This window comes from Brevibacillus sp. 7WMA2 (assembly GCF_010748895.1).
Lineage (GTDB): Bacteria > Bacillota > Bacilli > Brevibacillales > Brevibacillaceae > Brevibacillus_B > Brevibacillus_B halotolerans.
The window spans coordinates 5,186,885-5,244,555 of the sequence record NZ_CP048799.1; the positions used below are offsets into that span (position 1 = coordinate 5,186,885).

The 57,671-nt window shown below is 41.3% G+C and carries 51 protein-coding genes, 1 tRNA gene, 2 pseudogenes and 1 other annotated feature (1 of these 55 cut by a window edge); of the genes and pseudogenes, 42 read left to right on the top strand and 12 right to left on the bottom strand.

Going from position 1 to position 57,671, the window contains the following annotated elements; translation table 11 throughout:
• Positions 1–45 precede the first annotated feature (45 nt).
• From GOP56_RS22395 to GOP56_RS22450, 12 genes are all read left to right on the top strand, one after another.
• The gene (locus tag GOP56_RS22395; RefSeq protein WP_163246676.1) at positions 46–1,134 is read left to right on the top strand and encodes an AI-2E family transporter; all 1,089 of its coding nucleotides are present in this window, start codon (positions 46–48) and stop codon (positions 1,132–1,134) included.
• Between the two features lie 433 nt (positions 1,135–1,567).
• Positions 1,568–4,219: an alanine--tRNA ligase gene (alaS, locus tag GOP56_RS22400; RefSeq protein ID WP_163246677.1), complete on the top strand. Its 2,652-nt coding sequence runs from the start codon at positions 1,568–1,570 to the stop codon at positions 4,217–4,219.
• 149 nt (positions 4,220–4,368) lie between these two features.
• Positions 4,369–4,629 carry an IreB family regulatory phosphoprotein gene (locus GOP56_RS22405; protein WP_003338316.1) on the top strand — a complete coding sequence of 87 codons (261 nt, stop codon included), beginning with the start codon at positions 4,369–4,371 and terminating at the stop codon, positions 4,627–4,629.
• 17 nt (positions 4,630–4,646) lie between these two features.
• A complete protein-coding gene (ruvX, locus tag GOP56_RS22410) occupies positions 4,647–5,060 on the top strand; it encodes a Holliday junction resolvase RuvX (RefSeq protein ID WP_003338315.1) in 414 nt (137 codons plus the stop codon).
• A 5-nt stretch (positions 5,061–5,065) separates the two neighbouring features.
• Positions 5,066–5,362, top strand: coding sequence for a DUF1292 domain-containing protein (locus GOP56_RS22415; protein WP_003338314.1), 297 nt, complete (start codon positions 5,066–5,068; stop codon positions 5,360–5,362).
• A 117-nt stretch (positions 5,363–5,479) separates the two neighbouring features.
• Positions 5,480–5,893 carry an NUDIX hydrolase gene (locus GOP56_RS22420; protein WP_163246678.1) on the top strand — a complete coding sequence of 138 codons (414 nt, stop codon included), beginning with the start codon at positions 5,480–5,482 and terminating at the stop codon, positions 5,891–5,893.
• An 86-nt stretch (positions 5,894–5,979) separates the two neighbouring features.
• Complete coding sequence (gene mltG / locus GOP56_RS22425) at positions 5,980–7,086, top strand: endolytic transglycosylase MltG (RefSeq protein WP_163246679.1); 1,107 nt, start codon at positions 5,980–5,982, stop codon at positions 7,084–7,086.
• Between the two features lie 121 nt (positions 7,087–7,207).
• Complete coding sequence (locus tag GOP56_RS22430; RefSeq protein WP_096886995.1) at positions 7,208–7,861, top strand: O-methyltransferase; 654 nt, start codon at positions 7,208–7,210, stop codon at positions 7,859–7,861.
• The gene (locus tag GOP56_RS22435) at positions 7,858–8,799 is read left to right on the top strand and encodes a peptidase U32 family protein (RefSeq protein WP_022585763.1); all 942 of its coding nucleotides are present in this window, start codon (positions 7,858–7,860) and stop codon (positions 8,797–8,799) included. The genes GOP56_RS22430 and GOP56_RS22435 overlap by 4 nt, the downstream gene beginning before the upstream one ends.
• 46 nt (positions 8,800–8,845) lie before the next feature.
• Positions 8,846–10,126, top strand: a complete 1,281-nt coding sequence (locus GOP56_RS22440) for a peptidase U32 family protein (RefSeq protein ID WP_163246680.1) — start codon at positions 8,846–8,848, stop codon at positions 10,124–10,126.
• Between the two features lies 1 nt (position 10,127).
• Complete coding sequence (udk, locus tag GOP56_RS22445; protein ID WP_003338307.1) at positions 10,128–10,769, top strand: uridine kinase; 642 nt, start codon at positions 10,128–10,130, stop codon at positions 10,767–10,769.
• Positions 10,770–10,893: 124 nt separating this feature from the next.
• Positions 10,894–12,693, top strand: coding sequence for a peptidoglycan D,D-transpeptidase FtsI family protein (locus tag GOP56_RS22450; RefSeq protein ID WP_163246681.1), 1,800 nt, complete (start codon positions 10,894–10,896; stop codon positions 12,691–12,693).
• On the opposite strand, the gene GOP56_RS22455 is transcribed toward GOP56_RS22450, so the two are convergent.
• Complete coding sequence (locus GOP56_RS22455) at positions 12,656–13,129, bottom strand: Mov34/MPN/PAD-1 family protein (RefSeq protein ID WP_003338305.1); 474 nt, start codon at positions 13,127–13,129, stop codon at positions 12,656–12,658. The two genes, GOP56_RS22450 and GOP56_RS22455, sit on opposite strands and share 38 nt — an antisense overlap.
• A 274-nt stretch (positions 13,130–13,403) precedes the next feature.
• On the opposite strand from GOP56_RS22455, the gene GOP56_RS22460 reads away from it, so the two are divergent.
• From GOP56_RS22460 to GOP56_RS22470, 3 genes and pseudogenes are all read left to right on the top strand, one after another.
• Positions 13,404–15,158, top strand: a complete 1,755-nt coding sequence (locus GOP56_RS22460; RefSeq protein WP_163246682.1) for a methyl-accepting chemotaxis protein — start codon at positions 13,404–13,406, stop codon at positions 15,156–15,158.
• Positions 15,159–15,471: 313 nt separating this feature from the next.
• Positions 15,472–16,824 carry a sodium-dependent transporter gene (locus GOP56_RS22465; RefSeq protein WP_163246683.1) on the top strand — a complete coding sequence of 451 codons (1,353 nt, stop codon included), beginning with the start codon at positions 15,472–15,474 and terminating at the stop codon, positions 16,822–16,824.
• Positions 16,825–17,033: 209 nt separating this feature from the next.
• A pseudogene (locus tag GOP56_RS22470) lies at positions 17,034–17,387 on the top strand (sigma-70 family RNA polymerase sigma factor); the annotation flags it as partial.
• A 228-nt stretch (positions 17,388–17,615) separates the two neighbouring features.
• Here GOP56_RS22470 and GOP56_RS22475 read toward each other — a convergent pair.
• Complete coding sequence (locus GOP56_RS22475; RefSeq protein WP_003346350.1) at positions 17,616–17,957, bottom strand: zinc ribbon domain-containing protein YjdM; 342 nt, start codon at positions 17,955–17,957, stop codon at positions 17,616–17,618.
• 929 nt (positions 17,958–18,886) lie between these two features.
• On the opposite strand from GOP56_RS22475, the gene GOP56_RS22480 reads away from it, so the two are divergent.
• A complete protein-coding gene (locus GOP56_RS22480; RefSeq protein WP_163246685.1) occupies positions 18,887–20,395 on the top strand; it encodes a recombinase family protein in 1,509 nt (502 codons plus the stop codon).
• 154 nt (positions 20,396–20,549) lie between these two features.
• Here GOP56_RS22480 and GOP56_RS22485 read toward each other — a convergent pair whose 3' ends face one another.
• Positions 20,550–22,097 carry a recombinase family protein gene (locus tag GOP56_RS22485; protein WP_163246686.1) on the bottom strand — a complete coding sequence of 516 codons (1,548 nt, stop codon included), beginning with the start codon at positions 22,095–22,097 and terminating at the stop codon, positions 20,550–20,552.
• Positions 22,098–22,275: 178 nt separating this feature from the next.
• Here GOP56_RS22485 and GOP56_RS23535 point away from each other — a divergent pair, with 178 nt between their 5' ends.
• Both GOP56_RS23535 and GOP56_RS22490 read left to right on the top strand, forming a co-directional pair.
• Positions 22,276–22,434, top strand: a complete 159-nt coding sequence (locus GOP56_RS23535; protein WP_003338294.1) for a hypothetical protein — start codon at positions 22,276–22,278, stop codon at positions 22,432–22,434.
• A 333-nt stretch (positions 22,435–22,767) separates the two neighbouring features.
• Complete coding sequence (locus tag GOP56_RS22490; protein WP_163245454.1) at positions 22,768–24,192, top strand: IS1182 family transposase; 1,425 nt, start codon at positions 22,768–22,770, stop codon at positions 24,190–24,192.
• Positions 24,193–24,765: 573 nt separating this feature from the next.
• Here GOP56_RS22490 and GOP56_RS22495 read toward each other — a convergent pair.
• Both GOP56_RS22495 and GOP56_RS22500 read right to left on the bottom strand, forming a co-directional pair.
• Entirely contained in the window at positions 24,766–25,170 is a 405-nt protein-coding gene (locus GOP56_RS22495) for a DUF3221 domain-containing protein (RefSeq protein ID WP_163246687.1), read from the bottom strand.
• Positions 25,171–25,945: 775 nt separating this feature from the next.
• Positions 25,946–27,700, bottom strand: coding sequence for an NTTRR-F1 domain (locus tag GOP56_RS22500; RefSeq protein ID WP_163246688.1), 1,755 nt, complete (start codon positions 27,698–27,700; stop codon positions 25,946–25,948).
• A 230-nt stretch (positions 27,701–27,930) separates the two neighbouring features.
• On the opposite strand from GOP56_RS22500, the pseudogene GOP56_RS22505 reads away from it, so the two are divergent.
• The 3 genes and pseudogenes from GOP56_RS22505 to GOP56_RS22515 form a co-directional block, all read left to right on the top strand.
• Positions 27,931–28,224: pseudogene (locus GOP56_RS22505) on the top strand (sigma-70 family RNA polymerase sigma factor); the annotation flags it as partial.
• Positions 28,225–28,406: 182 nt separating this feature from the next.
• Complete coding sequence (locus GOP56_RS22510) at positions 28,407–28,853, top strand: GNAT family N-acetyltransferase (RefSeq protein ID WP_096886986.1); 447 nt, start codon at positions 28,407–28,409, stop codon at positions 28,851–28,853.
• A 217-nt stretch (positions 28,854–29,070) separates the two neighbouring features.
• Positions 29,071–29,514, top strand: coding sequence for an OsmC family protein (locus tag GOP56_RS22515; RefSeq protein ID WP_163246689.1), 444 nt, complete (start codon positions 29,071–29,073; stop codon positions 29,512–29,514).
• Positions 29,515–30,084: 570 nt separating this feature from the next.
• On the opposite strand, the gene GOP56_RS22520 is transcribed toward GOP56_RS22515, so the two are convergent.
• Both GOP56_RS22520 and GOP56_RS22525 read right to left on the bottom strand, forming a co-directional pair.
• Entirely contained in the window at positions 30,085–30,444 is a 360-nt protein-coding gene (locus GOP56_RS22520; RefSeq protein ID WP_003338287.1) for a L,D-transpeptidase, read from the bottom strand.
• Positions 30,445–30,641: 197 nt separating this feature from the next.
• Positions 30,642–31,889 carry a CynX/NimT family MFS transporter gene (locus GOP56_RS22525; RefSeq protein WP_163246690.1) on the bottom strand — a complete coding sequence of 416 codons (1,248 nt, stop codon included), beginning with the start codon at positions 31,887–31,889 and terminating at the stop codon, positions 30,642–30,644.
• Between the two features lie 275 nt (positions 31,890–32,164).
• Here GOP56_RS22525 and GOP56_RS22530 point away from each other — a divergent pair.
• Positions 32,165–32,253, top strand: a tRNA-Ser gene (locus tag GOP56_RS22530).
• Positions 32,254–32,723: 470 nt separating this feature from the next.
• Here the strand turns inward: GOP56_RS22530 and GOP56_RS23540 are convergent.
• Positions 32,724–32,894: a hypothetical protein gene (locus GOP56_RS23540; RefSeq protein WP_003343153.1), complete on the bottom strand. Its 171-nt coding sequence runs from the start codon at positions 32,892–32,894 to the stop codon at positions 32,724–32,726.
• A gap of 356 nt (positions 32,895–33,250) precedes the next feature.
• Between GOP56_RS23540 and GOP56_RS22535 the strand changes: the two genes are divergently transcribed.
• The 19 genes from GOP56_RS22535 to leuS all read left to right on the top strand — a co-directional run bounded on the left by GOP56_RS22535 (position 33,251) and on the right by leuS (position 51,700).
• On the top strand, positions 33,251–33,901 hold the full coding sequence (locus GOP56_RS22535) for a hypothetical protein (RefSeq protein WP_163246691.1): 651 nt from the start codon (positions 33,251–33,253) through the stop codon (positions 33,899–33,901).
• Positions 33,902–34,114: 213 nt separating this feature from the next.
• Positions 34,115–35,248, top strand: a complete 1,134-nt coding sequence (locus tag GOP56_RS22540; RefSeq protein ID WP_163246902.1) for a conserved virulence factor C family protein — start codon at positions 34,115–34,117, stop codon at positions 35,246–35,248.
• 15 nt (positions 35,249–35,263) lie between these two features.
• Positions 35,264–35,746 carry a peroxiredoxin family protein gene (locus tag GOP56_RS22545; protein WP_101667700.1) on the top strand — a complete coding sequence of 161 codons (483 nt, stop codon included), beginning with the start codon at positions 35,264–35,266 and terminating at the stop codon, positions 35,744–35,746.
• Positions 35,747–36,301: 555 nt separating this feature from the next.
• Positions 36,302–37,927: a peptide ABC transporter substrate-binding protein gene (locus tag GOP56_RS22550; RefSeq protein WP_003338279.1), complete on the top strand. Its 1,626-nt coding sequence runs from the start codon at positions 36,302–36,304 to the stop codon at positions 37,925–37,927.
• A 16-nt stretch (positions 37,928–37,943) separates the two neighbouring features.
• Positions 37,944–38,672, top strand: a complete 729-nt coding sequence (locus tag GOP56_RS22555) for a gamma-glutamyl-gamma-aminobutyrate hydrolase family protein (RefSeq protein ID WP_163246692.1) — start codon at positions 37,944–37,946, stop codon at positions 38,670–38,672.
• A gap of 271 nt (positions 38,673–38,943) precedes the next feature.
• Positions 38,944–39,579 (top strand): NAD(P)-dependent oxidoreductase, encoded by a 636-nt coding sequence (locus GOP56_RS22560; RefSeq protein ID WP_064018392.1) that lies wholly within the window; start codon positions 38,944–38,946, stop codon positions 39,577–39,579.
• A 65-nt stretch (positions 39,580–39,644) separates the two neighbouring features.
• Positions 39,645–40,244: a nitroreductase family protein gene (locus tag GOP56_RS22565; protein WP_003338276.1), complete on the top strand. Its 600-nt coding sequence runs from the start codon at positions 39,645–39,647 to the stop codon at positions 40,242–40,244.
• Positions 40,245–40,463: 219 nt separating this feature from the next.
• A complete protein-coding gene (locus GOP56_RS22570) occupies positions 40,464–41,822 on the top strand; it encodes an MATE family efflux transporter (protein ID WP_003343138.1) in 1,359 nt (452 codons plus the stop codon).
• Positions 41,823–41,895: 73 nt separating this feature from the next.
• Complete coding sequence (gene dinB, locus GOP56_RS22575) at positions 41,896–42,963, top strand: DNA polymerase IV (RefSeq protein WP_163246694.1); 1,068 nt, start codon at positions 41,896–41,898, stop codon at positions 42,961–42,963.
• Between the two features lies 1 nt (position 42,964).
• Positions 42,965–43,318, top strand: a complete 354-nt coding sequence (locus tag GOP56_RS22580) for a thiol-disulfide oxidoreductase DCC family protein (RefSeq protein WP_003338272.1) — start codon at positions 42,965–42,967, stop codon at positions 43,316–43,318.
• A 311-nt stretch (positions 43,319–43,629) separates the two neighbouring features.
• Positions 43,630–44,157 (top strand): YqeG family HAD IIIA-type phosphatase, encoded by a 528-nt coding sequence (locus GOP56_RS22585; RefSeq protein WP_003338270.1) that lies wholly within the window; start codon positions 43,630–43,632, stop codon positions 44,155–44,157.
• Positions 44,136–45,275, top strand: a complete 1,140-nt coding sequence (gene yqeH / locus GOP56_RS22590; RefSeq protein WP_121473696.1) for a ribosome biogenesis GTPase YqeH — start codon at positions 44,136–44,138, stop codon at positions 45,273–45,275. Before GOP56_RS22585 ends, yqeH begins: the two co-directional genes overlap by 22 nt.
• Before the next feature lie 107 nt (positions 45,276–45,382).
• Positions 45,383–46,216, top strand: a complete 834-nt coding sequence (aroE, locus tag GOP56_RS22595) for a shikimate dehydrogenase (RefSeq protein ID WP_254068507.1) — start codon at positions 45,383–45,385, stop codon at positions 46,214–46,216.
• On the top strand, positions 46,217–46,507 hold the full coding sequence (gene yhbY / locus GOP56_RS22600; protein ID WP_003338267.1) for a ribosome assembly RNA-binding protein YhbY: 291 nt from the start codon (positions 46,217–46,219) through the stop codon (positions 46,505–46,507). It abuts the gene before it with no gap.
• Positions 46,508–46,523: 16 nt separating this feature from the next.
• Positions 46,524–47,114 carry a nicotinate-nucleotide adenylyltransferase gene (locus GOP56_RS22605; RefSeq protein ID WP_101667705.1) on the top strand — a complete coding sequence of 197 codons (591 nt, stop codon included), beginning with the start codon at positions 46,524–46,526 and terminating at the stop codon, positions 47,112–47,114.
• On the top strand, positions 47,095–47,664 hold the full coding sequence (gene yqeK, locus GOP56_RS22610) for a bis(5'-nucleosyl)-tetraphosphatase (symmetrical) YqeK (RefSeq protein WP_003338265.1): 570 nt from the start codon (positions 47,095–47,097) through the stop codon (positions 47,662–47,664). The genes GOP56_RS22605 and yqeK overlap by 20 nt, the downstream gene beginning before the upstream one ends.
• Before the next feature lie 11 nt (positions 47,665–47,675).
• The gene (gene rsfS / locus GOP56_RS22615; protein ID WP_003338264.1) at positions 47,676–48,026 is read left to right on the top strand and encodes a ribosome silencing factor; all 351 of its coding nucleotides are present in this window, start codon (positions 47,676–47,678) and stop codon (positions 48,024–48,026) included.
• Between the two features lie 9 nt (positions 48,027–48,035).
• A complete protein-coding gene (locus GOP56_RS22620; protein ID WP_003338263.1) occupies positions 48,036–48,779 on the top strand; it encodes a class I SAM-dependent DNA methyltransferase in 744 nt (247 codons plus the stop codon).
• A gap of 39 nt (positions 48,780–48,818) precedes the next feature.
• Positions 48,819–49,077 (top strand) — a binding site (T-box leader).
• Positions 49,078–49,228: 151 nt separating this feature from the next.
• Positions 49,229–51,700 carry a leucine--tRNA ligase gene (gene leuS / locus GOP56_RS22625; RefSeq protein WP_163246695.1) on the top strand — a complete coding sequence of 824 codons (2,472 nt, stop codon included), beginning with the start codon at positions 49,229–49,231 and terminating at the stop codon, positions 51,698–51,700.
• 299 nt (positions 51,701–51,999) lie between these two features.
• Here leuS and comER read toward each other — a convergent pair whose 3' ends face one another.
• From comER to GOP56_RS22645, 4 genes are all read right to left on the bottom strand, one after another.
• Complete coding sequence (comER, locus tag GOP56_RS22630; protein WP_163246696.1) at positions 52,000–52,824, bottom strand: late competence protein ComER; 825 nt, start codon at positions 52,822–52,824, stop codon at positions 52,000–52,002.
• A 319-nt stretch (positions 52,825–53,143) separates the two neighbouring features.
• Positions 53,144–53,956 (bottom strand): ComEA family DNA-binding protein, encoded by an 813-nt coding sequence (locus GOP56_RS22635; protein ID WP_163246697.1) that lies wholly within the window; start codon positions 53,954–53,956, stop codon positions 53,144–53,146.
• 101 nt (positions 53,957–54,057) lie between these two features.
• Positions 54,058–55,983: an asparagine synthase (glutamine-hydrolyzing) gene (gene asnB, locus GOP56_RS22640; RefSeq protein WP_003343116.1), complete on the bottom strand. Its 1,926-nt coding sequence runs from the start codon at positions 55,981–55,983 to the stop codon at positions 54,058–54,060.
• A 269-nt stretch (positions 55,984–56,252) separates the two neighbouring features.
• The gene (locus tag GOP56_RS22645) at positions 56,253–56,684 is read right to left on the bottom strand and encodes a deoxycytidylate deaminase (protein ID WP_096886975.1); all 432 of its coding nucleotides are present in this window, start codon (positions 56,682–56,684) and stop codon (positions 56,253–56,255) included.
• A gap of 154 nt (positions 56,685–56,838) precedes the next feature.
• On the opposite strand from GOP56_RS22645, the gene GOP56_RS22650 reads away from it, so the two are divergent.
• Positions 56,839–57,671: the start of a DNA internalization-related competence protein ComEC/Rec2 gene (locus GOP56_RS22650; protein WP_254068510.1), read on the top strand. The gene runs 1,582 nt beyond the window's last position; 833 of the gene's 2,415 nt are visible here — the first part of the coding sequence; the start codon lies at positions 56,839–56,841; its stop codon lies off the right edge, out of view.

The following is a 57,671-nucleotide window of genomic DNA, read 5'->3' on the forward strand; positions in this document are numbered from 1 at the left end:
CATCCTACCAAAAGGAGTTTTTAGCGAGGATATGGGGGATATGCCATGGAACAACTGACAAAACAGCCAACACCGCAACAAAAACGCTATCGTTTTTATCATATCGCTGTGTCAATTATCTTATTGCTAATTATAGCTAATCTTTTTGTGTTGCTGCGCCCTGCATTGAAGCCTCTGTATTTTTTGATTGAAGAGGTAACTCTTCCATTTTTTGCGGGGCTTATTATAGCTTATTTGCTGCATCCTGTCGTTGCGAGTTTAGAAAAAAGGAAGGTACCGCGCTTAGCGGCTCTTCTTTTGATTTATTTGGGGTTCGTACTGCTAGTAGTCATTACTGTGATAAATGCAATTCCGGTTTTTACGAAACAAATGATAGAACTATCAGACGATCTGCCCCGTTTAACGAGCTGGTATGAGACATGGATACAGGAGTGGGAGGCACATAAATATTTCTTGCCGGATAGTATCCAGCATGGTGTCGATCGGGCTATCATTCAATCGCAGGAAAAAATGTCGCGGGATATCTCTTCGTTTGTGGATGGCGCTAAAAAAACGCTGGGAAAGGTGCTGGGGTATGCGGTTGTTCCCTTTATTGCATTTTATCTATTAAAAGATATGAAAGAAATTCATCGGAGTCTGATCTTATGGGTCCCGCGGAGGTTCCGTCAACAAACCCAAGTAGCCTTACGAGATATTAACGATTCACTGGGAAAATATATTCATGGACAAATGGTTGTGTCTCTCATAGTAGGAGTGCTGGTTTTTATTGGATATTGGGCAATTAAGATGCCCTATCCATTTGTCTTAGCTTGCTTTGTGGCTTTAACCAACATCATTCCCTTTATTGGTCCCTTGATTGGTGCTGTGCCTGCGTTGCTGATTGCCCTTACGATTTCTACTAAACAAGCCTTATTTGTTATAGGAATAAACTTAGTCATACAAATCATTGAAGGGAATATCATTTCGCCCAATATTGTCGGAAAAACACTTCATCTTCATCCGCTCACGATTATTTTTGCTTTGCTTGCAGGGGAAGCGATCGCGGGAGTGGTCGGGATGATCTTGGCTGTACCCGTACTCGCTGTACTAAAAGTGATCATTCAACGCGTTATTTTGATTCGAACTCAAAGTTGACATGACTTAGAAAAAAACACTATAATGACGTTGAAACGTTATTCACTAAAACCAATTATATAGCGACTAGATCGTTGATGGAACGAGTAGGTTGCACCCTTTTCCAAGAGAGGACGCTCCCTGGCTGAAAGAGCATCCAAAAGAAGGACAACCGAAGGCTACTCCGAAGACCGGAAAAAACCGGCGGCAGGACCCCGTTATGGTCATGAAAGCGACAGATTCTCTCATAAGAAAAGCGCTGTTTCAGTGTTGGAGAATAGAGAGTTCTGTAAGCAGGGTGGTACCGCGAGACAATAGCTCTCGTCCCTGAGGGGATGAGGGCTTTTTTTATTTGTCTTCTAAAGGTAAGCAAATGTATACAAAGACGATGGTGGACCGAATGAAAAAGAAGTTGGTCATTCCCTCGTGTTGAAAAATAAAGGAGGAAAACAGCATGAAGAAGTTGACAGGTAATCAGGTTCGTCAAATGTATTTAGATTTCTTTGTGAGCAAAGGACATCGAATTGAACCAAGCGCATCTTTAGTACCGGTGGATGACCCATCTTTGTTGTGGATTAACAGTGGGGTAGCTACGTTAAAGAAATATTTTGATGGACGAATTATCCCTGAGAATCCACGCATTACGAATGCCCAAAAATCCATTCGTACAAATGACATTGAAAACGTAGGACGTACAGCGCGTCATCACACCTTCTTTGAGATGCTGGGTAACTTCTCTATCGGGGACTATTTTAAAGTGGAATCCATTCATTGGGCATGGGAGTTCTTGACAAGTCCTGAATGGATTGGTTTTGACCCAGAAAAATTGTCGGTTACCATACATCCTGAAGATGATGAAGCATTTGAAATTTGGAATAAGGAAATTGGCATACCAGAAGAGAGAATTATTCGTTTAGAGGGTAACTTCTGGGATATCGGAGAAGGTCCGAGCGGTCCGAACACGGAGATTTTCTATGATCGCGGTGAAGCATTTGGGAATGACCCAAGCGATCCAGAATTATATCCTGGTGGGGAGAATGAACGTTATTTAGAAGTATGGAATCTAGTATTCTCCCAATTTAACCATAATCCTGATGGTACTTATACTCCATTGCCTAAGAAAAATATTGATACAGGTATGGGCTTGGAGCGTATGGTTTCTATTATCCAAAATGTTGATAACAACTATGAAACAGACCTGTTATTCCCGTTAATTGAACAGACGAGCCAAATTTCAGGTGTAGCTTACAAAACCAATGATGAGCTGGATGTAGCACTAAAAGTAATTGCAGATCACGTGCGTACAGTTACGTTTGCTATTGGAGATGGGGCTTTGCCTTCGAATGAAGGCCGCGGTTACGTGCTTCGTCGATTGCTTCGCCGTGCTGTTCGCATGGGTAAAATGCTTGGAATTCAGAAGCCATTCTTGTACACATTGACCAAAACAGTTGGCGATATGATGGGAGAATTTTACCCAGAAGTGGTTCAAAAGCGTGACTTTATCGAACGTGTAATTCGTGCTGAGGAAGAACGCTTCCATGAAACATTGGAGGAAGGCTTGTCCATTTTAGAGGGTATGGTAACAGCTACAAAGGCTTCTGGTGGCAACCAGCTAAGCGGTCAGGATACCTTTAAATTGTACGACACATACGGCTTCCCGGTTGACTTGACAGAGGATTTCGCAATGGAGCATGGTCTTTCTGTTGACCGCGATGGCTTCGAACAGGCAATGGAGGAGCAACGTGAACGCGCTCGTGCAGCTCGTCAGGATGTAGACAGCATGCAGACGCAGGGCGGGGCATTGTCGGAATTAACAGTAGCAAGTGAATTTATCGGGTATACAACATTGTCTACTGACGCTAAAGTTGAGGCAATTATTATTGACAATCAGCTTGTAAAAGAAGCACAAGAGGGTGTTACCTGCCAAGTGGTACTCGATCGTACACCTTTCTACGCAGAGAGCGGCGGGCAGATTAATGATGAGGGAACTTTGACAGCAGATACGGTTAAAGCACGCGTGATTGACGTACAAAAAGGGCCTCATGGTCAAAACGTTCATCAGGTACTAATTGAAGCCGGTACGTTACATGTAGGAGATCAGATTGCGGCTGAGGTAGACCAACAAGGACGCAACGCTACGATTAAAAATCATACAGCAACGCATTTGTTGCACCAAGCTCTAAAAGATGTTCTAGGAACACATGTCAATCAAGCAGGTTCTTTGGTATCTCCTGAGCGACTTCGCTTTGACTTTACACATATCAGCTCCATTACAGCGGAAGAGCTGGAGCGTATCGAACAAATCGTGAATGAGCAAATTTGGAGTAACTTAGCTGTAAGCATTTCGAACATGAAGATTGCTGAGGCCAAAGAATTGGGTGCGATGGCGCTCTTTGGCGAAAAGTATGGAGACATTGTGCGCGTAGTTAATGTTGAGGGCTTCAGCATTGAGCTGTGCGGTGGTTGCCATGTAGGAAATACAGCAGAGATCGGTCTCTTTAAAATTTTAAGCGAGAGCGGCATTGGGGCTGGCACACGACGTATTGAAGCAGTGACAGGTCGCGGTGCTTATCAATATTTAAATCAACAGCTAACCACACTAAAAGAAGTGGCACAAGCGGTTAAGTCACCACAGTTGCATGAAACTCCTGCTCGCGTAGAAGGCGTGTTAGCTCAATTGAAGGAATCACAGCGCGAAGCTGAGTCACTACGTACAAAATTGGGCAATATTGAAGCAGGAACTCTCACAGAGCAGGTACAAGAAATTAAGGGCGTAAAGCTTTTGGCTACTCAAGTATCTGCAACGGATATGGACAACCTTCGCGGTATGGTCGATGAGCTTAAAAATAAACTAGGCTCTGCTGTAATTGTCCTTGGTTCGGTTGAAGGCGATAAGGTAAACATTGTAGCTGGTGTGACCAAAGACTTGATGAGTCAAGGATTCCATGCTGGTAAAATCGTCAAGGAAGTTGCTACACGTTGCGGCGGTGGCGGTGGCGGTCGCCCTGATATGGCACAAGCGGGTGGTAAGGAACCTGCTAAGTTAGGCGAAGCACTTTCTATTGTTGCAAGTGTAGTCGAAGGACAGGCGGTTGCAAACCAGTAGGTAAAACGTCTACAATATAAAGTAACAAGGTGAACTGGATTCATTCGCTTTGCGGGTGAATCCTTTGCCTTTCCGATAAACACGAAAAGTGAGTTCCTCATTATATACTTATAATAGGCTCATTTTTAAATAAAGCGAGGTGTTAGGCTATGTCTATGGACAATACCATGAAGTTTAGCGCACCAAAGGAAGCAAGTGAAGCTGAAGTACGTGCCACTTTGGAAGAAGTATACAGCGCTCTACAAGAAAAAGGCTATAATCCGATTACACAGATTGTAGGATACCTATTATCAGGAGATCCTGCATTTATTCCTCGCCATAACAATGCTCGCAGTTTGATTGGTAAAATTGAACGCGACAAGCTAATTGAAGAAATGGTGAAAGCTTACTTGTCACCAAAAGGTTCATAACATCATAGGAGATAATTATGCGAATACTTGGATTGGATGTGGGTGAAAAGACCATAGGCGTCGCAATAAGCGATGAGCTAGGTTGGACCGCTCAAGGAATCGAAACGATTAGACGCTCGTCCAAAGAAAATGATTTTGGGCGTATCGAAGAATGGATTGCGACGTACCAAGTACAAGCATTTGTGGTCGGTCTGCCGAAGAATATGAATGGCACGATTGGCCCTAAGGGTGAATACTGTCAAGCTTTTGCTGAGCAACTGAAGGAGCGGACAGGGTTGCCCGTTCATCTCTGGGATGAGCGATTGACGACGATGGCAGCGGAGAAAATGTTAATATCGGCTGATGTGAGTCGCCAAAAGCGCAAGAAAGTGATTGATAAAATGGCAGCCGTACTCATCCTTCAGGGGTATTTGGATGCTAATTCGAGGTGAAAACAATGAGTGAAGACATGCAAAATGACTATGAAGTAGGCGACGTGATCGCATTGGTGGAGGAAGGAGAAGACGATTCAGCTACCCGTGATTTCCGCATTATGTACATCCTAGAAGTGGAAGACCGTAATTATTTAGTTTTAGTTCCGGTTGATCAGGAAGATGACGAGGAATATGAAGTTCATTTCTTGCGCTATGATGGAAGCGATATTCTTGAGCCGATTGAAGATGATGCTGAATGGGATGCTGTAGAAGCTACCTTTGAAACATTGATCGACGAATTGGAAAGCGAAGAGAACTAGGATTTGATCACGTAGTAAAAACTAGCATGGGTCCACTGGAGAAAAGGACGTCACAGGGATGATGACTTTTCTTCAGTAGCTCATGCTTTTTTTAATCAAAGACGAAAGAGGGAGCTTATGGCGACAAAAATGGTAAAAACGGTAATTGCACACGAAGATCAATGTTTACTGATTCGAGAAGATAGGGAAGAGCTTGGAAACGTATGGAACATCCCATCAGGAATTGTACAAGCAGGGGAAAAAATTATGGATGCTGCTGTGAAAAGAGTAGCTGAGAAAACGGGTCTACAAGTAGAGTTAACCAGTCTTTCAGGTATTTATCAATTTGTTGATGAAACGAAAGACTCAGTGGTGTGCAATGTTTTTACAGCGACGGTGAACGAAGGCACTATTCAGATAGATGGAACAAAAATTAGGGAAGCAAAATGGTTTCGTTTCACAGAGATTGAGCAGTTGGATGATGATTCTCTTTATCAGGCTCATTTGCTGAGAAGAGTTTTTGCAGATATAAAAAATACGGGTAAAAATTGATAGATAAACGGTAAGACTCTATCAAAACGTGCAAGATATTTGATCTTTTTGTATAATGAATGGCGATGTAATGTGAGGAGGAGTGTGTGAGCTTGGCAAAAGGTAGTGAAGAGAGACAGGAATTATTGAGGAATCAATCCCGATCGCGGAAAAAACGAAGCGGTGGGTTTATCGTAAAAGGATTGCTTTGGTTTACATTGCTTGTCCTAGTTGTTGGCGGAGTGGGAACCTATTATGTATATCAACAGCTACAACCAAGTCCAATCACAGCTACAGCCGAAATAGATATCCCTTCAGGTTCTAGTGTTAAGCAGATAGCTGCCTTGCTAGAGCAGAATGGCATTATTAAAAATGCCACTCTATTCTCGTATTATGTGCGCTATCAGGGAGTAGCTGGTGATCTAAAAGCAGGAACCTATCAGTTTGATCAGCAGGTAACCATCGATCAATTGATTAAAATGCTGAGCGAAGGAACTCAAGCAGAAGTGGCGCGCTTTACCATACCAGAGGGGTGGAATGTAGGCCAGATTGCAGATGCGCTTGCTAAAAAAGGACTAATTGAGAAAGATATTTTTATACAGGAAATAAATGAAGGGGATTTCCCAGAATTTCCATTTGTCTCGTCTATTCCGAAGAAAGAAGGGCGAAAATATCGGCTAGAGGGATATTTGTTCCCAGAAACCTATGAGGTTCGTAAGGGAGCAACTGAGCATGAGATTATCGCCAAAATGCTGGGGCAGTTTGAAAAAGAATGGAAGCCAGAATGGAACGAACAAATACAGAAGCACAAGTTAACAATGGATGAAGCAGTTAATTTGGCGGCGATTGTCGAGCGTGAAGTGGTAGTAGACGATGAAAGACCAATTGTAGCCGGAATTTTTTATAATCGCATGCGTGATGACTGGAAATTACAATCATGCGCCACTGTACAATTTGTTTTAGGCAAGCAACGTGACCGCATTACATTTGATGATTTAAAGATAGCAAGTCCATATAACACGTATCTTCATGAGGGCCTGCCACCTGGGCCCATTGCGAGTCCTGGTAGAGCGTCGCTTGAGTCAGTCGTAAATCCGCAAAAAAACGAATACTTCTTCTTTGTGACGAAAAAGGACGGGACACAGGAGCATTATTTCTCTAAAACATTTGCAGAGCATGCTTCCAAAAATGCGAAAAGTCAAGGAAGCTGGTAACAAAACGATAGTGGCTGTTTTGGCGAAATGTGTTATAATAGAACGGTTGTGAATTAGTTTATGACAGATTCTATACCAAAATGTATATTATCTGGTTGAAAGAGAACGGGGGACCTTCCACATGATTACGAACCCTGCTATAGATCATTATTTACAAAATCTCATTCCACAGCGCTCCCCGCTATTAACGCGACTAGAGCAGGAGGCACATGAAGAGAATATCCCTATCATTCAATTGACCGGGGCTCAATTCTTACGTACCTTACTGTTAATCAAAAGACCCAAAAGCATCTTGGAAGTAGGTACAGCCATTGGTTATTCAACAATCTGGCTGGCTGAGGCTGCTCCTACGGCAAAAATAGTAACAATGGAACTTGATGAAGAGAGGATCACCCGCGCGCGCGCTTCCTTTAAGGAAGCTGGCCTAGAAGATCGAATTGAACTAATTGAGGGCGACGCGACAAAGGGTTTGTCTGGGTCATATGAGTTTGATTGTCTGTTTATTGATGCTGCTAAAGGGCAATACCTCACCTTTTTACAATTATACCTTCCTCTGTTAAAAGAAGGAGGATTAGTAATTACGGACAATGTTTTATACCGTGGTCTTGTTACCGATCCGCAAGCGGCGGGAAAACGGCAAAAGAAAATGGTTGAGAAGATTGATGGATTTAATAAGCATCTCATGGGACACCCCCAACTAGAAACGTCAATTGTACCTATAGGGGATGGGATCGCGGTTAGTGTAAAGCAGACGAGAGGAGAGGGCAATGCGTGAAAAAGCCTGAACTATTGGTTACGGTAAAAAAATTAGCTGATGTCCTGCCGCTAATTGAGGCCGGTGCGGATGCTCTAAGCATTGGAGAAGCACGCTACGGACTACGCAATGCAGGAGACTTTACCGTTGAAGAAATAGACGAAGCGATTCGCTTGGCACATAGCAAGGGTGCTAAGGTGTACATCAATATAAATTCGTTATTACACAATGAAGAATTAGATGGATTAGACGATTATCTCATTCATTTGGAAACAGTAGGAGCAGATGCGGTGGTGTTCGGTGACCCCGCTGTGCTGGTTGCTGCTAAACAAGTGGCTCCGAAGCTAAAGCTACACTGGAGCATGGAAATGCTATCCACAAGCTACGATACCATTAATTATTGGGCAGAAAAAGGGGCAAGCCGTGCTGTATTGGCACGTGAATTAACCATAGATGAGACGATCGAAAATCAGCAGGAAGCAAAATGTGAAATTCAAGCACAAGTACATGGACCAACCTGCATTTTCCAATCCAAACGTGATCTTGTTTCGGCTTATTTTGGTCATCAAGGACGCGATATGGAGCAGGAAGGTACCAGCATGGATCGCGGGATGTATGTGAAGGAAGAAAAACGCCGCAATATTAGCTATCCTGTGTATGAAGATGCCCATGGGACTCATATTATCAGTGCAGAAGATATTTGTATGGTTGATGGTCTTGAGGACTTTGTGAATGGTGAATTGGACAGTTTGAAAATTGAAGGATTGCTGCATACATCTGAGTATGTAATCGCAGTGACGAAGCTATATCGTGAAGCATTAGATTTGTGCGTATCTGATGTAGAACAATATCGTGATAAAGCGGCTGAGTTTCTGCAAAAAATGGAAGCTCTGCAACCAAAAAATCGACCTTTAAACACTGGATTTTATTATAAACCACCGATTCCTTACCATGCTTAAATGGGAAAGAAGACTTGCGTAAATTGAACTTGAGAGGTGAATCATCTTGAGCACGATTATAACTCCAAACCAAGCCGGATTGAAACCGGTGATTGCTAAGCCTGAGCTACTGGCTCCAGCAGGTAACCTAGAAAAATTACAGTTTGCGATTCGCTATGGAGCAGACGCCGTATATATCGGTGGTCAAGTATACAGCTTGCGTGCGAATGCTGATAACTTCTCCTATGATGAAATGCGTGAAGGGGTTAAATTTGCCCATGCTCACGGAGCTAAAGTATTTGTAGCGACCAATATTATTGCCCACAACGAAGATTTAGGCGGTATGGCCGAGTATTACCAGGAGCTGCAAAATATTGGAATTGATGCGGTTATCGTAGCAGACCCTGCTTTGATTCAGGCATGTAAGAAGGCGGCTCCTAAAATTGAAGTTCATTTGAGCACTCAGGCCTCCACAACGAACTGGCGCTCTGTTCAATTTTGGAAAGATGAAGGAATTTCCCGTGTCGTGCTAGCACGTGAAGTATCCATGAAAGAAATTTATGATATAAAATCTCATGTTGATGTAGAAATCGAAGCGTTTATTCACGGCGCGATGTGTATTGCTTATTCCGGTCGATGCGTATTGTCTAATCATATGGCGATGCGTGACTCTAACCGAGGTGGCTGCGCACAATCCTGTCGTTGGAAATATGATCTATTCGAAGACGGATTTAACTTTGAAGAGGCAGAGAAAAACGGTGCCAAGACATTGTTTGCTGAAGGAGACGAGCAATATACGATGTCTCCGAAGGATTTAAGCATGCTACCATATATTGCTGATATGATTGAAGCCGGTGTTGATTCCTTAAAAGTGGAAGGCCGAATGAAGTCTATCCATTATGTAGCGACCGTTTCTCGTGCATATCGCATGGCAATTGACTCTTACTTTGAAAATCCGAAAGACTTCAAGATCAAAAAAGAGTGGATCGACGAAGTGTATAAGGCTGCGCCGCGTACGCTGTCCACTGGATTCTTTTACGGAAGCCCAAGTACACAAGAACAAATCTTTGGTGAACCAGATCATCCGATCCCTTACGATTTTGCGGGATTGGTTATGGATTACGATCCGGCTACAAGCATTGCAACTGTTCAAGTGCGCAACCACTTTAAAGTGGGCTCGAAGGTAGAATTTTTTGGACCAGATACATTCTTTGCACAACAGGTAGAACAAATTTGGCACCATGTCACCGATGAAGCATTAGATGCAGCACGTCATCCAATGTCATTGGTCAAAATGAAGGTTAACCAACCGGTGAAGCCTTATGACATGATGAGGAAGGAGCTATAGAATGGGTCGCCCCGTACTTATTGGGGTAGCCGGGGGAAGCGGGTCCGGTAAAACCACCGTTGCAAGAGAGTTATACCGCCAGTTTAAAGACGAGAGCGTCTTGATGATTGAGCAGGATTCTTATTACAAGGATCAAAGCTATATGACAATGGATGAGCGTGTAAAAACAAATTACGACCATCCGTTTGCTTTTGATAATGACCTGTTGCTAACACACCTCCATGAGCTACTCAACTATCGAGCAATCGAAAAACCGCAATATGATTTTAAGGAGCATACCAGAGCGGCAACGACAGTCCATGTCCAGCCAGCCGATGTTATTATCCTTGAAGGTATGTTAATCTTAGAAGACCAACGTATTCGCGATATGATGGATATTAAGGTATTTGTTGATACAGATGCCGATGTTCGCATCGTGAGGCGTATTCAGCGCGATATTGAGGAGCGCGGACGTAGTTTAGACAGTGTTGTCCAACAATATTTAAATGTTGTTCGTCCTATGCATTTGCAATTTATCGAACCTACTAAGCGCTATGCAAATATCATTATTCCAGAGGGTGGCTATAACAAGGTAGCACTTGATCTGCTCTCCACAAAGATTCACAACATCCTGCATGATAAGAACCAATGTTTTTTTGAATAAGCATAGCTATTACATGAATGGAGAAAGACTCATGCCATCTTATATGGTGTGAGTCTTTTTGGTTTGAAAAAGTGCCTAGAGGGAGATACTGGTGAGAAAAAAGAGAGGAGGTTAGTTATAGAAAATGGATCTGCAAGTGCTAAATAAACGCAGAAGCTTTCTCATCCTATTAATCATTAGTTTGTTGTTCGGGGGCTTATTGCTTAGGCTTTGGTGGATTCAGATAGCAGCAACTAATTCGTTTTCCCCTCATAAAATTGATTTGGTTAAAGCGGCGGTTAGGCAAAGACAGCAAGCTATTACATTAAACAGTGGTCGAGGCGAAATCACAGATCGTCATGGAGAACCGCTTACAGGCGTAGAAAAGAATGCGCTCATTATTTTTCCGTTGGCTCGTGGAAATGCGGAGGTAAATGAGAAGATTAGAAAGGTAGCAGAAATTGTGCAAAGCAGGGAGTCTGAAATCATGAAAATGATTCAGAAAGGAAAAAATCCGGCTCCTTTGCGTGACTTCGCTGGAAATATGATTGAGTTAAATGAAAAACAGATGAAGCAAATTAATGATTTAAAAATTCCAGGCATTTTATCCGTAGCAATGACGGAACGCTATGCTCCAAACGGTATCGCTAAACAGGTGATCGGGTATGTAAGTCAAAATCCTGAGCGAATCGCACAATTATATCCAGATGATTTACAGAATGGAAAAATGATGCCAGATACCCCAATTGGTTCTTCAGGGCTGGAGAGAACGTTCGATCGATTTTTACAAGGAATGCAGCCTTCCATTCTCTCTTATTATGTAGATGGTCAAGGAAATCCATTGAGTGGATTGGATACCAGATTTTCGATAGAGGATAATGCCTTTTATCCATTGACAGTTAAAACAACAATGGATCGCCAAATTCAAGCATTTATGGAACAAGCAATGGATATGGCAGAAATAGAAGCTGGGGCGATCGTAGTGCTCGATGTGAAAAATAGTGATATCCTGGCAATGGCTTCTCGTCCCAAGTTTGATCCAACAAAGGTGAATGTGGAAGAAGGAAATTGGAAAAACCAAGCATTGATTCAGATTTCTCCAGGGTCGGTTTATAAAACAGTCGTAGCTGCTGCTGCACTAGAAGATGGGGTTGTATCCCCTAGTGAAACCTTTACCTGTGAAGGCAGCTATGGAAAATACGGATTCTCCTGCTGGAAAAAAGAAGGTCACGGACACTTAACGATGCTGGAGGCCTTTGCAGAGTCATGTAATATTACTTTTGCAGAAATCGCCAAGCGTTTAGGAGGAGAACGGCTCCTGAAGCAAGCAGAGAAAATGGGACTGACTAAGCAGGTTGGCTGGCAGATTGACCAGTTATATAAAATGGAGAACTTTACACAACTAGATGGTGAAGAGAGTGGACAAGTGTTTGCTAAAGAGGTTTCACCAAATGATGAGGGTGTTCTCATTCAGACAGCAATTGGTCAGCGAGATGTACAAATATCTCCTTTGCAAGCAGCAAATATGATGGCGATGATTGCCAGAGGCGGTACAGCAAAAGAAGCTCGTCTTGCCTCGGATATTGAATATCGAAATGGAAGTCGTTTTTATGAGTTTTCACAGAAGGATGTAACTGGAGTAGGAGTGGATAAGGTTACTTCTCAAAAGCTCTCGCGTTTTCTACAGGAGGTTGTCCGGCAAGGTACGGGCAGCTCCTTGAAAGACCTGCCGTTATCTGTTGCTGGTAAAAGCGGAACCGCACAGGTCTTATATAAAGGAGAGCCTAAGGTGCATCAGTGGTTTGCTGGATTTGCTCCTGCTAATAGTCCTCGATACGCTATTGCAGTGGTAGCGAAAAACCAGCAGATATCTGGGGCGAATAAAGCGACTCAAGCATTTAAATTAGCTATTGAGCGGCTTGCGACGTTTGAACTTCGATCTTAGAAAAAGAACGAATCCCTTTTTCTAGGAAGTATCCACGAGCCATTAGCTGTTTCTGTCGGTTATATCCGACAATCAACATGATAGGTGAATTTGATCGATATTCATTTTGATTACTTTTTTGAACAAACGTATTTTTGTCGGTTCGACTGGGCGTAAGACGCGGCATAGTATGACTGTGCCAGTCACCAATGTACTGTATTTTACTATTTGGTCGTGTTTTACGCTTAATGATACGGTGAAGATAATTATCATCAAATAAAATGGAATGCTGCATGCGTAGTGCATTAGGACCAGGTTCACTAGCAAATGTAATAATCCAACTATTGGCATCTTGTTTATAGCCTAAAAGAATTCCACCTGTTTCTAATTCTGGATAATGTCCAACCGCCCTTCGTATCTGTGACCATGCGGTTTCTGTAAGGTATAAGGTTGTCATTCCAAGACCTCCTTTCCAAAATGACGGAACTGCTAACTATCTTGCCAGTATATGTGAGAGGCTGGGAGGACGTGTATTGGTCAAGTGGTTATAACCAAAAATAAAAAAAGAAGAATAACAGGACAAAATACCCTGTTCTTTTGTGTAAAAAGCTATAATCTCGAATTTTTTACAAATAGTATGTAATTAGGCCTAAATTTTTTGATGTATATTGACGATATAGATAATGCATAGGTCTGTTCAAATCACTGAAAAATGTGGGGGGCGATACCATTTGAATCACAAAAGCCTTTCGTTTCGTGCGATAGCTTTCATCTCAGTCATCATTTTATTATTTGCCTCGGTTTCTATTGTTTTATCGTACGATCGTCAGAAACAGATGTTTATTCAAGTAATTTCAGCAATTTCAAAAACAGTCGATACCCAGCTTGAAACCTTATCTTCAGAAATAGATGCCGTGAAGCGTCTACTCACTGACGATTCAAGCACCTATTCGGGGTACACCAACGTGTTTATAAGTCTGTCCAATAAGTTGGATAATTCTTTAAAAGCGGAATATATAACAGATGGTTATCTATTTGCTCCAGACCTTATTGAAACAGATCAAAAGAGCCGGCTTAAGGTTATTTTAGCAAGTGACAAGCTTGTCGAGGCGGGAGTTAAGCCTAATACTGTGGTCGAGCTTAATCCATCACAGCTTACCGCTTATCAAACAGCATTGGAAAAGGGAGAAAGTATTTCAAAACCCTTTTTTATGGAAGACAGAGAGATTTTAACGGTATTTACCACGATTAAGAACCGTTCTGATCAGGTCTCGGCTGTACTCGCTATTCACTTTGATTATGATTTGATGCAAAAAGATCTTTTGCAAAGCTTACAAATACCTGTATTAATAAGTTTATGCATGGGTGGTCTTTTACTTGGTGGCAGTATCTTTGCCATTCGTCATACGTTGAAGCGCATCAAAGATATATCTGACCTATCTTTACAGACTGCACAAGGAGATCTTACTGTTCGTGTTCCAGGTACTTCTAAGGATGAGATAGGGGTACTAGCAGAGAACTTTAATGCGATGTTATGTAGCATTGAAGAGGTGGTGAAGGGGATTGATCGAACAACAGCAAGTATGGTCGACTCTTCAGAAAATCTCTTTGTTCACGCGGAACAGACAACACAAGCCACGACACAAATTTCCGCCGATATTCAACAGGTAGCAGCCGGTTCGGAAACCCAGATGCAAGGGGCTATGGAAAGTGTACGTTCCATGGAAGAAATGGCTACAGGAATTCAGCGTATTGCCCAGTCTGCTTCTCAAGTAGCAGAAGTAGCTGTTGAAGCAACAAAAGAAGCCGAGCAAGGAAATATAGTGGTCCAAAATACGATTGAACAAATGAAAGCACTAAGTCAAACCGTGAATGAAGCTGTAATGGTTATTAATATCTTAAATGAGGTTTCTACTGAAATCGGACATATTACTGGAGCCATTACTACAATCTCTAATCAAACCAATCTACTTGCATTAAATGCAGCGATTGAAGCGGCACGTGCAGGTGATGAAGGAAAAGGCTTTGCTGTTGTAGCTAATGAAGTGCGTAAACTAGCTGAACAATCGAAAGAATCATCAGATCAAATCCGATTGCTGGTACAAGGCATTCAGGAGGGCACGCAACAAGCAATGGACTCCATGACAAGAGGAGAAAAAGAGGTAGTAGAAACGGTAGAAGCTGTCGAGCAGGCTGGACAGGCTTTTGAGAAAATTGTTTCGTCCATTCAAAATATTACCGGACAAATTGAAGAGGTGTCCGCTTCCTCCGAACAGATGTCAGCTAGTTCAGAGGAGGTCACGGCGACGATAGAGCAATTATCACAAATTGCTCAAGGTGCTACACAATATACACAAAACGTAGCCTCCTCCTCTCAGCAGCAGTTAGTCGCCATTGAAGAAGTTGCCGCTTCCGCAAGTGAAGTGAATCGAACGGCAAAAGCGTTACAGACTGCGGTTGAACATTTTACAGTGAAAAAAGAATAGTAAAATTCACAAGTACAACCTGATACTTTTTTAATAAGAAAGATACCTACACAGGAACAGACTAGAGAATTGTAGGGAACGAATCATTGTAGACAATAGATACATGTAGGTTCGAAATTATGTGGAAAGACGGCAGGGAAGCAAGAATCCTGTCGTCTTTTTTAGAACGGATACATATATTCTCTTTGTTAGAAAAGAAGGTTTCGTCATAAAGCACTTTGGAATTGGACAAAAATCAGGTATAATATAAAGTTTAGGGGCCTTTAGAGGGGCCAATGAAAGTAGCAGAGAAAAGTCAGGAGCGGAGTATAGTATGAGTCATCAGTCAGAACAATGGACTTCACGAATTGGATTTATTTTGGCAGCAGCCGGATCAGCAATTGGATTAGGCGCCATTTGGAAATTTCCATATGTAGCGGGAACCAGTGGGGGAGGAATCTTCTTTCTATTATTTCTATTCTTTACTCTACTGATTGGGTTGCCACTGTTACTATGTGAATTTGTTATTGGTCGTAGTACAGGAAAGGAAGCGGTGTCTGCCTACCGAGAATTAGCTCCCGGAACGAAATGGTACTTCTTGGGTATCATGGGAGTCATCACGTGCTTTTTACTATTCTCCTTTTATAGTGTAGTAGGAGGCTGGATTTTACTATATTTGGGCATGGCAGTCACAGGAAAATTAAGCCATCCCAATATGAATTATGAGCAATTATTTGGGCAAGTCATTTCTGAGCCTTATCTAGCGTTATTTGCTCAATTTATTTTTATCGTGCTAACAATTATCATCATTTCGCGCGGCGTTCAAAATGGCATTGAAAAGGCCAATAAGTATATGTTTCCTGCTTTATTTATTTTGTTTATTGTGCTTATGGGACGAGCCTTAACGTTACCTGGCGCATGGGAAGGAATCGTTTTCTTCTTAAAGCCTGATGTGAGCAAAATCGAATCTTCCACGATTTTAGCTGCGATGGGACAATCATTTTTTGCACTAAGTCTTGGGGCATCTGCGATGGCTACTTATACATCCTATTTGGATAAATCAGTAAGCTTAACTCGATCAGCCGTTTCCATTGTAAGTCTAAATTTACTCATATCCTTGCTCGCAGGGTTAGCGATTTTTCCAGCCGTATTTGCACTTGGATTTACACCTACACAAGGACCGGGACTACTCTTTCACGTGTTACCCGCTGTATTTAGTCAGATACCATTTGGGGGACTCTTTTTAGCTTGTTTCCTGGCCCTTTTCTTTTTTGCCACGATTACATCTGCTTTCTCCCTTTTAGAGATAACGGTAGCTTCCCTGACGCGAAAAGATCCAAGCAAACGTCGACGCTATTCTTGGATAGCTGGAATGGGGGTATTTGTACTAGGAATACCATCCTGTTTGTCTTTTGGAATTTGGTCAGATAAACTTATTTTTGGCAAAAGTATTTTCGAAGCAGCAGATTATCTAGTTAGTAACCTGTTGCTACCATTAGGAGCCTTGCTTATTGCCCTGTTTGTTTCTACAAAAATGAAACGAGAGCTACTACAGGCCGAATTCGTACGCGGTTCCAAACTGGCAACAAGATTCTTTGGGATTTGGTTTCTACTAGTCAGATATGTGTTACCTGTTCTCATTATTCTTGTGTTCTTAAATACGTTGGGAATTGTTACGTTTTCCTAAAATCTAGATTACATTCGTATTCGCCAGCTAATTAGCTGGCTTTTTTTGATAGTAGCAAGCTTATATGTTCATTTTATTGATAGATAATACTATTTTAGGTTATTTATTTTATTTCGAGATTTTATTCGTTTTGTTCCTGTACAGGCACGTATAGGCAATTGCCTACATATGGATAGGGAGAGGAGCAGACTGAAGGGGAGGTGGCAGATTTGTCAAGTGTCTTCGTGGCGCTTTCGCTACTGTTTAAGGAATTGGTTATGTTTGTTGCGTATGTAAAAAACAATGCGTTTCCGCAACCGCTGCCCGAGGTAGAAGAAGAGAAATATCTTAAATTAATGGCAACGGGAGACCCCATCGCTCGAAATAAATTAATTGAGCATAATTTGCGATTGGTGGCGCACATCGTCAAAAAATTCGAAAACACCGGCGAGGACAGCGAGGATTTAATCTCTATTGGTACCATCGGACTGATTAAAGCCATTGAGAGTTACCAGGTGAATAAAGGAACGAAGCTTGCTACCTATGCAGCAAGATGTATTGAAAATGATATTCTAATGTCATTAGTCATGCGTTTCCTTTTTGATCAGGCTAAACGGGTTGTGTGTGAGTTGTGCTACTATTGTTGTCAAAAAAAGAAGCAACCGCGCTGAGCAAGATATCAGCTCCTACGGTTACTTCTTCTTCAAAGGTGGACTCTCCAGTGTGGGAGAGACTATGTATAGTTTGGAAAGCACCCACGGGTGTTTCGTGTATAAAGTTAGCTATTGCAGTTTGATGGCATGAAGCAATAATTAGGCCTTTTTAACAAATTGAGATTTTAATTTCATAGCCCCAAAACCATCAATTTTGCAATCAATATCATGATCCCCATCAACTAAGCGGATATTTTTTACTTTTGTACCAATTTTAATGACGGAAGAGCTTCCTGTTACTTTAAGGTCTTTGATTACTGTTACAGTATCCCCATCGTTTAAGACATTTCCATTTGCATCCTTAATAATTCTTTTATCCTCACTATGTTCAGCTTCTGCTGCTAAAGTCCACTCGTGAGCACATTCAGGGCAAATAAACAGACTTCCATCCTGATACGTGTATGCTGAATTACACTTTGGGCAATTTGGCAAATCTACCATTCTTTCATTTCCTCCATTCGTTTCATGCTAATGAATATATAAGAATAATTTTCAATTTCTGTTTTACAACTTCGAAGAAAAGCAACGAACTCGAAATCCACAAAAATATAGGTAGTTTCTTATATCCTTATATACTGCCATAGTCTTCTCGTATTGACAACCTTTCCCTTTATGATCCTCATAAAAAAGCAGGTAATACCTGATACAATATCGCTTGTTTTCCATGTGAATGGGATATAACTATTTTCCTATGTACATGTACCCCTGAAGCAAGATAAGAAAGGATACCGCCCGCTTATCAGGGGGACGGTATCGGAGTAAGATCTAACAGAAGAAGCGACGACGACAGCAGCAACGACGACGTCTTCTGAAACAGCAACGACGGCGTCTGCGGAAGCAACAAGACATGTACGCCACCTCCTTATCGTTTAATACTTTATAATAAGCAGAAACAGTGACAAATGATTGGACGAACCTTCAGGGAAATGCGTTTGTTTATTCGGATAGCTATTTGAGCAAGTATAGGATTACAAAAACAGTAGGTGCTGGAAAGTATGGACGGGCAGGTAAAAAGATAAGAGGCAGTATGTCAAATCATCTGCCGCTCTCTATGATCAACTCAGCATCAGTCATGTGAAAATAATGGCTAGTCCAAATTTTTTTCCAACTATAAAACACTTTATCCTAGTAGGTTCTCCCATCAAAATGTTTATAGCCATGAGAGGTCCAGAAACGTCACTTACTATACAACGAAACTGTTGGCTGATAAATAAAGAAGCTTTTTTCGAAAGCAGACAAGCACAACCCGCATAACCTTTATGGGGGGGATGCCTAGATGCATATCAAAGTGATCGAAGGTGATTCTACTAGCGAGATACGTCTATGCTGCTATGCTTATCTGGAAGAAAAGTACAGAAGGGAGAGGTTAGATGGTCGGGGTATATGCGAGGGTAAGCACCGAGGAGCAAGCCAGGAAGGGGTTCAGCCTGAAAGACCAGATAGCCGAATGCCGAAGAAAGGCCAAAACGGATAATGTTTTAGAATATGTGGATGAAGGAATTTCAGGGGAATTTCTAGATCGGCCTGCATTAACAAAAATGCGTCAGGATGCTCGGGACGGACTTATCAAAAAGATCATATGTTTAGACCCGGATCGACTTTCGCGTAAACTGATGAATCAGCTTATTATTACAGATGAGCTAGATAAGCGCGGTGTTGAATTGGTCTTTGTTAATGGCGAATATGCGAAGACTCCAGAGGGTAATCTGTTTTACAGTATGCGCGGTGCCATTGCCGAATTCGAGAAAGCAAAAATTACAGAACGTATGAGCCGAGGGCGCAGACAAAAAGCACGGCAGGGTAAAGTTCTGCGAGATTTTCAAGTCTACGGATACAACTTCGATAAAGAGCATGACCGAATGATTGTCAATGAAAACGAAGCGGAAATTGTGAGACTTATATTCGATTTATTTACAAAACCGAACAATCTCGTAAAGGGGATTAATGGAATTGCTCATTATCTTACAAAAAAAAATATACCGACAAAACGCGGAGCAAATGTCTGGCATCGTCAAGTAGTTCGACAGATCCTTCTAAATCGTGCATACATCGGTGAGTTTTATCAAAATCGTTGGAACACGGAGGGGATGCTAGGCAATAAGCATAGGGCTCCAGAGGAACGTATCCCAATGAGACAACGCCCGAAAGAGGAGTGGATACAAGTACAGTGTCCAGCTATTATCAGGAAAGAAACGTATGAACACGCACAACAGTTAATGGACGAGTCACGGCGTAGATGGGCGAAGGAGAGCAACCACAGATATCTTTTAAGTGGGCTGGTACGCTGTGGAAATTGCGAGAATACGATGACAGGTAGAAAATCAAGTAATTGGGGAAAGCCCATACTTGAATATACGGATGTAAAAAATTTTTCTGGTGCGAAACATTTTGGTTGCGGTAGGAAAATAAAAGCGAAGGAGCTGGAGAATGAGGTATGGAGAACAATTAGGACCTGGCTGAATCAACCGAACGAAATTGCGGCAGCAAGTGAGATAGCGCAGCTTGATCAAAATTCTTCTTTGGAGGAAGCTGAGATATCTCGATTGGAAAAAGAGATCGTAAAGGCGAAGTCGGGTAGGAAACGGCTACTTATGTTATTTTCTCAAGGACTTGATATATCCCAAGAAGAGATTCAACAATCTATTCGTGAGCTTAAAGAAAGAGAAGCAGAATTAACAAAGGAATTAACTGCTCTTACAGCTTCAGTTTTGCATCAGGAAAGGAACAGGTATAGTATGAGCCAGCTTCTGGAGGCTGTCGAATATTACCTAAATAAAGGACGAGAGGAGCTTACCTTTGAAGAGAAACAGAAAATGATTCGTCACATCGTCCGTGAAGTAAGAGTTTTTGAGGACAGTGTAGAAATTTACACATTCTAACCATGCATCACTATTGACTGTAAAATGGAAATTCTGATGCACCTACGTAGTTTGAAAAAAACCAAAAAGGATGTATCTCTGCATGATCCGATTGGAATGGATAAAGAAGGAAATGAATTGACACTTAGATGTTATCCATCTGAGTGTCAATTTTTTATTGAGGTAATTTAGGATACAGGGTTATCTCAAACTGGTCATTTCGTTGATGCTTTTCCTTTCGATAGATCACTTTATCGAGGACTGATTTTATCAGATGATTCTTTTTAGCAGGGTCATCTGTTTTTTCATATAAATCTATTACTGTTTCAACCCTAGGAATCATGTCATGCTGCGCTTTTTCTTTTTGTAGTTCTAGACGCAATTCTTCTTGTGTTTGGATAATAGCTGCTTTTGTAGCGTCCATGCGTGATGTTATGCGGTGTGATCTGTCTACATATGTTTTTTCGTCATAAATTCCGCGTTCCAAAAGGTCATGTAATTTAGACCTTTGATTTTCTAATTCCTTTCTTTCACGTATGAGACTTTTTACAGCAAATTCCTTCAGTTTGATAGAGCTGGTACTTGATTCAGGCTCTTTATATGCATCCCAATTGGCTTTATATTGATTTAACCATTTCTTCAAATTTTTTATGATGGCGTTTTCTACATAATCAAAGCGGCTACTTTTATTTTTGCAACGCTGGTTATAGCATTTCAAATGTGGCGCATTATTACCATACGGGCGGTAAACCATAGATGATCCGCATAGATCACATTTGATAACACCAGCGAATGGGTTCGTAATGCCATTTACCAATTGATAAGGAACATGGTATTTCTTCTGTAAGATTTCTTGCGCTTTATAAAATAACGCTTCCGAAACTAAAGGTGCATGCTTCCCCTTTGCATCAATCCACTTTTCAGGAGGTCGAAGTTTTTTTTCGCTCTTTTTTGTTACATCCGTGGATTTCTTGTAGCTTGTTTTTTTCCACTGTACACGCCCGATGTAGACAGCGTTTTTTAATATGACTAGGACAGATGGGGCCGTCCATGTTTTTTCTGTATAAGTTCTATACCCAAGCTTGTTTAATTGATTAGCGATATGACTTGTTCCAAGTCGTTTTTGGTAGTCATCATGTGCATACCATTCGAAGATCATTTTCACAACAGGTGCTTGTTCGGGATGGGGAATGAGGTATCGTTCTTTTCCCTTCTTTTCAATTAAATATCCATATGGTGGGCGAGTGCCTATGTAATTGCCATCTTCAATGGAACGAATGCGTCCGCCCTGTAGCCGACGATTAATGATTTTTAGCTCTTTTCGAGCCATAAATGCTTCGAATTCGCTGTATTCTTCGTCCCACTCATCCTCTAGGTCATAGATTTTTCGGGGGGTAATGATTTTGGTTTTAGATTGGCGGAATGTTTCAAGAATCAGGCCTTGCTCCTGCATATTACCTCGTCCTAGACGATCCATATCCATCACCAGTACAGCATCATATTCATGTGCTTGAACTTCTTTTAAAAGCTCTTGCATTTCTGGGCGGTAGAGGAGACTTTCGCCAGAGACGATTTCCTCACGAGTTCTGACGATATTTAGTTGTAATTGCTTTGCCACCTTCAGCAAGGCTTTTTTATGTTTTGCAAGGGTTTCCCCTTCACCACGAGATTCTGCTTCGAGGTCTGCTCGGGATTTGCGTAAATAAATAGCGATGCGTTTCATACGATACCTCCCAAAAAGCAAGATCATGCTTATGATAAATGAAATCCATTGTCTTAAGCAAAATGAGTAGAAATAATTTGTAAAAAATCCTATATTGATGTGTTCGAATGAAGCAACAAAATCAGGATTGTCCCATTGCCATCACCTCATATAGATAAAAGTGAGGAGGGATCATTACATGAAGTACGATATGTCCATTCAAGATGGCCAAACCATTGTGAATATCGTAGCTCCTCCCCCTATGACAGAGGAGGAAAAGCAAAAGGTTCTCCGTGATTATCACAACGCTGGCTGGGCCATTATTAAATCCCTTTATGCCAAAGATGCCTCGGTATGATCGCCCAATCTGGGCGTGATGTACAAGCTTATAAAAATTTTCTTCCTTTACACACACATTATTGATTAATCCGTCAGATGTAGAACTGATCGTAAAAGGTGGATATTTCCTATTGTTATTTCATATCGTCCTTTCTCTTTTATATAACCTAAAATATGTTTCTTAAGCTGGAGGTATGTTTGGAGATTGCCAAGCGTACAGCTTCGTTTCACTCGCTAAAATAAAAGACCTCTCTAATGAGAGGTCTCAGCGTGTAGACAAAATACCGAAAGGTATGGAGGTCTGCACGCTTTTTTGTTGAATGTATGAATATAGCAGAAAGGAGTGAGTTACTTGTTAAAAAGACAAGATGCAGAAGGCCGTTACCAACTGTCCTTTGTTTCGTTAGATGAACTTGTCCCTTCTGATCATTTAGTTCGTAAAATTGAGAAAGCAATTGATTTTACTTTTATATATGATCTTGTAAAAGACAAATATTCGGAAGATAATGGGAGACCAAGTATCGACCCTGTTGTGCTAATAAAGATCGTATTTATTCAATATTTATTTGGTATAAAATCTATGCGTCAGACAATTAAAGAACTGGAAACGAATGTAGCTTATCGGTGGTTTATCGGTTATGACTTCACTCAACCAGTACCTCATTTCTCTACCTTCGGTAAAAATTATGCTCGCCGTTTTCAAGATACAGATCTCTTTGAAACCATTTTTGCACATATTCTTGGAGAAGCTCTTAAGCATCGATTTGTTAATTCTTCTGTTATGTTTATTGATTCTACTCACGTAAAGGCTAATGCGAATAAGAAGAAATACAGAAAGACCATAGTTGAACAAGAACCTAAAAAATATCTATCTTATTTAGAAGAAGAATTAAATCAGGATAGGATCGATCACGGAAAGAAACCCTTGCCAAAAAAGTCTGAGTCTATACAAAAGGAAGTGAAGTTGAGCACTACTGATCCTGATAGTGGTTGGTTTATTAAGGATGAAAAAGAAAGATTATTTGCATACTCCTTCCATGCCGCAAGCGATAAGAACGGATTTATATTGAGTGCAAAAGTAACAGCTGCTAACGTTCACGACAGTCAAATGTTTCAGGATGTATTAAATCAAGCTATTCATCAAGTAGGAAAACCCTATGCAGTAGCAGTAGATGCAGGCTATAAAACCCCTTATATTGCTAAAACCCTCATTACTTCTGGTATACGTCCTGCAATGCCATATACACGACCACGTACAAAGGAGGGATTCTTTAAGAAATACGAATATGCTTATGATGAATATTATGATTGCTATGTTTGCCCTGCAAATGAAGTATTGTCTTATGAGACAACAACCCGTGAGGGGTATCGAATATACAGATCGAATCCATCAATTTGCAAAGATTGTGCCTTTCGGAACCAATGTACAAATAGCAAGGATACAGTGAAAAAAATCAGTCGTCATATATGGGCAGAATATATAGAAGAAGCTGATCATCTTAGACATACACTCAAAAATAAGGAAATCTATTCAAAAAGAAAAGAAACGATTGAGCGAGTATTTGCAGATTTGAAGGAAAAGCATGGCTTGAGATGGACCACTTTACGAGGGATTAAAAAAGTGACCATGCAGGTGATGCTTGTTTTTGCTTCTATGAATTTAAAAAAGCTCGCTACGTGGCTTTGGAATCCTGAAAAGGAGAAGCGTAAGCTTCTTCAACTACTAACCTTTTACCAGCAAAAAATAAAACAAACTCCCCTTATAGCAGTAGCTTAAGAAGAGTTTGTCCACAGCCTGAGACCTCTCTAATGAGAGGTCTGAGGATCATTAAAATATTAATTCACAACCTTGGGGGTATCCACACATAGGTTTAGCTGCTGCATATGAACTAGTAGAAATAGAGAACACTAAAAATGCAGCAAATGCAATAGTCACAAACTTTTTCATTATGTCACCACCTTTTTTGTAATATTCAGACACTAATATAACACAGATTGAAATATTTGGATACAAATAATAAAATTTTTTCATCAGGAACAAATATGTGTTGCTAACGAGGAAAGATTGAAAAAGAAATAAGAATGAAAAATAAGCACCCAAGGTGGATGCTTATTACTTTTTCTATCAAAGGGTACATACTTCTTAGATAGACGAATACCTAATACATGATAAATAGGCTATTCGAGATTACATAGATTTATATACCCATCAGCAAGGGAGTGAGCTCATGACTTACTCCCTTGCTGGTTGCTGTTAGGAGATTTTGTCTTGCTAATAATACATCGTACCAGAAAATTTTAGGTCGGATTTTTTTCTAACATACAAAAATGACAAGACAACAGTATGGTATTAATCGGCTACTCTTTCAATCGTAGGTGCAATTGCGATTGGAGGAATTGACAAAGTCCACGCTTTAGCAAATACATTCAACTTTTCACCCAGAACATAATGGTCACCAGCAGATACAGGGACTCTTAAAATTTTGTTTTGAGAAGCTAATTCCCACCAATTATCTTGATAAGAAAGTGCTTCTTCTTTTGTAGAAGTATTGGCTACAACCATGTATATGTCATCAATCGAAATAACGTAGCCAGTGAACGGTAGCTGTTCCTCTTGCTCAACAGCAGAAATAGAGGAATGCTGTAAAGAGGATTGATTTGAATCCGCAAAAGCAGGTGTTACCCCCATTGTGAATCCAAAGCCTACTGCAAGAGTGGTTACTACCGTTACTAATTTGTTTTTTGAAATTTTCATAATCAAATATCCTCCTTAAATTTTATCCGTACATAGTAGGGGTTCTATTCCTGTGTCGCAAAACCTTTATGTATTCAAATATTTAACAAATTAGTCAAATTTATGGATGATAAGGGATATCAGGAAAATTCTAAATTAGATTGCCATGTATAAATAGAAAATCATTCAAAATTATTGAGCATTCGGAAATGGATGCTGATGTATAAGGTAAGAAAATTATTTGTTTTTGGGTTAGGATAGTACACAATGTAAGGTAAGCAACAGGAGGTTTTCTTCAAGTATTCAATTTAAGAAACTCCTGTTTGTTGTTTGTTGGATTATTCCTTTAGACACCCCTTATTGTGGTATAAAAATACATTCAGTACATTTGGTTTAAGCTTTATGGATAATTCTATTAACTCTTTATTCTTTTTACTAATAGCTCCATCTGCACAAACCTTGTTATCCGTCAATCAATCTCTGTAAAATAAGCCTATCTCATTGAAAATTGTCCTCTTTAGCATCCTTTATAAGGAAGGCCGGTTCTACTATGTGATGTAGTAAAACCGGCGATTTTTGCTCGTATGGAGCCTGATAGTAAAGCTGTGTGAAGATATCTTCAATATAAGTAAAAGCTTACATACGTTGTATAGAATAGAGCGTGAACTTACTTTAGGATGAATAAATCAGATTTTCATTAAACCTGAGTGGTATATAGACCTTACATTTTTATGGAGAATGAAAAAGGGATAAAACAGCCGCTCAGGATTGAGTGGCTGTTTGAAAACGCTCATGACTATAATAAAGCTCCCGTAAAGGTGATCCCCCCGATTACCGTTGCCGAACCGCCACCAACAATATGGGCGGTAATCGAGTACGTAACATTACCGGTTCCAGGGGTTAAATCAACATGACTTATACTTGTGGTACCCAACGAATTTGCTCCTGTTCTTTGATCATCAGTGCTATAGATGACTGTTGTACCACGCATTATTCGAAATTGGATGATTGGATTACTAGCTCCGTTTTGCCAACCTATTGCTCCATTTAGCCAGATGCGATTTAATGCGGAACTTCCTGTGATAGTGATTGTTTTTAATGTGGTTGGAGTGCTACTTAATGCAATGGATGAGCTACCACTAGTATTGGGATTATTCTCTGAAACTTGGAAATTTGAAAAGCTTCCAGTAGCCCCAGTCGGTCCAGTAGAGCCAGTTGGTCCAGTAGCCCCAGTTGGTCCAGTAGCCCCAGTTGGTCCAGTTGGTCCAGTAGAGCCAGTTGGTCCAGTAGCCCCAGTTGGTCCAGTAGCCCCAGTTGGTCCAGTTGGTCCAGTTGGTCCAGTAGAGCCAGTTGGTCCAGTAGCCCCAGTCGGTCCAGTAGAGCCAGTTAGCCCAGTAAAGCCGGTAGGTCCGGTAGGCCCGGTATCGCCAGTCGGCCCGGTATCGCCAGTCGGCCCGGTATCACCAGTCGGCCCGGTATCGCCAGTCGGTCCGATGTCGCCAGTCGGTCCAGTGTCACCAGTCGGTCCAATATCGCCAGTCGGCCCAGTGTCGCCAGTCGGTCCAATATCGCCAGTCGGCCCAATATCGCCGGTCGGCCCAGTGTCGCCAGTCGGTCCGGTGTCACCAGTCGGTCCAATATCGCCAGTCGGTCCGATGTCGCCAGTCGGTCCAGTGTCACCAGTCGGTCCGGTATCACCAGTCGGTCCAATATCGCCAGTCGGCCCAGTGTCGCCAGTCGGTCCAATATCGCCGGTAGGCCCGGTATCGCCAGTTGGTCCAGTATCACCAGTCGGCCCGATATCACCAGTCGGCCCGGTATCGCCAGTCGGCCCGGTATCACCAGTCGGCCCGGTATCACCAGTCGGTCCGATGTCGCCAGTCGGCCCGGTATCGCCAGTCGGCCCAGTGTCACCGGTCGGCCCGGTATCGCCAGTCGGCCCGGTATCGCCAGTCGGCCCGGTATCACCAGTTGGTCCGGTATCGCCAGTCGGCCCGGTATCGCCAGTCGGTCCAGTGTCACCAGTCGGTCCAGTGTCACCAGTCGGTCCGGTAGCCCCAGTAGCTCCAGTAATCCCTCCACTAGTCTGTAACAATTCGATGTCATCAAGAATCACGTCTGCTGTAGATAGTGCAGGAACCTTACTAATAATAAGTAATGCTTCAATAGCTGTAGCTGGTACAACAGCTGTTGTTTCGTATATTGTAGTCCATATATTAGCTGTATTATCCGGAAGGTGGCCTACGGGAATTGTCAGATTAAGTCCAATGCCAACAGGAATGTTTGCTGCATCTAAATAAATAAGTACAATATTTACCTGCGGGCTTATTAAATTTCCTGATTTTGCAATAGATAAAAACAATTCAAAACTATCTCCAGGTGTTACAGGTACTGTTTGAAACAATAAGCTATTAGCTGTACCTCCAAATAATAATGCACTAAAAAAACCACTGTGACTCTGTAAATCTGTAATCGCCGCATTTGTAAAACTCCATGGCAACAGAGTTCCTGATTCAAAATTACCATTTTCAACTATGTTACTAAAGGGCAAATAAATCACCACTTCCATAATAAGGTTTATTGGTACTGAAGCATTATATGTTGACTCTCCTATTTAAGAAAGGGCTAGTACCACTAGATAAAAATACAAATTTGAAAACGTGTACAGCTACCCGAAAATAAAAATCGAATGAATAAGGGAATTCGATAAAAATAAACATGTCACGCGATGCTCTGCTTATTACAAAGAGGGACTGATCATATAGATAACCTCAAGGGGTGAATGAAATTACCCTGATAGATGTTCTGGGCACAGAAACAGATGAGGTAGTAGATGCGGTCCAGCTAAAGCTGGAAAGCAATAAGATTTATCAGCATATTCATATTTTAGATGAACGTGAGAAAGAGGTCATCATCGGTCGTTTTGGCCTAGATCAAGACAAGGAAAAAACACAGCGGGAAATAGCGCGTGAATTGGGGATTTCTCGCTCATATGTATCTCGTATTGAAAAAAGAGCATTGATGAAGCTGTTTCACGAGTTTTATCGAACGAAACAGACGCAGGGCGGGAGATGATTTGATCGTGGGGGAGTACAAGAGAAACGTCAATCGAACACTCCCCCAAAAATTTCATCATTGATCCGTACCTTTGTTATTTACATGCTTAGAACTAATACATAGAAAAGTTCAAGTATTGAAACTTTTTTTATTGATGGTTTACTTAACGTATAAGGAAAAGAATATAAGGGATGTGGCATATGATTACGAATCTTCATGTAAGCGACGAAGAAATAGCTAAAAAAATTCTTAACGTACAAATTCCTGCATATAAAATAGAGGCAGAGATCATTCATTTTTACGGAATTCCTCAGTTAAAAGACACAGTTGAAACTATTCGTACATGCAATGAAAATTTTTTAGGCTATCTGTTAGAGGAAGAATTAGCAGGGGTTATTTCTTATACAGTGGATCAAAATCATTTGGAAATCTGTCGATTAGTGGTTCATCCCAACCATTTTCGAAAAGGCATAGCCAGAAGCTTGGTGGGTTATGTAATAGAGAATGTGGCCAAAGGAAAGAAAACAACGGTTAGTACTGGTGCAAAGAATATTCCGGCGAAAAAGCTCTATTCGATGTTTGGATTTATAGAAGTGCAAGACATTGAAGTTGCACCTAATGTTTTTATTACATTATTAGAAAAATAGACAAATAAGTATGGTTCATGATGAACGAATGAAATCTCGTTCGAGAGGAATCCAAAAATATTACATGTATGCTAGTCTTGGTCAGTCTGGAAATCTTGTAATTGTGATGTGTAGATAAAGGTGTTAAAGGCCATTAAATTTACATTAGGATGATCAGAGGAAAAGTGGTATAATTTGATTATTCAGTCATTTATTCAATGATAAGGAAGTGTTCAGAATGCCTATTCAAACATTCAAAGCAACTTCACATTTGCAAGATGGAATGGTCGTTAAAGCCCGCTCCAGAAATTTTGAGTTGACGATTGATGAACCAAAAAGCTTAGGTGGGACTGATACTGGAATGAATCCTGTAGAAGTGGTGCTTTCCGCATTAGGTGCCTGCCAATCTATCGTTGCTAGAGTATATGCCAAAAAATTTGACATTCATCTTGATGATTTTTGGGTAGAGGTAGAAGGTGATCTCGATACAGATGGTTTCATGAATAAATCTGATGTTCGTCGTGGATATTCTGAGATCAGATACACCTTTCATGTCAAAACAGATGCTCCAAAAGAACGAGTAGAATCATTTGTAGAATTTTTAGAGCGAACTTGTCCAGTTGGAGACACAATTGCTAATCCGGTGGACCTAAAATTAAACGGAATTATTATTGAAGCCTGATCTATAAAATACGTAAATGATACTAGCGGTTGTAAAGGCACCTCTTACAGGTGCTTTTTCATTTTTATAAATATAACGATAAGATGATAGCTATACAGGAATCGACTCAGTTAAATTACTAGTCTCCTGATAGTAAGAAGATCTTCCATGTAACAAAAGAAATTACAATTAGGTTTACTTTTGGTAGTAGATTAAAATAAAATAAGATATAACTTCTTTCAATTAAATACTTCGATGAGGAGTGTGGTTACTAATGAATGTCTACACCGAACCTCCTAAAAGATGCCCAGTTTGTAAGAACCAAAAGCTTCACAAAACCGAAAGCCGCATTCAGGTATTCGACGATCTTGTAGACGGAGAGCCAAGAAAAATAGAGGTAAAACGCCAAAGATACAGATGTCCGAATTGTCTGACTAAGTTGTGGGACAAGGTTCACGGAGCATGTTCATATCGAAGGAAAACGTACACATTTATGGAAAGAGAGCAAAATATCCGCAAAGAAAAAAACATTCGATAACAGAATCGTATGTTGAGAAAGAAGAGATTCTGAACGACTCAATGGTTTTATGATCACTCTCTACGTATATAGACAGGTGTTCCGATTGGCACTAGTTTGGCAAGGGTCTCTACGTCACGATTATACATACGAATACAGCCGTGTGATACATATTTTCCGATGGAGGCTGGATTGTTGGTACCGTGGATTCCGTAGTGAGGTTTGCTCAGACCCATCCAATATGTACCAAACGCACTTAAGGGACCGCCTGGGTAAGAATATGGATAAGGGACTTTGCTAATAATGGTAAAATTCCCGTACGGTGTTGATGTAGCGATTTTACCTAAAGCTACTGGGTATGATCGAACGAGCTTGTTTCCATTGAATAAATATAATTTTCGCTTAGATATGGAAACATGGATGTGATAAGACAAAAGACATCACCCCCTTCCTTTAGCGTTATACATTTTATGCTTAAAAAGTGAAAGGGTAACAAATCCTTGTGTATGATTCTAAGGATAGCTTGAACAAAGAAAAGATCGAAAAACTCCCTACCAGGATTGATTTAGATTCGGAATATGAACGAGAAATAGGGTAAGCTTATGGGAGCTTACCCTATTTCAGACCTTATTTATGAGGAATGACTAGTTTTTTTCGATGTATCTAGCTGTGTTACATAAGCATCTTTACCTGCACCTAGACCCACGAGTAGCTGTAGGAAAATAACCACAATAATCCCAAGCAGAGAAGGATTCCAATCATTCGTGATATCGTGTAAAAATCCAAACAAAATAGGACCACAAGCTGCTAGTGTATACCCTATTGACTGGGCCATACCAGATAACTCTGCTGATACCATAACGTTGGGAGCGCGCAGGGCAAACATAGTGAGAGCCAGACTGATACTTCCACCCTGCCCTAATCCAATAAACATAATCCATAGAAACAACAAAGCGCTATTACCTAAAAGAAGCCCAGTAAAGCCAATCATGCCAAGCAGCGAAACGAAAGCGGCTAGTCCACTCTGATTCCTACTGCGACTAGCTATCATTGGAACAATAAAACTAACTGGTAAACTGATAAATTGCATGAGAGACAAAATCCATCCTGCTGATTCGGCACTATAGCCACGCTCGATTAAGATAGCCGGTAACCATGAAATACTTACGTAAAAAGCTAATGACTGCAAGCCCATAAAGAGTGTGACCTGCCAAGCAAGAGGACAACGCCAAATGCTTTTTCCAGACACCTTATTTATTGATGATTTTTGCGGAATATGTAGAGAGTGAAGCTGAGGAATCCATATCAATGTAGCCACAATGCTCAGAAAGACCACACTGAATAGCGAGCCCCTCCACCCAACCTGTAATCCGTGTGCAATCGGTACACTAAGTCCAGATGCTAGTGCGGCGAAGATCCCCATTGATAGAGAATAAGCGCCCGTCATAATTCCAATGTTATGGGCAAAATCACGTTTGATCAGGCTGGGTAACAAGACGTTTCCGACTGCGATTGCTGACCCAATCAAAGCGGTACCAACAAATAGAAAAACAGTTGAAGGAAAATAGCGTAAGAGAATACCTAGGCTAAGTACAAGTAGCCCAATAAATAAAGTTTTTTCCATACCAAATTGACGGGCTAGTTTTGGGGTAATAGGAGATAGGATTGCAAAAGCAATTAAAGGCAGGGTAGTTAACATTCCAGCAGTAGTACCAGATAGACCTGTTGTATGAAGAATATCACCAATCAGAGGTCCAACTGCTGTTATGGCAGCACGGAGATTGGCGGCAATTAAAATAATTCCGAGAACGGTAAGGATTGTCCGGATTTTGGACTGATGTGCATGGATACGATTCGACTTATATGGCTGCGTATTCATTTAATCCTGTCTCCTTCCCAAGCATATAGGATCTGCTGTGGTCTAGTTATAGATGAGCAGGCGATTGCCTCCATGGTGTCTGCATCTGGGATGATAATATAATGTAGATGGTACCATATAATGGATATTGACTCAAAGAGAAAGGTTCATACATGTCTAAGCGTTTTTTTAGTGCTTCAAAAAAATATAAAAAAATTTTATTTCACTCTTGCTAAATAAATTTACATCAGTTATAATAGATTTTGTTGAGAGGTTGTTACCAACATTTACTACACGGAGGGATACCGAAGTGGTCATAACGGGGCGGTCTTGAAAACCGTTAGGCGGCAACGTCACGGGGGTTCGAATCCCTCTCCCTCCGCCATACTTTATAGAAAAGCCGATGAAGATAATTCATCGGTTTTTTTGTGTTTTATAAGATAGGCGTCTAAGATAACAATATAGGTGATGACGACCGTTCCTACTAGAATTACTAGAGCGCTTAGATTTGAAGAAAGGAGATAAAAAACTACTTACGATATCAGAAATGCCTCCTAAAACAAATACTCGCCCTTCTACATAGCATGATGAGCATAAAGACAAGAAAAAGGCATAGCTAAAGTTTTTGATCAGTACTCTTTACCTTAGTATATGTTTCCTGACACAGATCAAGAATGTAGCGTCTGATTGGATCTGCTATCATCTGAAGGCGAAATAGAAAAATTGAGGATAATACCAGCTTTGTATATAGCAAAACGCTCCCTTTCTAAATAAAAGGGAGCGTTTCATTGGACATATGCTGCTGATAACATGTTGTGGATCACCTGCCATATCTATTGCAAAGAAGATAGCTTCTTATACTGCTCGAACGTGGTAAAAGGAGAACATAATTTTGGTCGCTAGGGCTTTTGATTTTTCAATAGCCAATACCTTTGCTTTGCGAGCGGCGTCCAACATGCTGTTCGCTTCTACACGTTCTTCCCATCTGTTCGTTTTTGTTTCGAACAAAAATGTGTACGTCCTCATCACTCTTTCAACTCCTATTTATATTCTTACTTGTTTATACGATGCAGAAACAAATAAGTTTCAAAAAGTTTGGTAATACAAGAGGCTTTCTACTTCCTATTATGATCCAAAATAAGGAAAAAGATAGGAGGTAATTGTTAATTATTTTTGAACATTTAGAAAAAATATCATGATTGGTAAAAGGGAGATAGCTAGTGTGATACTAAAAACAGCACGAACTATTCTATTCCAAAAAAAGAAAAAAGATACCATTTACGCCCTGTTTTTTTTAAAAAGGCAAAAAAGACAATCGAACCTCACCATCTGCCGTTTCGCTTCATGTACATTGAAATAAGATAAGGTAGGAGGTGAAATCAATGAGTCACAAACTTATTGTTGACCCGCGGGTCTTTCCTCCGACTTCGCAACCGTCTTATAAAAGTTATAGTGATTGGGCGATAGAATGGTGGCAATGGGCTTTTTCCATTCCAAAGGCTATTCATCCATTATTGGACCTAACTGGCGACTACTCAGAAGTGTATCAAATGAAACAACACGAAAGACCCGTTTGGTTTTTGGCTGGAAGTTACAGTGGACGCCCAGCGAATCGTACATGTACGATTCCACATACAAAGCCGATCTTTTTCCCCGTATGTAGTGCAGTCAGTAATGACCTTCTTTTACCGAAAATAACAGGAATGCCCCTAGATTTATCCGGTGGTGCAAAATATCTAGCAGACCATATTGTAGAAGCAAACGTTATTTTGGATGGATATCCAATAAAAACAGAAGTGTATCGTGTTTCTTCTCCAATTTTCCCCATTCAGCTACCTTATGATAATCTTCTTGACATAGAGGTTCCTGTTGGTACATGTAAAAAGGCGAATGCAGCTACCGATGGCTTTTGGCTCATGCTAAAACCATTAAGCATTGGAGTTCATCAATTACAGATACGTGGTAAAATGAAGCTTCCTGATACGCCAGACCCATATGTGACAGAGGTAACATACGAATTGCTAGTTCAATAGGGAGAATAACAAACAGTAAAAATGGGTGAGAAAGTGACCCATTTTTGTCTTACATAAATGAACAATCAAAAGCAACGAAAGATGCTCCAAACTGTCAGTGAAGTTTTATTGGCTGGATTATCCTATGCTATACTAGCGAAAAGCATGCGTAACGCTGGAGATATCGCTTACTTGAGACAATCACTTATCATGAAAAAAGGGGGAGTTGAGCTAATGAAAATTCGCTCCATTGAACCAACACCAAGTCCTAATACCATGAAGCTGACGTTAGATGAACAGCTTCCGAATGGTGTTCAACATAATTTTACCCAAAAAACAAAAGGACAGGCCCCGCAGTATATCCAAAAGCTGTTAGGTATTGAAGGAGTGAAAGGGGTTTTTCAGGTTGTAGACTTTATTGCATTAGAACGATTGTCAAATGCAGCTTGGCAACCAATACTAGCAGAAGCGAAAGAGATATTGGGTGCCGAAGAAATGAGTAGCAATGATTGGGCTCATAATCAGGAAGAAGCACCTGCCTTTGGCGAATTACAAGTATATGTACAAATGTTTAGAGATATTCCTATGCAGGTAAAGGTTATTGCAAATGGAGAAGAAACCCGTACGGGACTTCCAGAACGGTTTGCAAAAATGGCCATGCAGGCTGGAGTTAGTTCCCCGAACTTAATTACAGAGCGTCAGTGGGTTGAGCAAGGCGCACGTTATGGAAATGCAAAGGAAGTCGGTGAGGAAGTAGCACAGGAATTAGATGCTGCTTATGACGAGGCGCGTTTACAAGCGTTACTGCAGGTAGCATTAGCTCAAGGGGGACAACAGGAGCTGCCAAAACCACAACCACTGCTAAAGGTGACGATAGAAATGTTTACCGATCCTGATTGGCGTAAACGCTATGCTGTATTAGAGCGAATGGAGCCAACGGAAGAAGACCTCTCTCTGATGAAAAAAGCATTGGAGGATGAGAAAGCGTCTATACGTCGCTTGGCTGTTGTTTATTTGGGGATGATTGGGACAGAAGAAGTTCTTCCTTTGTTGTATCTAGCCTTACGGGATGCTTCACCTTCCGTTAGAAGAACAGCAGGTGACACCTTATCTGACTTAGGGAATCCTAAAGCGATCCCAGCGATGATCGAAGCTTTGCGTGATTCCAATAAATTAGTTCGTTGGCGTGCTGCTCGTTTTCTATATGAAGTAGGCGATGAATCAGCCTTGCCAGCTCTACACCAAGCTGAAGAGGATAGGGAGTTTGAAATTAGCTTGCAAATTAAATTAGCTATTGAGCGAATCGAGGGTGGAGAAGAAGCAAGCGGGACAGTGTGGCAACAAATGACGAACCGCTCAAGAGAGTAGAGGGGGGGAAATCATATGGGGAAAAAAGGTTTAGCAATCGGGCATAAAGCTCCAGATTTTGCACTGGAATCCACCAAAGGAACGATCAGGCTAGATCAATATGCGGGTAAGCCTTTGCTTCTTTTATTTATTCGGGGAACCTGGTGTCCGAATTGTCGTAGACAGTTGGAAGCCTTACAGACGGCCTGTACTCGTTTTGACAAGCTAGGTGTACCTATTGTTATTATTGCGGGTCAAAAATTACAAAATCTCATGCAGTATGCCGATAGCACCAAGCTGCCATTTCCCATGCTCTCAGATTCAACTCGTGAAGTAATAAAAGCGTATGAGGTGTTTACTCCTATCAAATGGGATTCTTTTCGGATTGCTGTTCCGAGCGCGTATTTATTGGACAAGGAACAGGTTATCCGCTATGCCTATATCGGCAGTTCTCAGTTTGACAGACCAGGCGTAGAGGAATTGCTAGAGGAAGTGCAAAGACTCATAGCGGAGCCATAGCAAGCCCCAATCATAAGTTGAAAAAACGGTAGTAGTAAAAGGCGTTCGTGTTGTTACGAGCGTCTTTTTGTGTTGAAATCAGATTATTTCTTTTACAACATGGATTAGAGAAGTACATCGCTAAACAAACTATTGGTAAGCTAGGTAAAATGGTCTTTGATTGATTCAAGACTAGCTGAATAGACAAGATTGTTTTCTTTATGCATAAAATATTCACCCGTAGAAAGATACTTTATATAGATTCCTCATTGGCCACCAGCCTTTTCCGTCATTTCCAGCATCTGTGCTCCAAGTGATATTATCATGAAAATATCACCATCGTTTGATTACATTTGTATATACATGAATAAACGAATCCACTATAATAATAAAAAGTTTTCACTGAGGGCATGAGCCGAAAAGCGCATTAGGACAAGAAAATATACCGTTGATGGTATGAATGATTATGCAAAAATTCGATTTCTTACTCTAATGGTAAAGTGCTTTTCCTTGAGAACCTCGTGAAGAAAGATCGAAATGATTTTTTGCTATTTGAAAAATGAGGAGTGTAAACCGATGAAGCGATTTCCCATCCGTTCCCTCTGTACTATCCTGCTTCTGTCTTCCGTGCTAGCGGGGTGTGGTGTAGTTAGTACAAACAGTTCCGATTCAACTTCTAAACCTGAAAAGACAGCAAATGCTGGAACGAAGGAACAGAAATTACGCCTCAATATTAAAACCGAACCGCCAACTGCTGACCCAGGTTTAGCACAGGACGCCATTTCCATGGCTGTTGCCCGCTCCGCCTTTGATGGCTTGTTCCGTTTGGGCGAGGATGGCAAGCTGCATGAATCAGTAGCAGAGAGCTATACGATTTCAGACGATTTGAAAACCTATACATTCAAATTGCGCAACTCTACATGGTCAAATGGTGATGCGGTTACCGCTAAGGATTTTGAATATGCTTGGAAACGTGTCCTAGATCCGAAAACAGGCTCTGAGTATGCCTACCAGCTTTATTATATTAAGAATGGTCAAAAGGCCAATGCCAAAGAGGTAACATTAGATCAAGTAGGTGTAAAAGCGCTTGATGATAAGACACTGGAGGTACAGCTAGAAAATCCAACTCCTTTCTTCCTGGAGTTACTGTCCTCCGTGACCTACTATCCAGTGAACCAGAAGGTGGTAGAGGCTAATGAGAAATGGGCAAATAATGCGTCCACACTAGTTGGAAACGGCCCATTTATCATGAAAGAATGGCAGCATAAATCTAAGATTACATTTGAGAAGAATCCGACGTATTGGGATAAAGCGAATGTAAAATTGGAAAAGTTAGAGTTTAACATGATTGAGGATTCTACAACAGAATTGAGCATGTATGATAACAACGAGCTAGATTGGTCTGGTTCTCCCCTAGGAGATATTCCGTCAGATGCGATTGGTGCATTAAAAGATAAATTGCATACCCAAGCGACCGCGGGAACGTACTGGTATGTATTTAACACCAAAAAAGCTCCATTCAACAATAAAAAAATACGTCAAGCATTTGCCTATGCGATCAATCGTCAGGCACTGATTGATAACATTGTGCAAACGGGGGGAACAGCGGCACTTGGAATCCTACCTCCATCCATGTCATTAAACCCTAGTGGTTATTTTACAGATAATAATATTCCGAAAGCGAAACAACTGTTAGCAGAAGGCTTAAAAGAAGAGAAGCTGACAAAATTACCGGAAATCGAGCTTTTGTATAATACGGATGAGTTACATGCAAAGCTTGCGCAAGCTATACAGGATCAATGGCGCAAAACCTTGAACGTAGAAGTGAAACTGAAAAACATGGAGTTAAAAGTAGTACGTGAAGCGATGAAGGAAGGCTCCTTCCAAATTGCACGTGCTAGTTGGATTGGTGATTTTAATGATCCAATTAATTTTTTGGAGGTATTTAAAGCAGAAGGTGGTAGCAACAAATCTGGATGGTCTAACCCAACATATACCGAGCTTTTAGCCAAGTCTTCAGCAGAAGGTAATCAGGAGAAACGTAGGGAGCTATTAAAACAAGCTGATACGATGCTCATGAATGAAATGCCAGTCACTCCGATCTACTATTACACATATAAATGGTTACAAAAGGATGATGTGAAAGGCGTAGTCATCGACGCACTAGGCTTCGTCGATTATAAATACGCCCGTCGCGAGTAGAAAGGGAGCGAGATGCTTGCGTCCGGTTATCGGGATCGCTAGTTCCAAAATGTATGTTTCAGACAATCGTGTGGATCATTTTTTCTACACGAGTCATTGTTACGTGGAAGGCATTATCAGAAGCGGAGGAATACCGCTTCTTTTGCCGTTAATACACGAGGAATTCTATCCAATTGCTGAGATGCTTGAGGCTGTGGACGCTGTGCTTTTGACTGGTGGCGTTGATCCTGCCCCTCATCTCTACGGAGAAGCTCCTCATCAACGGCTTGGTGAAGTGGACTACGAACGTGATCAAGCCGAGCTCCGACTAATCCGTGCTCTATTACGTGCACGTAAGCCGATGCTTGGAATATGCAGAGGGGCACAAATGATAGCTGTAACAGTCGGGGGTAGCCTGATTCAGGATATCGAGTGTGCATATCCAAACGCGTTGCAACATCAGCAAATTGGTTCAAAGCAGTACGGCTCTCACTACATTCAGGTGTCAGATGGCTTTTTAAAGAGGGCTTTACGATCTGAAACCGTTTTAGTCAATAGCTCTCACCATCAGGCTGTTAAAACATTGCCTACAGGTTACCGTGTGACGGCTGTGGCTCCTGACGGGGTCATTGAAGGCTTTGAAAGCGAAGATGGTCGCACAATTGCAGTCCAATGGCATCCTGAACGTATGTGGATGCATGACGAACAAATGCTTGGGATTTGTAAGGCGTTTGTACAGCTAGTGAACCAGCAAACAGAAGCATAAGGAAAACGAAAGCGCGTGAACAAGGAACGAGGGATTCCTTTGTTTACGCGCTTTTTTGCTAGATATAAAGCGTAACATAAGGGAAAAGTTTGTTAGGTTCTATGCACAAATCGACTAATTTTGGGCAATCTAAAAAAAACATTTGACAAAAGGTTTAGTTGTAACTAAAATAGTTACAAGAAGAGCGGTTGTCCAATGACTTGATCTGATCTGATTTATTCAAATGAGCACCGTGTTTGATATTTGATTCCTAAATAAGGAGGCCTATACTATGAAAATCGCTATTATTGGAGCAACAGGAAGAGCAGGAAAATTGATCATGCAAGAGGCATTGCAAAGAGGTCATGAAGTGACAGCTATTGTACGCGATGCATCTAAGCTTGATCAAAACCAAAAGGTAGCTGTACTACAAAAAGACATATTTGACCTAACTACTCAGGATTTAAATAAATTTGATGTTGTTGTTAATTCCTTTGGTGCAAAACCAGGCGAAGAACATTTACATGTGGAAGCAGGAAATGTTTTGATTGAAGCGCTAAAAAATGCTCCACAAACAAAGCTATTTGTAGTTGGAGGAGCGGGAAGCTTGTTTGTAGATGAAGCGAAAACGGTTCGTCTATTTGAAACACCAGAATTCCCTAAAGAATATTTGGCTACAGCGACAAATCAAGGCAAAAATCTAGAGATTCTAAAGCAATCCAATCTACCTCAATGGACTTTCTTGAGCCCATCAGCCATGTTTGAACCAGGTGAGCGCACAGGGCGTTATCAAAAAGGGGAAGACAATTTATTGGTAAATGCAAAAGGTGAAAGCTCTATCAGCATGGAGGATTATGCGATTGCAGTACTAGACGAGCTTGAAAATCCACAATTTGTAAACAAACGTTTCACTGTTGCGTCTGTATAACTTGACGCCATTAGGGCAATGTTTTGAGTAGCATTATTTTTTCTAACAACAGGGAGGCATCTACCATGGCAAAAGATTTCTATACAGCAGTTGAAGGAAGACGTTCTATTTATGGTATCAGCAAAGAAGTAAGCATCTCAGATGATAAAATCAAAGAAATCATCGAATTTGCCCTAAAGCATACGCCATCTTCATTTAATTCCCAAACAGCTCGCATTGTGCTTCTATTAGGAGAACAACATGATAAATTGTGGAATTTGACAGAAGCAGCATTGCGTAAGGTAGTTGGGGATAACAACTTTGCTCCAACTGAAGAAAAAATGAAATCTTTCCGTAATGGTTACGGAACAGTGCTTTTCTTTGAAGACCAACAAGTTGTAGAGCAATTGCAAAAGGATTTTGCGCTTTATAAAGATAACTTCCCTATTTGGTCTCAACAATCTTCTGGTATGCATCAATTTGTTATCTGGACTGCTCTTGAAATGGAAGGCTTAGGAGCTACCTTGCAGCATTACAATCCATTAATTGATGAAGACGTGAGAAAAGAGTGGAATACTCCAGCTCATTGGAAACTAATTGCTCAAATGCCATTTGGTCAACCAACAATGGCTCCTAACGAAAAAGAATTCAAACCACTAGATGAGCGTTTTAAAACATTTAAATAAGCAACACAGCAACATATAAGAATGTAAGATTTCCTTGATCGTAATGAACAGTGTAGTGGAGAAAACCTAAAAAAAGATAAATGGGAGCTACCTAACCTTGTGGGTAGCTCATTTTTTTTTGTCTGCATGCTTATCTCTATTCCCATCCACCTAACATCGCGTTATAATGAACAAATCTTTGAGAATGAATCGATGTCAATGGAGTAAAGAAGGATGAATGTGAACACAGAAACAAACAAATATCAGCGTCAAACTCTATTTCAAATTACGTGGCCGATCTTCTTTGAATTAGCGCTACATATGGGGATGGGGATTATTGCAACTCTGATGCTGAGTCATTATTCCGATGACGCAGCTACAGGTGTAGGCGTGGCAAATCAGCTCTTAAATATTTTTATTTTAATTTTTAACGTGACGTCAATTGGTGCGACTATTTTGATTGGTCAAAGACTAGGAGCTAATCAATTAGATCAGGCAAGACAGCTAGCACGATCTGCTTTTGGCTTAAATTTTTGGTTTGGAATGGTTGTTGCTGCAATTGTAGTAATATTTGGTAAACAATTCCTTGGTCTTTTTGAGCTTGAAGGAGATGTTCTTACCTATGGACTTTTGTTTGTACAAATTTGTGGGGCGTCCTTGTTTCTAGAATCAATTGCCTTAGCTTTAAGTGCTGTACTTCGCAGTCATGGATATACGAAGGACTCCTTGATGGTTACCCTGTTGATGGACATGATTAGTGTAGGTGGTAATGTTATCGCGATTACCGGTATTTTTGGATTGCCTATTACGGGAGTGACTGGCGTAGCTTGGGCAATGGTGGTCGCACGTGCCTTTGCAGTGGGTGCTTTGATATATTTGGTTTTTCGTCAGCTTGCTTTACGTATTCGATTTAAAGATATCTTTATTGTAAGAAAAAAGGACATCCAAGGCCTTTTAGCGATTGGGATTCCTTCGGCTGGTGAAAATTTGTCCTACCAGCTATCACAAGTAATCATTACAGGATTTATTGCGATGATGGGAACTGCATCGCTGGCAGCACGTGTCTATGTATTGAATATTTCTATGATCTGCTATCTATTTACATTAGCGATTGCACAAGGTACACAGTTGCTGGTGGCCCGTTATATTGGCGGGAAACAATACGATCAGGCATTACGTCGAGGGATGCGCACCTTAAAAATTTCAATGTGTGCCTCGTTTGCCACGACACTGATTATCGCATTGTTAGGCTCGCCGATCTTACAAATGTTTACGACTGACCCAGCTATTATTGCTGTAGCCCTCCCTGTTTTGTGGATTATGGTCCTTACCGAAACAGGTAGAGCGATGAACATTGTTTTAATGGGTTCGTTAAAGTCCGCTGGTGATGTTCGATTCCCTGTAATCATCGGCATTTTTGCGATGTGGGGGATTGCGGTAGTCTTTAGTTATACGCTTGGTATCTATTTTGGACTTGGTTTGCTTGGGGTATGGATTGCACAAGGAATGGATGAATGGTTCCGCGGGTGCTTTGCCATGCGTAGATGGGTAAACAAACCCTGGGATACTACTCAAAATGCAAATAGCCCAACGAAGTGAATTGAATCGTTACACCCAGTGTTCTATAATAACAATAGAATCGGATGAGAATATATGTTTGGGTGAAGCGACTATGAAAAAATTTATTCATGTGGACATCGATGCATTTTATGCTAGCGTAGAACAACTGGATCATCCAGAATGGCGGAATCAGCCTGTCATTGTGGGAGGCACCGGCAATCGGGGCGTAGTAGCTACCTGCAGCTACGAGGCCCGTTCGTTTGGTGTGCGTTCTGCTATGCCAGTTGCTCTTGCACGAAAAAAATGTCCACAGGGTATTTTTGTTCCATGTCGCTTCGCTCGTTATCATGAAAAATCCGAGGAAATTAGACGGATTTATACCGAGTATGCGGAATTGTATCAGCCCATCGGACTAGATGAAGCTTACTTAGATGTGTCCCATTACGAAAACGCAGTTCCCATTGCCAAAGAGTTGAAAAGACGTATTAAACAAGAAACGGGCCTTACCTGTAGTATCGGGTTATCCTACAATATGTCTCTAGCCAAAATCGCCAGTGATTTGAAAAAACCAGATGCTTTTGTCATTATCCGTGCGGAAAATGCTTTGGATGTTCTGGCTCCGTTACCAATTAGTGTTTTACATGGTGTAGGTAAAAAATCGCAGGAGGTTTTATCTAAAAAGGGGATTGAGACAGTTCGAGATTTGTGGGAGCTGTCTGTAGAGGAAATGGTTCAACTATTTGGCAAGTGGGGACATGCGCTATACGGGCGTTCACGCGGAATTGATCAACGAGAAATTGAAATGGATCGCCCTGTAAAATCCATTAGCCGTGAAACCACCCTAGTGTACGATTTGCAGGAGCGTGACCGAATCGCTGAAATTGCCCGTGAATTACTTGCTCATATAAAAGAAGAAGCGGAGCAGGAGGGGGTACATCCTCAAACCCTCACGCTAAAAGTAAGATTTACTGACTTCACAACAAAAAGCAAACAGCGTAAAGTAATGTCAGGAACATCCTGGGAGGAATGGTTAGAATTTTTATTGGACGAATTTGATTTCTCAAGCGGCGTTAGATTGATTGGTGTCGGCTTTTCTAATTTTCTGCGGAAAGAGGAACAGAAGGAAAGATTTGAACAGCTTAGTATTTTTTCACTCCCCGCTTGGAAAGAAGGAATGTAACATGAGTAAGACTATTGTTTATTATGATGAGCATTGCAAGATGTGCTGCTTTATTCGTGAACGGTTAACTAGTTTATTGTTACCTGGGAAAAAGCATCAGATAGAGTGGCGTCATTACGAGGAAGCGCCTGCTTGTGATTTACAGGATAAAGCATGCGGAGAAGCAATGGAGGTCCTTCTTCCCTCAGGAGAACGTCTGCGAGCATTTTATGCAGTGAGAAAATTGCTTGCCCTTACTTATTTTTGCTGGTTATCCCCGTTCTTTTATTTGCCCGGTGCTGCTTATTTCGGTGAAAAAGCATATGCTTGGGTTGCCCGAAATCGATATCATTGGTTTGGAAGAACAGAGGAATAAACGAGATGGCTGATACGAATCGGTTTCATTGCTGTGCGACATGTCAGCATTTTTGTGTGCACAAGGGTGGTCAGGGTGATAAAACCACGTACTCCTGTGGTAGGCTCGGGTATGAGACGAAGCCTTCCTATCGTTTTGATTGTTGGCGGCCAACAGAGCGGGTTTGCAAATTAATTGAAAAAGAGAACCTTTCTTTATAGCAGATTTGATTTTGTTTTGCAACAAGCCTTCCAAATATGGTATAGTTAGTCCCGATATCTCGTTCGTGGTGCATGCAAGACCAGTGAACGGTGAACGGGAGGTACGGGCATTTGCTGTTACAGAAGTTAACCCCAAATGAGTATGTGGAATCCATCTTTTCCATTAATATAGATGAACTCCGAAAACGTAACATCAAAGCGGTAATCACTGATTTGGATAACACGTTAGTTGGATGGGATACACCTGATGCTACTCCAGAGGTAATGAATTGGTTTAAGCGTTTGGATGAAGCAGGAATTCAAGTGACGGTTGTATCCAATAATAATAAGGCAAGGGTTTTACACTTTTGTGAACCCTTACAATGCCACTATATTCCAGCTGCGCGAAAGCCTACCAATCAGGCGTTTAAACGTGCGATTGAAATTATGAATGTTCGCATTGAGGAGACAGTCGTTATTGGAGATCAATTGTTTACAGATGTGCTGGGCGGCAACCTTTTAGGGTTTCATACCATTTTGGTTGTTCCAGTTAAAAATTCGGATGGTTTTTTTACGCGATTTAACCGGAAAATGGAACGACTTGCCCTGCACTGGATGAGCAAGAAAGGAATGATTTCGTGGTACAACAACAAGAAGTAAATCAGGACTTCGAGGGCCCAGTTAGCTGTGCGGGCTGTGGAGTTGAAATACAGACAGAAAATAAAGCGAAGCCAGGCTATGCACCAGCTTCTGCATTGAAGCGTGAAGTAGTGATTTGTCAGCGTTGTTTTCGCATTAAACACTATAATGAAGTAGCGCCTGTAGAAATGCATGATGATGATTTTCTCCGTATTTTAAATGGAATTGGTTCCACAAAATGCTTAGTGGTTATGGTAGTTGATTTATTTGATTTCCAAGGTTCTTGGCTACGGGGATTGCCGCGCTTTGTTGGACAAAATCCAATCTTGTTGGTCGGAAATAAAGTAGATTTATTACCGCGCAATATTAATCTTAATCGTGTGAAAAACTGGATTCAGCATGAAGCGAAAGAACGTGGTTTAAAGCCGAATGAAGTGGTTCTCGTGAGTGCGGAAAAAGGAACAGGGATTGATGAGCTACTTGCTCGGATTGGTGAATTCCGCAAAGGACGCGATGTTTATATTGTAGGGGTAACGAATGTTGGTAAATCCACGCTGATTAATCGGATTTTACACGATTACGGTGCAGCGGACATGGAAATCACCACATCGCCCTTCCCAGGAACTACCTTAGATAAGATCGAAATTCCTCTAGAGGATGGACGTTCTATATTTGATACACCTGGTATTATTAATCGTGATCAGATTGGTCATCTTGTGTCACCTGAGGATTTACGCAAACTTACTCCGAAATCACGGATTAATCCGCGCGTCTTCCAATTAAACGATAAACAGACGTTGTTCTTCGGTGGATTGGCTCGCGTTGACTATGTAAGGGGAGAACGTCAGCCATTTGCTTGCTATTTGGCTAATGACCTGTACATTCACCGTACAAAATTAGATAATGCGGAAGAAGTGCTGGAGAAGCATCATGGGGAGATGCTTGCCCCACCTTCAGGAGAAGCGGCTAAAGCGTTATTGCCATTTACCCGCTATACGCTAAAAATTGATACAAATGGACCAACTGATATTGTTATTGCTGGGCTTGGCTGGATTGCGCTTCAGGGAAAAGTAAAAGGGGTCGTAGAAGTACATGTGCCAAAGGGTGTAAGTGTCGGATTACGAAAAGGCTTAATTTAATCAAGTCTGTGTCGATCACTTGAACAACAAGCAAGCCCCTTCTTTGCGGAGGGGCTTTTCTAACTTTACTTGGGGGAGGGGTCTTCCTGTTACATAGTAAAACGACAATGGTTGGGCTGTTTGGACGTCCTGTAGGACATTCCTTATCTCCAGTGATGCATAATACGGCTTTTGAACAAAAACAATTGCCATTTGCTTATGCAGCTTTCGAAGTTAATGATGATCAGATTAAAGAAGCGGTCGAGGCTATTCGTGCTTTAGGCATGCGAGGCGCTAACGTCACCATACCGCATAAGGTAGCCGTTATTCCGTATTTGGATAAAATTGATCCCTTGGCAGAACGGATTGGAGCCGTTAATACTATTGTAAATGAAGATGGCACCCTGATTGGATATAATACGGATGGAACAGGGTATGTTCGCTCGTTATTAGAAGAAACAGGGATTGATTTAACAGAGCAGACGGTTACGCTATTAGGTGCTGGTGGTGCCGCTCGCGCAGTTGCATGTACATTGGTAGAACGTGGAGTAAAAGAAATTCGGATTGTGAATCGCTCACTTGAGCGTGCAGAATTATTGGCGATGGCTCTGGGGTCTCAAATCCCTATACGTGTATATTCATTTGCTCATGCGGAGCTAGCAATTCAAGACAGCACCCTTTTAATCAATACGACTTCTATTGGAATGTACCCTCATATTCATGAAATGCCTGTAGATAGAAAATGCTTACGGCCTGATTTAATCGTAAGCGATTTAATCTATAACCCATTAGAAACACAATTGTTACAGTGTGCCAAAGAAATCGGAGCAACCCATCACTCAGGTCTTGGCATGTTTATAAATCAAGGGGCGCTGGCTTACGAACTGTGGACAGGTGAAGCGGCGCCTACTGACAAAATGAGAGAAATTGTGTTGCAGCATTTGCAACAAGGAGGAAATTAAATGCTAACTGGTAAACAAAAACGTTATTTGCGCTCTATGGCTCACCACCTTACGCCTATTTTTCAAGTAGGGAAGGGCGGAGTAAATGAAAATATGGTAAAGCAGATTCAAGAGGCTCTAGAGGTACGCGAGCTTATTAAAGTCTCCATTTTGCAAAATAATATGGATGACAAGCATGCAGTGGCAGAAGATTTGGCAACTGGAGCAGGTGCGGAAATGGTACAATTAATCGGTCATACCGTTGTTTTGTACAAAGAGTCAAAAGAAAATAAAACGATCGTGCTACCATAGGGATTAAAGAAAGCATATGAAACGTATTGGGATAATGGGTGGCACATTTGATCCAATTCATAATGCACATTTATTAATTGCCGAGCAGGCGAGAGAGCAGGCAAAACTTGATGAGGTTTGGTTTATGCCTGCTCATGTTCCGCCCCATAAACAACAGAAAAAAAGTGTAGCAAACGCTATTCACCGAGCAGAAATGGTACGATTAGCAATACGTAATCATCCGCAGTTTCGAATTACGACGGTAGAGCTGGATCGAGAAGGTCCTTCTTACACTGTTGACACGATGCAACAATTAGTTACATTACATCCTACTTACGAGTTCTCATTTATTATTGGAGGGGACATGGTAGAGATGCTACCACAGTGGCATGCCATAGAAGAGTTGGTAAAGCTGGTACGTTTTATTGGATTTCATCGTCCTCACTTCGCACCACAGCCTTCAAGATGGACAACCTATGTGGATTTTATCGAGATTCCGCTTTGGGACCTTTCTTCTACGTATGTCCGCGAACAGATCCAGATTGGAAAAAGTATTCGCTATCTTGTTCCTTCAGCGGTGGAATGCTATATAAAGGAGAGCGGGTTATATGGAGCAGATCCAACATAGAGAAGCCTTGCTTAAGCAGGTTAGAGCTCAAATGCATGAAAAGCGTTACCAGCATACCTTAGGTGTCGCAGAATCAGCCAAAAAGCTGGCCATTCGCTACGGAGCAGATCCGATCAAAGCTGAGTTAGCGGGACTGCTGCATGATTACTGCAAATGCTGGGAGATTTCGCGGCTACGTGATTATCTTCTTCGTTATGATTTACCTCAGGATCTGCTCTCAGGGGATAAAGAATTATGGCATTCTTTTGTAGGAGCGATTGTGGTACAACAGGAGCTACAGATACAGGATGCTGAGATACTGCAAGCGATTCGTTATCATACAACAGGTCGTGAGAACATGTCCTTGCTGGAGAAGGTTGTTTGTCTGGCTGATTACATTGAACCCAATCGCAATTATCCTGGTGTAGAGGACATTAGGTGCCTAGCAGAGCAAGACTTGAATCAGGCGTTAGCACTTGCGCTCGGAGGAACAATACGGTTTTTAATTGAAAAAAAACAGCGGGTATATCCGCTCACTTTGCTTGCTTATAATGATCTTGTAATAGAATGAGGAGGCCTTTCATGGTACAATTAGACAATCAATTACTTCAACTAGCATATAAAGCGTGTGAAGATAAAAAAGCAGAAAATATTGTGGTGCTTGACATCCACACCATCTCAGTTATGGCAGACCGTTTTATCATTTGTCACGGTAACAATGAGCGTCAAGTACAGGCGATTGTTCGTGAAATTCGTGATCAGGTGCATAAAAATGGGTATAATATTCGTGGTATTGAAGGGGAAGAACAAGGTCGTTGGGTATTAGTTGACTGTGGAGATGTAGTTGTTCACGTTTTCCATAAAGAAGAACGCGACTTCTATAATCTTGAAAAACTATGGTCTGATGCACCTCGCGTCACTGTAGAAGTGTAGGAAAAGGCTATGTCATATACGCATTTAGCTACAGTCTACGATGCGTTGATGGCGGATACGCCTTATCAGGATTGGCTGGTTTGGGCGGAGGATTATTGGCAGCTACACGGTAAGCCACAGACAATTCTTGACTTGGGATGTGGTACAGGCAGTATTGCCATTCCTCTGGCCCAAAAAGGCTATCAGGTAACCGGTGTTGACTTATCGCCAGAGATGCTTGCAATTGCCTACGAAAAAATGAAGACAGCACATGTTGATATTAATTGGGTTGAACAAGATATGACAGAGCTCTCTGTCAGCCCGGTTGATTCGGTTATTTCCTTCTGTGATTGCCTTAGCTATATTACGGAAAAGGAAGCTGTGCAAGCTACGTTTCAGCGTGTGTACCAGCATCTAAAACCAGGTGGAACTTTCCTTTTTGATGTACATAGTCCTTATAAAATTCTCACCTTTTTTGGAAATAACACATTTACGCATGTAGATGAAGAGATCAATTACATCTGGCAATGCTATACGGATGAAGAGCGAATGGAAGTAGAGCATGATCTTACTTTCTTTATTCGGGTAGAAAATGGATGCTATCAAAAACGGGAAGAAACACAATACCAAAGAGCTTATCAGCCAACAGAGATTATTTTGTGGCTACGAGAGGCTGGCTTTGAAGAAATTAAGCTAACTGCTGATTTTGTGAATCTTCCTCCTGTTGCTGAAAGTGAACGGCTATTTTTTTCAGCCAAACGTCCTCATGATTGACATGTTCCGGTAAAAACGACTATAATCGATTCATATATGAACAAAGCGAAAATGAGGCCTAGTACAAAAGCTAGATCCGGCATAAGAGAGTTGACGGTAGGTGCGAGTCAACCCGATTCTTTTTGGAACTCCCCTCATTGCTTTTTTGCTGAAGACTTTCGTTGTGTAGGCAAAAGCGTCTGTCCACGTTACGGAAAAGGAAGGGAGTAGGGCACTGGGTAACATTTCATCATGTTAAACTGTTGCTTTGCTAACTAGGGTGGTACCGCGAGAAGAAAAACAACCTCTCGTCCCTAGCAGCTTTTTCGGCTGTTAGAGATGTGAGGTTTTTTGTGTGTCTTAGGGGCAAGACGGTTTTTTTGTCTGCTAATCATGAGACGCGGGTAACCTTTTAAACATGTTACCAATGTAAGAAGGATTTGTGAAAGAGTAGAAGGAGGATGTAGCAAATGTCTATGCCGTATAATCCACAAGAGCTGGAAGTCAAATGGCAGAAAAAATGGAACGAACAAAAAACAAACAAAACGGTGGAGGATTCCTCTAAGCCTAAATTTTACTGCCTTGAGCAATTTCCGTATCCATCTGGGCGTTTGCACATGGGCCATATGCGTGTATATTCAATCGGGGATGTTATTGCTCGTTTGAAGCGTATGAGTGGTTTTCAAGTATTGCACCCAATGGGCTGGGATGCATTTGGTTTGCCGGCTGAGAATGCTGCAGTTAAATTCGGAGCACAGCCAGCTAAATGGACATATGAAAATATTGATTTTATGAAAATGCAATTAAACCGTCTGGGTGTAAGTATTGACTGGAGTCGTGAAGTGGCGACTTGCTCCCCAGATTATTATAAATGGACGCAATGGCTATTTTTAACTTTCCTAGAACAAGGTCTTGCATATCGCAAACGTGCTTTTGTAAATTGGTGCCCAGAATGCTCAACCGTGCTTGCGAATGAGCAGGTAATTGATGGCTTATGCTGGCGCTGCGATTCAGAAGTAACGAAGAAGGATTTGGAACAGTGGTTCTTTAGTATTACTGATTATGCAGAACGTCTGTTGACGGATTTAGACAAATTGTCTGGTTGGCCGGAAAAAGTACGTACGATGCAAAAGAACTGGATTGGGAAAAGCGAAGGAGCTAATGTTACTTTCACAATTCCAGAGCTTAATGATGAGCAGGTAAAAGTATTTACAACTCGTCCTGACACGCTTTATGGTGTAAGTTATATGGTATTGGCACCGGAACATCCATTAGTACCAAAATTGATCGCTGGTAAAGAACAAGAAGCTTCTGTTCTTGCTTTTGTCGAAGAAATGAAGAAAGAAAGCGACATTACTCGTACAGCGACTGATGCTGAAAAAGTGGGCCTGTTCACAGGAGCATACGCGAAGCATCCTCTAACAGGAGAGCAAGTACCGATCTGGGTAGCCAACTATGTACTGCTTGATTACGGTACAGGTGCTGTAATGGGTGTGCCAGCCCATGATGAACGTGATTTTGCATTCGCGAAAAAGTATGATTTAGCGATTAAAGTAGTTATTAATCCGGAAAATCCAGAAATTCTAGCTGAGGAAATTGGTATCGATGCGCCTTATACAGAAGACGGCACCTTAATAAACTCTGCTCAATTTGATGGGATGCCAAACCGTGAAGCGATTAAAGCGATTGCTGATGTACTTGAACAGCAAGGTAAAGGCGGATTGTCTACCACTTATCGTCTTCGCGACTGGCTGGTTTCTCGACAACGCTATTGGGGCGCGCCAATTCCAATCATTTATTGCGATAGCTGTGGCGTAGTACCAGTACCAAAAGAACAACTGCCTGTGTTATTACCAGAAGATGTAGTTATCGATGGAAAACGGAATCCATTGACTAGCTCTGAGGAATTCATGAAAACCACGTGCCCAACATGTGGTGGAGCAGCAAAACGCGAGACGGATACAATGGATACCTTCATCGATTCTTCTTGGTATTATTTACGATATACTGATGCAAGCAACAAGGAACTGCCTTTCTCTAAAGAGAACGCAGACAAGTGGATGCAAGTCGATGAATACATTGGCGGTATTGAACACGCAATCCTGCACTTGTTGTATTCCCGATTCTTTACCAAAGTGCTACATGATGCAGGCATGCTGTCCTTCGACGAACCGTTCCGTAGCTTGTTAACACAAGGAATGGTATTAAAAGACGGGGCTAAAATGTCTAAATCAAAAGGCAATGTGGTAAGCCCAGACGAAATGATTGAGAAGTATGGAGCGGATACGGTTCGTTTGTTTATTCTGTTTGCGGCTCCACCTGAACGCGATCTAGACTGGACAGATACTGGAGTAGAAGGAAGCTTCCGTTTCTTGAATCGTGTATGGCGTTTGGTAGAAAGCAATCAAGAATTATTCCAAGCTTCTTATCAAGTAGCTGCGAATGATGATGCAGCCAAAGATTTGTACCGTACTACGCATCATACGATTAAGAAGGTAACAGAAGATATTGGTGAGCGTTATACCTTTAATACAGCGATCAGTACGATTATGGAGCTAGTTAATAAGATGTACAGCTACCCAGCAGAATCAGACCGCGGTACCTTTGCTTTTGCCATGGAGACTCTTATCATTCTGCTAGCACCAATCGCACCACATATCTCTGAGGAAATGTGGCAACAATTGATCGGTAAGACTAGTAGCATACACATGCAGGAATGGCCAACATTTGATCCTAAAGCATTGGTGCTGGATGAAGTAGAAATCGTAATCCAAATCAATGGTAAAGTACGTGACAAGATGGTAGTCGCTAACGGACTTAGCAAAGATGAGCTAGAGAAGCATGTACTTGCTCATGAAAAAGGAATTGCACTTATTGACGGTAAAACTGTTCGTAAGGTAATTGCTGTCCCAGGTAAACTGGTTAATATTGTAGTAGGTTAATCATCTGTTTCGTATTCGTGTAAAAAAGACAGCCTCTTCTCCTGATGCTAGAAATTAGCTATAGGAGGGGGGCTTTTTTCTTTTGCGAATTGTTGACACTCTTTTATTCTCCTATATGTTACCTATGTACATGGAATAAGTAGTACATATAAGTCATATTGAATTTTAGGTGAATAATCGAGGTCAATAAATCATCTGCCACATAATAAAGCCCCATGCTATTGGCGTAAGGATGAACGTAATAGGTTAAAACAGCCATGTCTATAAAATCTTTCTTTCATGATTCTTTCCAATACTGACTACCAATTTTCCAGCTGTTCCTTCAGTTCTCGTTGATCCTCTTCAAATTTCTTTTGTGTGATGCGGAATACATGATGAAATACCCCAGGTAGGGAACCTTGTAAAATTCGTAGCCCTTCTCCGGTAATTCCTCCTGGTACGCAGACACGCGCCTGTAGCTCTGGTAGGGTAAAATGTCCTTGTTTTAATAATTCAGCTACTCCAATTAGCATTTGGGTTGTCAAATGAACGGCTGTTTCGTGGGGTAGACCAGTTTCTTCTTCCGCAGACCGAATTATTTGTTGCAGTGTATAGCTGAGAAAGGCAGGTCCACAACTAGCGATATCTGCCGAGATTCGTAAAAATGGAGCTTGAATTTCCAAGGGGAGGCCGATATGTGATAGAAGGTGGAGTAAACGATCCTTTGACTCATCTGTGGCAGAACGACCGTATTCGAGCAAGATGAGTCCACTCAAAGCTTGATTAGTGATACTTGGAACTGCACGTATGACCTGACAAGGGACGAATTTTTCCAGGTCTTCTACTACTATGGGACTTGTAATTGTAACCAAGACCTGTTCGCCGGAAAGAGCAGATGCGAATTCAGCTAATGCTGATCGATATTCTTTTGGCTTGACACATAAAAAAATCAGATCGCTATTTGTAACGACGTCAACATTGCTCATAGCGATTTGCAATTCTGGAAATTGTTCTTGTAGAAGTGCCAATTTTCCTGGGGTTCGATTATAGGCTCTAATTTGGTCGGGTAACACAGCCTGAGATCGAATAAAAGATTGTATGAGCATGCCCCCCATACTTCCAGTTCCAATAAACCCAAGTTGCATGATAATCCCTCCATATTTTTTTTGTAAAGAACGGTACAAGTCATGCTATTTTTCGTTCTAAAAAGAGGTCTTTACATCTTATGTGCTGAAGGAGGGGTTCATGTTTTTTGGAGAGAGTAACGTTTTTATTTCCATAACAAACCTATCTAATAAAATAACAAAAATATCTTTATTCCCCGGGAAAATGAGCTTACGAAGCTGATAAATTGTCGTTCTTAATCTACTCGCTTAGAAAAATTTTTTTGGGATACTCACTAGAGGCTTATTTCTTCATGAGCCCCGTCCCATCTAATACATATATCTAAATATTTGGGTTCATTTATTCACAGATTGCAATCTTTTTTATTTTTTCAAAGATTTTCTTACCTATACCCGAAATTTTCATTAAATCTTCTATTTTAGTAAAACCCTTCTTATCGCGATAGGCAATGATATCCTCTGCTCGGGTTTTTCCGATTCCTGGTAATTTCATAAGTTGCTCCAATGTAGCGGTTTTAATATTGATTTTAGTAGCAGAAGCTTGGGGTGAAGAAGATGGCAAACTGTTTTGAATTGGCAAGCTAGGGTGAAGGGATGAATTAGTAAACTGGTTAGGCAAAGAAGTAGCTGACTCTTGCAAGGTAGGAACATATAAAACCATTCCATCCGTTAGCTTTTGTGCCAGATTAACTCGCTTCTGATCAGCCTGTGCTAAGAAACCACCAGCTTTTTGAATAACATGCATGACTCGTTCATTTGAGTCAAAAGAATATAAGCCAGGATGTGTGACAGCTCCCTTTACATCAATATAAGAGGAATGATTCATATTGCTTATTGGCTCATCTTTAGAAAGGGGGGAATCTACGGATACAGAAGCTCTAGTATCAGAAAGGAGCTTTTCTTTAGAATCATTATTTTTATCTGAGCCTGTATAAGTGTTCACAGTAGCATTTTTTTGTTCGAAATCTGCAAGCTTAGTTGTTTGCAATTCGGTCGTAGCAGTGCTTTCCTTTTCCGCGAAGGCAACAGGAGTAAGTCCGGACATAGTGGTGGATTCAGCGGCGGGGTATATCCAGAAGCTAAGTCCAATAAATAAAAGGGCAGCACTCACAAAAATCCATTTTTGATAACGATCCCACAATTCCATAACCATGATTTATCCCTCCATCACATCTTTAAAGACATCGTATAAAAAGATAGAGGCAAGTGCAAAAAAACCTTTCAATCACTTAGATTGAAAGGTTTTACAGATTATTATCTTGCTATGCTTGAAGCGTTGTTTTGCTTGCGAATTTGAACAGCAGGACTTACATAAGGCTGGAAGGAATATTTCTGCTCGATAAAAATCTGATGCCATAGCATAAAGATTAAAATGGTCCAGATCTTACGGCTATAATCACCGTGACCTTCCTTATGCTCATCAAGCATGTACAACACATAAGCTTTATTAATTAAATGATCTACTTTCGCTTCAAAAATCAATTCTTTCGCCCATTTGTAGAATTCATTCTTCAACCAATGACGGGTTGGAACTGGGAACCCAAGCTTAGGACGAGTCTTGATTTCAGGAGGCAAAAAATCCTTCATTGCTTCCCTTAAAACATGCTTGGTTGTACCTTCTGCAATCTTGTATTTGGTCGGAATAGTTGCTGCGAATTCAAATACCTTTGGATCAATGAACGGTACACGCAACTCCAGAGAGTTTGCCATTGTCATTTTGTCAGCTTTCATCAAAATGTTGCCGCGAAGCCAAGTATGGATATCCAAATACTGCATTTTGGTTACATCGTCATAGCCTTGGACTCGCTGATAAATTTTTTGCGTGATATCTAGTGGAGATTTGTAATGACCAGCATGTTTAATATTCTCCATCACTACTTTTTCCTTGATCTCTTCACTGAAGATCATGGCATTTCCAAAGAAACGCTCCTCAACTGTTTTAGAGCCGCGAATCAAGAAGTTTTTCCCTTTCATGCTATCTGGCAAATGTTCAGCAACACCACGCATGGAGGATTTCATCCAAGCTGGCATATGCTTAAACATCCGAAGGGAGTGAGGCTCACGATAGATGTTGTATCCGCCAAAGAATTCATCTGCCCCTTCACCAGAAAGAACAACTGTAACGTGCTCGCTAGCCATTTCTGCTACGAAATATAGGAGAATAGCTGATGGATCTGCTACTGGTTCGTCCTGATGCCAGATGAGACGAGGCAATTCCTGTAAATAACGCTCTGCGTTCATGGTGACTTCGTGATGCTCTGTACCTAGATATTCTGCTGTACGGCGCGCGTAATCGAGCTCGCTGTATCCCGGGATATCAGAGCCAATTGAAAAGGTTTTAACTGGTTCAAACTTACGTAACATGCCTACGATGCTACTGGAGTCTACACCACTGGATAAAAATGCACCGCGAGAAACCTCGCTAACTCTGTGTTTATCTACAGAATCTAGCAAAATAGAGCGGGTACCTTCTACAAAATATGAGAATGGCTTACTTTCATCCGGTTCAAAGTGAACATCCCAATATTGTTCAAGTGTCAGCTTATCATCTTGAATGATAAAGAAATGACCTGGAGGGATGCGATATATTCCTTCATACATTGTCTCAGGATCAGGGACATATTGAAAGGTTAGATAATGATAAAATCCTTGTTGATTGACTGCTCGATGCACGCCTGGCAGTTCAAGCAAGCTCTTAATTTCACTAGCTACAGCAATTGAATCGGCCGTTTCCGTATAGTAGAGCGGTTTAATTCCAAAATGATCACGCGCTCCAAACAGTAGACGTTTACGGCTATCGTAAATAGTGAAACCAAACATACCGCGAAGTTTTTTCGGTGCATCAAAGCCAACCTCTTCATACAAGTGAAGAATGGTCTCAATATCTGAATCGGTCTGGAACACGTGACCTTGTTCCTTTAGCCATGTCTGTAGTTCTTTGTAGTTATAAACTTCCCCGTTACCGATAATCCAGATATCTTTTGTTTCATTAAACAAAGGCTGATGACCGCCAGCAACGTCAATGATGCTAAGACGGCGGAAGCCTAATGCAATATTATCTTCTACATGGAAACCATCGTCGTCAGGACCGCGGTGCAAAATCACGTCGGTCATTGCTTTTATCGTTTCTAGTTGTGCAGGTGCTTGATGCTTATTGAAGAACGAAACAATTCCACACATTCTCTTAGACTCTTCCTCTCACAGGGTGGTCCCCTGAAAATACACTATCTTAATCTAACATGGATTCCAAGCAAGCGCAATGCGACAGTTGACTCGATTATAGCAGGGCGAGTGGACAACAAAATATAAACGGTGAGCGTAAAATGTTTTTTCGTTTCGCCTACAAGTCAGTTCTCTTGCTCGATTCGGTTAGCCTTTTGTATCTTATTGATAAACAAATAAGAGGTCCTCTTGTGCGAAAGAGAACCTATGTCGACATCGTAGTTTAGTTAGTTGTTTCTTGCATCCGAAACAGGTAAGTGAACGACCTCTATACCTTTAAGGAAATGTTCATTCCATTTATTTGGATAGGCATTACGGTACACGATCCGTGCGATCCCTGATTGAGCGAGTGTTTTAGCGCAATTTTCACAAGGCTCGTGTGTAACGTAGGCCGTAGCTCCCTTTAGACTATCTCGATCTGCGTGTAAAACACTATTAACCTCGGCATGCACTGTTCGCACACAACGTCCAGCTTCATTAATTAGACAGCCACCATCATCACAATGATCGTGACCATGGATGGAGCCATTGTAGCCCGTTGCAATAATATGTTTATCCTTTACAATTACGCTACCCACATGAAGGCGGGGGCAGGTAGAACGGGTGGATACCTGATCGGCAATATCTAGGAAATATTCATCCCAACTTTTTCTCGCCATGTTGCTTCTCTCCTTTGACACCGAACACTGTTCTTACTACTATGTATCATAATTTTGCTCTATTATACTATAACCCTCTCCGCTTTCTCTATTATTTTTGTCCATATTCTTGCTCCTATAATGGATTGAGAATAGAGAGAAAGGTGGAGAACGGGTGGCAGCCTATCAGTTTTTTCTGACATCACTATGTTGGATTATTGGGATTGGGCTTAGTAATTTGGGTAGGCTCAAGCTCTTTTCACCTCCTTTTTATTTATGGATCGGATTTGTTCTATTAATATTGGCCGCGATTGGGTTGAAGGGCAAGATGAGGAAGTGGAGCTTGCTCTTAATGGGCTCTCTCCTTGCTGGTGCCTGTTATTTTAGCTGGTACGATAGTCGTTATGCTTCTGAATTAGTGCAGTATGCAGAGGAGCTTGTTTTCCTAGAGGGAAAAATTGATTCTCCCGTCGAGCGAGACGGCGATTTGGTGAGGTTCTATGCACGAATTAACAATGTGAACAGAAAACAGAGAATGAAAACCGCATACCAGACAACAGATTTAAATGAGCGAGTTCTTATTCGTCTCAAGCTACAGCATGAGGAGCAAATTAATACTATAGAAGGCTGGCATTCGGGTAATTCCTTTCAGGCACAGGCTACAATAAAGCTCCCAGGTACAGCTCGTAATCCACATGCGTTCGATTACAGATCCTATCTTCGGTATCAAAAAGTAGCAGTAATAGTTGATATGGATGTTACGGATATAGAGGTTGAGGAGGGAGAAGGGGATTGGCGGGCTTTTTTTACTAGATGGCAAAAAGAAGAAGCCAGACAATTAGAAAAGCTAAGTATGGAGCCTGAAAACATTGGGTTTTTCAAATCACTTTTATTAGGTCAGCAATCAGAGGTAGAAGCTGATCTTCAAACAGTTTATGCTGATTTAGGATTTATTCATGTGCTTGCCATTTCCGGCTTACATATCACAATCGTGTCTAGCGGCTTTTT

Coding starts and splice junctions, on each gene's coding strand:
- GOP56_RS22395 (WP_163246676.1), top strand. CDS start 46: ATGGAACAACTGACAAAACAGCCAACACCGCAACAAAAACGCTATCGT.
- alaS (WP_163246677.1), top strand. CDS start 1,568: ATGAAGAAGTTGACAGGTAATCAGGTTCGTCAAATGTATTTAGATTTC.
- GOP56_RS22405 (WP_003338316.1), top strand. CDS start 4,369: ATGTCTATGGACAATACCATGAAGTTTAGCGCACCAAAGGAAGCAAGT.
- ruvX (WP_003338315.1), top strand. CDS start 4,647: ATGCGAATACTTGGATTGGATGTGGGTGAAAAGACCATAGGCGTCGCA.
- GOP56_RS22415 (WP_003338314.1), top strand. CDS start 5,066: ATGAGTGAAGACATGCAAAATGACTATGAAGTAGGCGACGTGATCGCA.
- GOP56_RS22420 (WP_163246678.1), top strand. CDS start 5,480: ATGGCGACAAAAATGGTAAAAACGGTAATTGCACACGAAGATCAATGT.
- GOP56_RS22430 (WP_096886995.1), top strand. CDS start 7,208: ATGATTACGAACCCTGCTATAGATCATTATTTACAAAATCTCATTCCA.
- udk (WP_003338307.1), top strand. CDS start 10,128: ATGGGTCGCCCCGTACTTATTGGGGTAGCCGGGGGAAGCGGGTCCGGT.
- GOP56_RS22450 (WP_163246681.1), top strand. CDS start 10,894: ATGGATCTGCAAGTGCTAAATAAACGCAGAAGCTTTCTCATCCTATTA.
- GOP56_RS22455 (WP_003338305.1), bottom strand. CDS start 13,129: ATGACAACCTTATACCTTACAGAAACCGCATGGTCACAGATACGAAGG.
- GOP56_RS22465 (WP_163246683.1), top strand. CDS start 15,472: ATGAGTCATCAGTCAGAACAATGGACTTCACGAATTGGATTTATTTTG.
- GOP56_RS22475 (WP_003346350.1), bottom strand. CDS start 17,957: ATGGTAGATTTGCCAAATTGCCCAAAGTGTAATTCAGCATACACGTAT.
- GOP56_RS22480 (WP_163246685.1), top strand. CDS start 18,887: ATGGTCGGGGTATATGCGAGGGTAAGCACCGAGGAGCAAGCCAGGAAG.
- GOP56_RS22485 (WP_163246686.1), bottom strand. CDS start 22,097: ATGAAACGCATCGCTATTTATTTACGCAAATCCCGAGCAGACCTCGAA.
- GOP56_RS23535 (WP_003338294.1), top strand. CDS start 22,276: ATGAAGTACGATATGTCCATTCAAGATGGCCAAACCATTGTGAATATC.
- GOP56_RS22495 (WP_163246687.1), bottom strand. CDS start 25,170: ATGAAAATTTCAAAAAACAAATTAGTAACGGTAGTAACCACTCTTGCA.
- GOP56_RS22510 (WP_096886986.1), top strand. CDS start 28,407: ATGATTACGAATCTTCATGTAAGCGACGAAGAAATAGCTAAAAAAATT.
- GOP56_RS22515 (WP_163246689.1), top strand. CDS start 29,071: ATGCCTATTCAAACATTCAAAGCAACTTCACATTTGCAAGATGGAATG.
- GOP56_RS22525 (WP_163246690.1), bottom strand. CDS start 31,889: ATGAATACGCAGCCATATAAGTCGAATCGTATCCATGCACATCAGTCC.
- GOP56_RS23540 (WP_003343153.1), bottom strand. CDS start 32,894: ATGAGGACGTACACATTTTTGTTCGAAACAAAAACGAACAGATGGGAA.
- GOP56_RS22535 (WP_163246691.1), top strand. CDS start 33,251: ATGAGTCACAAACTTATTGTTGACCCGCGGGTCTTTCCTCCGACTTCG.
- GOP56_RS22540 (WP_163246902.1), top strand. CDS start 34,115: ATGAAAATTCGCTCCATTGAACCAACACCAAGTCCTAATACCATGAAG.
- GOP56_RS22545 (WP_101667700.1), top strand. CDS start 35,264: ATGGGGAAAAAAGGTTTAGCAATCGGGCATAAAGCTCCAGATTTTGCA.
- GOP56_RS22550 (WP_003338279.1), top strand. CDS start 36,302: ATGAAGCGATTTCCCATCCGTTCCCTCTGTACTATCCTGCTTCTGTCT.
- GOP56_RS22560 (WP_064018392.1), top strand. CDS start 38,944: ATGAAAATCGCTATTATTGGAGCAACAGGAAGAGCAGGAAAATTGATC.
- GOP56_RS22565 (WP_003338276.1), top strand. CDS start 39,645: ATGGCAAAAGATTTCTATACAGCAGTTGAAGGAAGACGTTCTATTTAT.
- dinB (WP_163246694.1), top strand. CDS start 41,896: ATGAAAAAATTTATTCATGTGGACATCGATGCATTTTATGCTAGCGTA.
- GOP56_RS22580 (WP_003338272.1), top strand. CDS start 42,965: ATGAGTAAGACTATTGTTTATTATGATGAGCATTGCAAGATGTGCTGC.
- aroE (WP_254068507.1), top strand. CDS start 45,383: ATGGTTGGGCTGTTTGGACGTCCTGTAGGACATTCCTTATCTCCAGTG.
- yhbY (WP_003338267.1), top strand. CDS start 46,217: ATGCTAACTGGTAAACAAAAACGTTATTTGCGCTCTATGGCTCACCAC.
- GOP56_RS22605 (WP_101667705.1), top strand. CDS start 46,524: ATGAAACGTATTGGGATAATGGGTGGCACATTTGATCCAATTCATAAT.
- yqeK (WP_003338265.1), top strand. CDS start 47,095: ATGGAGCAGATCCAACATAGAGAAGCCTTGCTTAAGCAGGTTAGAGCT.
- rsfS (WP_003338264.1), top strand. CDS start 47,676: ATGGTACAATTAGACAATCAATTACTTCAACTAGCATATAAAGCGTGT.
- GOP56_RS22620 (WP_003338263.1), top strand. CDS start 48,036: ATGTCATATACGCATTTAGCTACAGTCTACGATGCGTTGATGGCGGAT.
- leuS (WP_163246695.1), top strand. CDS start 49,229: ATGTCTATGCCGTATAATCCACAAGAGCTGGAAGTCAAATGGCAGAAA.
- comER (WP_163246696.1), bottom strand. CDS start 52,824: ATGCAACTTGGGTTTATTGGAACTGGAAGTATGGGGGGCATGCTCATA.
- GOP56_RS22635 (WP_163246697.1), bottom strand. CDS start 53,956: ATGGTTATGGAATTGTGGGATCGTTATCAAAAATGGATTTTTGTGAGT.
- asnB (WP_003343116.1), bottom strand. CDS start 55,983: ATGTGTGGAATTGTTTCGTTCTTCAATAAGCATCAAGCACCTGCACAA.
- GOP56_RS22645 (WP_096886975.1), bottom strand. CDS start 56,684: ATGGCGAGAAAAAGTTGGGATGAATATTTCCTAGATATTGCCGATCAG.